We start from the raw sequence: 42,806 nt of genomic DNA, 5'->3' as shown, positions 1-42,806 counted from the left end.
CCCCCGACCGCGCCACCAGCTTCGGCGGCGACCACACCGGCTACACCGACTACCCCACCCTCAACTAACCACCAGCCAGTAACCCGACTGGCACACCGCGGCGCCCATCGGCCTACGGCCCGGCGGGCGCCGCGGCGCTTTCCGGACCAACCGCCGAGAGTTCTGGCTTGGAGGATCGATACGTATGGAGACAACGTCAGGGAGTGAGGCCAGGGACGTCCCGTCGGCCGCGCACCACGGCCCGGTCAGCTATGCGGTCTTCCGAGTGGGGCGGCTGCATCACATGCTCGCCAACCAGCTTCTGCGGGAAATCGGGCTTCACCCGAGCCAAGAGCTGGTGATGCGGAGATTGTGGGAGCACGGCGCCATGCGCCAGGTAGACCTGGGCGAACTCGTCGGCTCGGACGCGGCGACCATGACCCGGACCGTACGGCGCCTTGAGCGGGCGGGTCTGGTACAGCGTGTCCCCTCCCCCACCGACAAGCGGTCCGTCATCGTCAAGCCGACCGTTGCCGGCCTCGCTCTGCGCCGGAAGGCTGAGGGCATCAGGACCGAGCTCGAACACCGTCTGGCCAACGGCCTCAGTGAAGCGGCGCAGGCCGAGGTGCTCGCCGTACTGGAACGACTCCAGCACAACTTGACCCAGCAGGTGAGGAACGCCGCCTACCTGGACTGTGCCGAGGATCCCTGCAGCTGATCGACAGAAACCACGAACTCGACAACACATGAAACCCGCCCCCGAGCCACGACAGCCCCGAGACTCCGGACGAGCTGTGGTCTCGCGCCAGGTTCCTGCCGGTCTCTTCAGAGGCCATCGCCCTGCCATTCCAGGGCGATGATCACGGCGGCCGCGTCATAGGGCCGCTGTACGTCGAGCCTGGTGTACTTCTCGAACGCGTTCAGCCGGTTTAGCACGGTGTTGCGGTGGACCTGCAACATCCGACCCGAGTCGGCCAGACTTCCCGTGTCCAGGTAGGTGCTGACGGTTTCGAGGATCTTCCGCGGTTCCAGGTCCGTGTACTTCTCCAGGTACGGGAAGACGATCTGCCCCAGGTCATAGCCCACCCCGGCCAGCAGATGCCGGGTCACCGAACGCCAGCGGTCCGACAGCGTGGCAACGCCCGAACTGTCCATCGGCAGGTCGATCATGATCTCTCTCGCAGCACTACCTCGCCACGTCCAAGGCGTTCTCCTCGCTCCCCTTCGAGTACCGCGAGGCGTTCGGACTCGTCGGCTTCGGCACGGGGGGCTGGGACACCAACTTCCCCGACTCGATGGTGGAGATCCTGCGGGTGGTCTACGTGGGCGCTGAGCACGACCAGCAGCGCATTCTCGGCGGCACCCAACGCCTCCTCCAACTCCTTTGGCAGCACGCCCCCGAGCAGCTCACGCACTGGCCCGCCGGGACCAGCCTCGCCTCCCTGCACGACGGCTCGCCCCGCGGTGCGGTGCCGCGGATACGCCGGGCGGACGGGCCGGACAACCGCATCGAGGTGACGGACCCGTGGGGCAGGACGTCCGCCTACCCGGCAGTCGTGGCCACGTGCCAGTCATGGCTACTCTCCGCCCGGATCTACACCGACGAGTCGCTGTTCAGCCACCCGCTGTGGACGGCGATCGAGCGAACGCACTACATGCAGTCGTCCAAGACGTTCGTCGTGGTCGACCGGCCCTTCTGGAAGGACATCGACTCGGAGACCGGACAGCACGTGCTCAGCACCACGCTCACGGACCGGCTCACGCGTGGCACCTACCTGCTGGACGACGGCCCCGAGAAGCCGACGCTGATCTGCCTGTCGTACACCTGGAACGACGACGCGCTGAAGTGGCTGCCGCTCGACGTCGACGAGCGCGTGCGGCTGATGCTGCACTCCCTCAAGCAGATCTACCCGAACGTCGACATCGCCTCGCACATCATCGGCGACCCGGTCACCATCTCCTGGGAGGACGACCCTGACTTCATCGGCGCCTTCAGCGACAACTTGCCTGGCCACTACCGCTACCAGGAGCGCCTCTACACCCACTTCATGCAGGACCGCTTCGACCCGGACCACCGTGGCATCTTCCTCGCGGACGACGACGTGTCCTGGACGGGCGGTTGGGCCGAGGGCGCGGTCACGACCGGCCTGAACGCCGTGTGGGACGTCATGACCCAGCTGGGTGGCAAGACCAGCGCGACCAATCCGGACCCGGGCGACCGCTTCGAGGAGTTGAGGTCGATCCGGTTGTCACAGGCGAATAGTAATTGGTCGACCAAAAGTTGGACTTCCCAACCTCTCCTGGATACGCTCGACGCGTCCCGCTCCAACGGAGCGGAGCGGCAGTCCGCTCCCGTCATGCGGTCTATCCCCCGGGGCTGCACGGCGGGAGCGGGCGCGGCATCACTTGCCTCGAGACTTGAGCAACATCACGTCGGCGTCAAGGGTGCGTGGTGCTCGCCCTTGCCCGCCATGTGTGCCATCCCTGGGGCCAGGCCACGGACGGAATGAGCAGCCATACGACCCCGACCGAGGGCAGACCGTTCCCGAACGCGCCGATCAACAGGGGCAGCGCGAGTGCCGGAAGGGCGGAGCGGAGACCGCTGCGCCAGCTGGTCGAGTGCGAGGCCATGGAGACGCCGGCACCGATGAGAACGTACACGGCGAAGCCCACACACAGCAGCAAACGGACACTCGGGGGCAGTTGGCCGTGCCGGTGCTCGACCGCGGCACCCAGTCCCGCCGCGACGGCAGCCAGGGCTCCGGCGGTGAGGAGGTGCAGCGCCATCGCGGTTCGCGTCTGAAAGGCACGCGGCGCCAGGCCTGGGACGCCGCCGTAGCCGTACCGAAGCGAAAGCGACCACAACATCACGAGCAGCAGAAACGACCCGAGGGCCAGTCCGTAGAGCGCCCAGTCCCACTCAGTCGCGGCCGACGCCGCGACCAGCTGGGCAACGCCCTCGCCCAGCACGATGAGGACGAACAGGCCCAGCCGTTCACCCAGATGAGCAGGGTCCGAGTAGGCGGCGCTGAGCCGCGCTGGCCTGCTATGGGAGCCTCGATCCCGCTCTCCCATGTCGCGACGGGCCCGTTGCCGCCGCTGCTTTTCGGCATCCCGCTGCTGCACCCGCTCCAGAAAGCGCTCGCCATTCATGCCGAAGGTGGCCCAGAGGTCGAGGGCGATTCCTGCTGCCCAGAGCCAGTAGCGGGCGGGCGCGTCGACCCAGACGGAGAGGGTCCAGGGGATGACGCCCAGGGTGAACTGGGCCGTCGGCCAGTCCAGCAGCACTTGGCCGCGCGCCTGCCAGACACGGCTGCCCAGGATCCGCATCAGGATGTACACAACAGCGAAGGCCTGCATGTGCCGACCGTCGTGCACACCCTGCACGGCAGCGGCCATCACCGCCATGCCGAACATGCCGGCCAGCAGGATACGAATGCGGGTCCTGTCGCCGGCAACGTTGCCGTACAGGGTGAAGCACGTCCAAGTCATCCAGAACGCGCAGAAGAGCACTGCGTAGTACGCGAAGTCCCGTGCTCCTGGCTCGCCGTGCAGCAGGTGCGCGAGCTGAGAGACACCGGCGACGGCAATCAGATCGAAGAAGAGCTCCAGCCACGTGGCATGCCGCTCGTTCTCATCCACTTCCGCCGACTCGACATCCATATCGACCATGTGTGCACCTTGTGCAGGCTGAGTTCTGCGCACCGGGGGACAATCAATCCTCACGACGCAGACACGCCGGCCCCGAACCGCACTGCCTTCCGGGCGGTCCCGGGCCGAACGCGACGACGAACGTTACTTTCCGAAGAACGCGGTGAGGTGTTGGACGACGGCCTCGGGCTGCTCCTCGGCGAGGAAGTGCCCGGACCTGTCGATCTTGACGACCTCGGCATCGAGAGCCGTGCGGGACAGCACACTCCGCGCGGGCTCATAGGTGTGTTCGCTGGTCAGTGCGAGGATCGGCGGGGTCAGGAAGCGGTAGCCCTTCTCGTCCTCGATGTCCTGGGCGAAGGCCTGATACCAGCCGTTTCCCGCCCTGATCGCTTCCGGCGTGGAGTACGCCTGCGCATAGACCGAGCGGTCGAAGTCGCTGATGGCCGCGGGGTCGGCCGCCAGCAGGTCGAGCATCGCGTCCACCAGGTGACGCGAACGCCCTTCCAGCAGCTTCTCGGGCAGTCCGCGCAGTTGGTTGAACGCGAACCACCACGCCACGAACTGCCCGGGCCGCGGCAGCACGCTGAACCGGAACCAGCTCTCATCGGGGTGCAGCACGTCCAACAGCGCGATGCGGCGGGCCGCTTCGGGGTGGTTGGCGGCGAAACTGTAGGCGACGATGGCGCCGATGTCATGACCTGCGATGTCCGCCCGTTCATGGCCGAGGAAGCGGATCAGCGCAAGGATGTCGCCGGCCATCGTCCTCTTGTCGTAGCCGGAATCCGGCTTGCCGGAAGACCCCATCCCGCGCAGGTCGACGGCGATCACCTGGTGCTGCCGTGCGAGCGCTGGCATGATTTTGTGGAACTGCCACCAGGTCTGCGGCCAGCCGCCGAGCAGGAGTAGCGGGCTTCCCTGACCGCCGATCACGTAATGCAGATCGAGTCCGTTCACCTCGGCGTGACGGCTCTCGAAGTCGCCGTCCAGCGACTGTGCGAGTTCGGCGTCGGACGGTACGGATGTCATGGTGCAGTCCTTGAAGAATAGTCGTACTTGGATATGGGTCGGGGAGACGACAATCAGGAAGCGGGGTCACCGAACAGGGCGAAAAAGTTGATCTTCCCTACCTGCAGCTTCGCGTCGTGCGGCGCCTCGTCGAGGCCGCTGTCCGTGATGTACAGCCGGTTTCCGCGCACCGCGGTGGCCGTGGGCGAGGCGATGCCGTCAGCCTTGGTCAGGACTATCTTCTTGGTCCCGTCCGGATAGACCACGGCGATCTGGTTCGAAGCATGCAGTGCGGCGAACACCACGTCGGAATGCCCGTTCAAGAAGTTGAAGTCGTCGATCCCCAGGACACCGCTGGTCACGACGCGAATCGGCCCGGCGGTGCCGTCGGCGGCCACCGGCACCCGTAGCAGCGTGCCCTTGCTGAGGTTGGAGATCCACAGCTCGCCATTGTGGAAACGGAGCCCGTTCGCACCCAGCGGCCGGGCCGAGGAGGCCTCGGGCTCAAGGGCCGCCTCGGTCAGCCAGGCGGTCGCCGGTCCGCCGGCGGCCGGAACGGACCACACAGTGCCCTTGTAGCTGTCCGCCGCGTACAGGGTGCGCCCGGACGGATCGATGGCCAGGCCGTTGGGGAACGCGCCCACGGGCAGGGCTGCGATGCGCTCGGGGGTACCGCTGGGCGCGAGCTTCCACACACCGGACCGGGAAGCGTCGTTGGAGAGGACGTTGTAGTACACGGCGCCGTCGTGGCCGCGCGTGTTGCCGGTGATGGCGTCACCCGCATACCCCGTGACGAGCACCGTGCTCTGCCCGGACGCGGTGATCCGCACCAGTTCGGGCGCCTTGCCGGCTGAGATGCCCAGCATCGACAGGGTGAGCGAGCCGTCCGGGTTGACGGTGATGTTCTCGGGCGCCTCACCGGCAGCGAAGTCGAACGTGGCCGCCGTCTTCACATGAGTGACGACCTGCTGGTGATGGTCGGCTCGGGTCGCCGCGGACGCGTATGGCGCCGAGCTGAGGACGGCTGCCATGGCGGTGATCGCCGCGGCGAGTGTGAGCCGCTTATTCAGAGTGGGTTTTCTCGTGTTCATCGCTCTCTCTTCGACAATTGCTCGCCCTCGCCCTCGGTGCCGCATGTACGCGGGCACCGTCAGGCGGCGGGAGGCGAAGGCTGAAAATGTGCTGCCCACGACCGCGGGCAGCGCCGTGAGCCCGGCCTGGTCGGCAGCGCTCGGCTCTATGTCCCCCGTGGCGGTACGGTCCGCCGGGTAACCGGCTAAGGAGGCGCCCAGGGCGGGGGAAGGAAGGGCGCACCTCGATACGGGGTGCGGAGTACAGATGCCTCAGCGCTGCAACAGCGCCGGCAAGACGCAGGCGTCCATGTAGTGGGCGAGGTAGGCGGCGTCGGCCTCGACGCCGTCGAACGACGGCCGGGCGAGCGCCGCCCCGGCGATCAGAGGCCCCACGAAGGTGAGCGCGGGGTTGTCCGGTGCTATCTCACCGCGCTCGACCGCCCGCTCGACCACACGGTGCAGCAGCTCGGTCTCGGGCTTGATCTTGGATTCCCGTACGGCGTCTGCCAGTTCCGCGTTGTTCTGCATGGCTCGACTCAGGGCCCTCACCGGCGCCGTGTTCTTCTTGCCCCTGCCGTCACCGACGAGTCGTGCGATCTCTTGCAGGTCGCCGCGCAGCGAACCGGTGTCGACCGACGCCAGGTCGTAGTGTTTGTAGTGCCGCACGGCGGCGGCCACCAGGCGCGACTTGCTCTTCCACTGACGGTAGAACGTGGCCTTGCTCGCCCGCGCCCGGGCCGCGACGTCGTCCATGGTGAGTGTGTCGTAGTCGACCTCGTTCAGCAGGTCGACTACAGCCTCGTAGATCTCTTGTTCCCGCTCCGGCGTCAGCCGGGTACGCCTCGCTTCGTTCGGCCCTTCGGCCACCTCGGGTCCAGCCATGGAAGCGAGCCTAAGTGGTACGGCTGCGAAACTCAAGAGTTTCCTTGGTCGACGCATTAACCTTCTCAAGGCCACCTGCGGGGGAGCTTCTGCGACATTTCCTGCGATTGATGCGTCGACCAAGACTCGACTTCAGCGGCGGTGGACGGACTCCACGGTGTAGATGTTCGGCTCGAAGCCCTCGGCGAACTTCTGGGCCTCACGCAGCTGCCGCTGGGCTACGGGATCGGCCAGCACGGTACGCAGGTGTGCTTCGGTCTCCCACTGGGCGTAGTTGGTGACCCGGGTGCCGTCGGTGCTGGCGTGAACGGCGGTGGAGATGAAGCCCTCGCGTTCCCGCATCACCTCGTCGGTGGTCTTCACCAACAGGTCGACCAACGCATGCTGGTTCTCCGGCTTGACCGTGAACACGTTGATGAGCGTGGTCACTTGGGTGTGTGCGGTGATGGTGGCTGTGGCGTCCATGTACGGTCCTCCGTCTGCGTTCGCTGTTGTCATGCCGCCGCGTCGGCCGGGTGCTCGATGACGAGGTCGCGTTCGAACCCTTCCTGGAGCCACTCCCGGCAGGCCTGCGCGTAAGCGATGGGTCCTCCGGGATAGCCGGAGTGGATCAGTTCCGTCTGCCTGTTGGGTGCGCAGTTGAGGTCCGGCCGGGGAAGGCCGACGGCCTTCTCCTTGATCTGCCGCGCCCAGCGCTCCTGCGCCTCGGGGCGGACCTCGATACTCGCGAGGTCCTCGTCGAGACAGCGCCTGACGATCGTCGAGACGTGGGTCGCCTGGTCGTACAGCTGGTGGGTGAAGTTGATCGCGTGCGTCGCCTGGGGAATGCCGCCGACCACGAACAGGTTGGGGAAGCCCGCGGTCAGGATTCCGTGCAGTGACCGGATGCCGTCGGCCCACTTGTCGGACAGCATTTCCCCGCCGCGTCCGGCCACGGGGAAGCGGCCGGCGTCCACCGCGAAGCCGGTGCCGAAGATGACACAGTCGGCCTCGTACTCCACACCGTCGACCACAACGCCCTTCGCGGTGAGCCGCTCGATGCCCCGGCCTTCGGTGTCCAGCAGCGTGACATCGGGGCGGTTGTAGGCCTGTAGGTAGGTGTCGCTGAACTGGGGCCGGTTGCAGCCCAGGTTGTAGTACGGCTTGAGCTTCTCGGCCGTGTCCTGGTCGTTGACGATCGAGGCCATGTCGGCCCGGATCTTCTCCATGGCCGCGTAGTTGCCCATCAGCATCCGCGTGGCGGGGTCGGCACCCTCGAGCAGGGCGGAGAGCTCCCGGGACAGGTTGCGGGGCATCTTGGACAGGCCGGTCAGCGAGTCGTTGAGGATGTCCTTCGCGGGCGGCTTGCTCCCCGGGGGGCTCTGCACGACCGCGGTGAGGTTCTCGATCCGCTCCTTCTGCCAGCCGGAGGGCTGGCTGCGGAACCACTCGGGATCCGTGGGCTCGTTGTTGCGCGGTATGACGATCACCGGTGTGCGCTGGACGACAAGCACCTGCTCCGCGTACTCGGCCAGCTCGGGGATGAACTGGATCGCGGAGGCGGCGGTGCCGACCACGGCCACCCGCTGGCCCGCGAGCTTGGTCAGAGCGCCGCGCTCGTTGCCGCCGGTGTAGTCGTAGTCCCAGCGGCTGGAGTGGAAGACATGACCCTCGAACTCGTCGAGACCGGGTACGTCGGGAACGCTCGGGTGGTCGAGCGTTCCGCTGCCCAGACAGACGAACCGGGTGCGCATCTCGTCGCCACGGTCGGTCGTGACGATCCAACGGTCGGCCTCGTCGTCCCAGCGCATGCCGGTCACCTGCGTCTGCAGACAGGCGTCCTCGTCCAAGTCGAACTTCCTGGCGAGCGCCTCGGCGTGTGCACGGATCTCGTCGCCCTGGGCGTACTTCTCGCTCGGCATCGTGCCGACTTCTTCGAGCATCGGCATGTAGGAGTAGGCGTCGACGTCGCAGCGGATGCCGGGGTAGCGGTTCCAGTACCAGAGGCCGCCGAAGCCGCCAGCCTTCTCGATCAGTCGCACGCGCGGTACGCCCGCCTTGCGCAGGTGCGCGCCCGTCATGAGGCCGGTGTGACCACCTCCGACCACGACAACGTCGACCTCGTCGTGCAACGGCTCTCGCTCAAGTCCCGGTTCGACGAAGGGGTCCTCGACGGACAGCACCGCGCTCTGCGCGACCGGCCGGCTCGGCGTCGGCTTCACCGAGCGTCGCTTCTCGCTCTCTTCGAGGTACTTGCGGCGGATCGCCTCCGGATCGAATCCGGGGCCGCCGGGAGGGACGGGGTTGTCAGTCACTTCTCGTCTCCTTGCTGTGCGGATCTTTGCGCGACAGGTCCTAGTTCTCGGGATTCGCCAGCACTCCGAGCTGCTGCAGGAAGCCGAGTTCGTCCCCGACCGCCCAGACCTCACTGACCTTGCCGTCGGTGACCTTCTGGTACAGAACCTCGTCGAACTCGACCTTGCGGTGCGTGGGAGCGACTCCGAGGAACTCGCCCTCGTGGGTGCCCGAGAAGGTGACATGCGTGATCACCAGGTCATCAGCGACCACCTGGGGGCCTACGACGTTGTTGCGCAGATCGGGAAACGCGCTCAGCAGGAGGGCGTAGACAGCCTTGAAACCCTCGATCGGGTCCGCGGGGGGTGCGCCCTGCTCGTTGAGGCCGTCCCGCGACGAGTCGTGAAGGCTTCCGAGGTACTGCGCCGACCGCTGCATGCCCATGCGCCGGAGCTGGAGATTCGGGTGAAGCACCTCGTGGGCGAGATCCGGACGGTGAGCGTTGATGACGTCATCGATCAGTCGGTTGACCACGGCTTTGGGGTCCTTCGACATGTTGGGTCCTCTCAAGGAAGGTGACTGCCGGAATCATTGCCATGTGCTGCTGGTGCCGCCGCGGCCAGACGAGCGCGCGCGGCAGCGTGGATCTCGGATGGTCCGCGAGCCCACTCGAGCCCGCGGCCGACCACGGTGGCCACCGGCCGGTCCCAGTCGGAGCGCACCAGGACCGGTCGGTAAATGCCGAGTTCTGTCCGCGCCCAGCTCGGGAGCAGCCCCACCGCGGCATTCATCAACAGGCGCGCGACCAGTCGTTCCCGCCCGGTGCGGCCGAAGCCGCGCAGGAACCGCAGAGCCTCCAACGCAGCCGGGGTGACGCGGAGTTCGGGGCGCACGCGGATCAGATAGCGTGCGACCTCGCGCGTGCTGCGCGGCACCTCGACCGCGCCCAGCGCCTCGGCGACGGGGGCGGCCTGCGCGTAGTAGGTGTCGCATTCGGCCGGGGTGAGTCGTGTGCGCTGCGGCGCGTAGACCTGATAGCCCGCCAGAAAGCTGTACACCTCGGCGGTGTGCACCCAGGTCAGCAGCTCGGGGTCGTCTGCACGGTACGGCCGACCGTCCGGCGCGGTCCCGCGCACCTTGGTGTGGATCCGTCGCACCAGCTCGATCACGTCTCGCGCCGCCGGCTCGGAGCCGAAGGTCGTCGTGGTGATGAACCGCGCGGTACGCATGAGCCGACCGATCGGGTCGGTACGGAAGTCCGAGTACTGGTCGACTCCGGCCATCGCCAGCGGATGCAGGGACTGCAGCATCAGCGCCGCGAACCCGCCAGTGAGCATCCCCGTCGGGTGGCCGTGCACCCGCCAGACGGGGTCTTCCGGAGCGATCCCGAGCATTCCGGGATCGCCGGCCGGCCCCGTGTACCGCTCCAGTTTGAGCTCCCCGCCGTGCACAGTCGCCTTGAGCTCGACCGCGATTCGGGTCCGCAGTCCCATCAAGCGCCGTCCCTCGTGCCGCTCTCGTGGACGGTTCGCCTGACGCTGACCGTTCGGTCATGGCTGAACGGCTCGCCCTCGAGGTTGAAGCTCCAGGAGACAGTGGGTGTGACCCGTATGTACGGGGCCACCCCGAAGCGGCCTTTGCGCTCGACGAGTTCGGCGGTGCCATAGACGCGCAGATAGCGCGGCGTCCACGGATCGGTGCTGACCAGGTCGTCGATGACCAGAGCCACCTTGGTCTGCCCAGCCCCGGCATTGCGCCACTTGCGGGTTTTCGCGGGGTCCACGCCGCCCACGTGGACGTATGTCCCGTCGTACTCGAACCCGACCGGTACGACGTCCGGTTGGTCGTCGGCCGAGACCGTGGCGAAGCGGGCCAGCCGCTGTGAGCGCAGATAGCGGATCTCTTCTTGGGTGAAGGTCATAGATCAGACACCGCCGACACCGAACAGCTGGCCGAGGCGGCCCGTCAGCAGGTCCGCGCCCTTGAACTGGGAGGTGACATCGGGGCCTGCGATTCCCCTGCCCGGCAGCTGAGCCGCTCCTCCGGTCGGACCGAGAGGGAGGATGATGGCGGCCGGACCTGGCTGGTAGGCGGCGAGTTCGCGCTTGCCCTCGATCAGTGCCTTGATGTTGCCCGCGACCACCTCGACATGACGGTTCGCCGCACTGGCCTGCTTGGGCTCGGCGATGTCGGTGATGTCACCGAGGGCGAAGACCGTGTCCTGTCCCTTGACCTGCAGGGTCTCGCTCACCGCGACCTGTCCGTTCGGTCGGCGTACGTCCGCGAGGGCCCCGGTGAGGTAGGCGGTCTGTGGGACGACGCCGAAGCAGCGGAACCAGATGTTGGCGGTGATGTCGACGTCGGAGGCGGTGCTGACGTGGAAGGTGCCGCGCGCGCCCGGCTCGGTAAGCGGGTTCTTTTTCAGCGGGGAGCCGAGGACGAGCTGGATGTCCAGTTCGGCGAGCTGACGGCGGACCTCCTCGCGCAACTCCGGGTCGTACTCGCTGAGGATGTCGGCCACTGGGTCGACGATGACGACCTTCTTCTCCGGCCAGACATGCTTGATCTCGCCGGCGAACTCCAGACCGACCGGCCCCGCGCCGAGTAGCAGAACGTGCTCAGCCGCATCGATGTTGGCCTGTGCTTCCCGATACTTCTGCTGGGCGGCCGCGGTGTCGTCCACATCGGTCTTGGCGGGGAAGGGGTAGCCGGAGCCGGTGGCCAGCACGATGTAGTCGGCCGCGAGTTCCTCGCCGGAGGCCAGCGTCACGCGGCCCGGTTCCACCCGCACAGCACGGTCACGCACCACACGGCCGTTGGCGAGCAGCTTGTCGTAGGGGAAGAAGATCCGCGGCAGGAACTCGGGATTCACCGCGGCGCGCAGGGCGCCCACCGCATGGAAGAAGGCCTCCTTGGGCTCGACCAGCACGACGTCGGAGACGCCGTCCAGCGCCTTCGCCGCGGCGCTGCCACCATAGCCACCGCCGACAACCACTACCTTATTGGGCATTTCGTTCTCCTTAATGGGCGTGTATATGCGGGGAGCAGGCTTGTGTGAGGGCCTGCCGGGGACGGATCACGGTGCGGTCAGCAGGCCGTGCATGGCGCCTGACTGATAGCGCTCCACGGCATCGACGACGCGTGACTGGCTGGACATGCAGAACCCGCCGTACATGTAGGCGGGAGTGCCCAGTGGCCGGCCCACTCCGAAGAGGAACTGCGCCCCCTCTTCGCCGGCCTCCACCTCTACCGCTCCTTCACCCTTCTCGAACACCGCCAGGCCGACCGGGCCGATCTCGCCGCTGGTCGTCGGCGTGGCGATGCGCCCGCTGCCCCTGACCGTCATCGCGAAGCCACGGAAGTCGGGGTCCACGGGGATCTCGACGCGCGCGCCGGGCCCCAGCAGCAGGTCGTACACGTGGGATTCGGCCGCCTCACGGACGGGCGAGCGCATCCCGAACGCCTCGCCGGCCACCACCCGCAGCGTCACACCCTCGGCGAGTTCACCCGAGGGCAGGTCGTTCGGGATGAAGTGCATGCCGTACGGGTCGGCCTCCTCGGCAGATTCCGGCAAACGTACGAAGATCTGCACGCCATGCCCGAGACGGCCGGTCTCCTCGACCACCTCGTCGTGCACGATCCCGGAAGCCGCGACGGTCCAGTGCAGGCCGCCGGGTTCGATCAGGCTCTTGTCACCGAGGCTGTCGCGGTTGTGCAGCCGGGTAACGGTGTCGTCGAACATGTAGGTGGCCGCGGAGAAGCCGGCGTGCGGGTGCGGCGCGAAGGTCGGTCCGGTGATCTCGAACAGATCCATGTTGAGGAAGGGATCCAGGTCGACGGCGAAGCGCGAGCCGCGCGCCGAGAACTGTGTCCCTATCTTGTGGGTGTCGATGTCCGTGACGGTCGACAGGACACGGCATCCGTGCATGTCGTCCTCCTTGAGGTCGTTCGTTTTCGTGGGGTGCGGCCGTCGCGACAGCGCGGGAGTGGGCGGTCAGCCCATGTGGGCGGCGGGAGCGGACTCACCCTGCTCCTGCTTGCCAGCGTTGATGGCGGACAGCGTGATCAGCAGACCGCCGATGAAGAACACCGCCGCGACGACGAACGCCGTGGTGTAGCCATGGGTCAGAGCATCACCGGCCTTGGCCACCAGGCCGAAATCCTTCAGGGCAAGGCCTCGGTACAAGGTGTCTGCCGCGTCGGGCAGTTGGCCGTTCGCCGCCGATGTCGAGATCGTGGAGAGCACCGCCAAGCCCAACGCACCGCCCACCTGCTGAGAGGTGTTCAGTAGCGCGGAGGCGATGCCGGAGTCCTGGTCCCGCACCCCGCTCACCGCGCCAAGGGTCATCGGGACGAAGGTCATGCCGAGACCGACCGCGGTGACGAACATCGCGGGCATCAGGTGCGTCACGTAAGAGGCCCCCGGCTCGAGCGTGGCGAACCAGAACATGCCCGCTGCTCCGACGGCCAGACCGGGGCCAGCGATCTGCCGGGGTGTCAGACGAGCGGCGAGTTGCGAGCTGACGCCCGCCGCAACACCCATGCCAACGCTGAACGGCAGGTAGGCGAGTCCGGTCTTCACCGGGCTGTAGCCAAGGATCTGCTGCATGTAGAGCGTCAGGAAGTAGAAGGTGGCGAACATGCCCGCACCGACGGACAGCATGCTCGCGTACGCGCCAGCGCGGTTGCGGTCCTTGAAGAGGCGCAACGGCATCATCGGATGCGTGGTCCGCACCTGCAGGGCGACGAAGAGCACCAGCAGAACGAGGGCCGCCGCGAGGAAGCCGAGCGTGAGGCCGTCGGTCCAGCCGTCCTCGCCCCCGCGGGTGATGGCGTACACCAGGGCGATCGGACCACCGGTCCCGGTGATCGCCCCAGGCACGTCGAGGCGTCCCCTGTTGCGCTCGCCCTCGGCGAGCACCCTGGTTCCGACGAGTACGGCCGCGCCAATAGGGATGTTGACGAAGAACACCCAGCGCCAGTCAAGGTAGTTGGTCAGGACTCCGCCAAGCAGCAGCCCCACCGTCGAGCCGAGTCCGGCCATGGCCGCGTAGACACCCATCGCCCGGTTGCGGGGCTTGCCCTCGGGGAAGTTCGTGGCGATCAGGGACAGGGCCGAGGGTGCAGCGATGGCGGCGCCGATCCCCTGCAGGATGCGGGCCCCGATGAGGAGCTCCTCGTTCTGCGCCAGGCCGCCCAGCAGTGAGGCCACCGTGAACGTCGCTATGCCGACCCGGAACATACGGCGCTGGCCATACAGGTCGCCGGTCCTGCCGCCCAGGAGCAACAGGCCGCCGAAGGCCAGTGCGTAGGCGTTGACCACCCAAGCGAGGTTCGAGGCCGAGACGTCGAGGTCGGTCTGGATGCTCGGCAGCGCAATGTTGGTGATTGTGGCGTCGAGGACGACCATCAACTGCGCGCTGGCGATCACGAAGAGAGCCAGTCCGAGGCGCCGGCCGGGGGGTGCCTCGGCGTGTCCTGCGGATCGCTGGTCCGTGGCCGAAGCCGAGCTGTCGGTGGACATGGAGGACTCCAGGGTCAGAGCTGCGTGGCGAGTGCCATCGAGAGAAATATACAAGCGTTGAGAAAAATTCCCAGCGGGATGGCAGTGACTGGCACACGGCAGCCTGAAGACTCCCTCGGCATGCGGAAACGCCCCGATCGGCCGGTAGTCCTGTCCATGCACAGGACTACCGGCCGATCGGGGCGTTCGGTCGAGTACGACTACGTGGTCGTATATCTCTTTTGATGGTGGATCACGGTAGCTGACTGAGCGACGCGGGGCGCATGACGGCCCAGCGCGATCAGTCCCCGGCGGATGCCGACCGCTCGGGCGCCTACTCGGGTGCGATCAGGCCACGGAACACGGGGACGACGAGGCGCAGAATCTCCTCAACGTCGGCGGCGACGAGGTCCGGCATGTGCAGCAGGTGGCGCTGGCTGGCGATCCCCATCAGCATCGCGCTGCACAGAGCGGCCCGCAGACGGGCGTCCTCGGCCGTGATCGTGGCAGCGATCGGCTCGACGGACTCGGCGGTGACATGCTCCCGCAACAGCTCCGCGGCACCCTCGCTCGTCATGCCGGCTCGCAGCAGCACGGCCATGGGGGTATGCGGGTCGGCCGCCCAGGCATTGAGCATGCCCCGCACATAGTTCTCCACCGTCTCCCCGGGATCATCGGTGGTGAGTTCGGCGATCGGAATGCTCCAGTGGACCGCCTCACGGAACAGGGCGTCCTTGCTGCCGAAATACTGGATGACCGACGACTTGTCGACGTCGGCCTCCGCCGCGATGGCCCGGATGGTGGCCCGTTCGTAACCGACCTCGGCGAACTTCCGGCGAGCCGCCTCCAGAATGCGCCGCCGGGTGCGCTCGCCCTTGCGTACGCAGTTCACCTCACCCTCGGGGGGCCGTTTCATAGGCCGCCCCCGGCCGGAAGGCCTCGACTGCGGCGGTTCTTCCGTCACCTCGGCGGCAACCACGCTCCGCCTCCTCTCCTCGCTCACCTCGATGCTACAAGCGGCATATTCCGTGGTCCGGGACGACGCCGAATAAGAAGTAGACATCCGTTGATTTCCTTGTCCGGCTGCACGTACACTCGGCGCCGTCCGTTCGACGGTGAGCGTAAGCCCACTCCCGGTCCCGCCCTGACGCGACTCCCCCGGCGCCCACAAGGGCGGGGCGGGAGCCACACAGGTCGGCCGCGACTCCGCGGCAACGAAGACTCCGGTCCAGGTTTCGAGTGGGGTGCTCCACCTGGCCGGACGGGTGCCCAAGTGACGGAAATCGGGCCCCGCGGGGGGCGAAGCCGCACGAGCGGCTCCGCCCCCCGCCATACGGTCGCCACCCCCAACGCCTCCCAGTCCGTTCTTCGCTTCACCCGCCCCGAGGGCGCGAAGCTCTCGAGACATGGCACATTACTGGTCGGCAAATTTAAGACCGGTCATCCTGACATTGATGACCTGATCGGCCACAATGAAGTGAACTCGAGCATGATCATCATCTGAGCGCCCCAGATCCATGGTCGACCACCTGTGCCGAATGCCGACGCCGAGCACCGTACGCCTCCTCTTCTATCGAGACGGTTCCCATGACTGCATCAGCCACCTCGCCTCGGACAGGGGCACAGACGGACCAGTCCGCGCCCCCGCTTCTGAGCCCCCGCGAGCGCACAGTCATCTTCGTGACCATCGCCGCTGGCATGTTGCTGGCCTCGCTCGACCAGACCATTGTCGTCACGGCACTGCCGACGATCGTCGCGGACCTGGGTGGCGGTTCGCACATGTCCTGGGTGGTGACCTCCTATCTGCTGGCGCAGACCATCTCGACCGTGCTCGTCGGCAAGTTCGGTGACATGTACGGCCGCAAGACCGTCTTCGCCGTGTCGACGATCGTCTTCATCACGGGCTCGTTGTTCTGCGGCCTCTCGAACAGCATGACGATGCTCATCGCCTCCCGGGCGGTGCAGGGCATTGGCGCGGGCGGGCTGACGGTCACCGCCACGGCGCTCATCGCCGACGTCATCCCGCTGCGCGAGCGCGGCAAGTACCAGGGTGCGTTGGGTTCCGTGTTCGGTGCCTCCACCGTCTTGGGCCCGCTGCTCGGCGGCTTCTTCACCGACCAGATCTCCTGGCGCTGGTGCTTCTACGTCAATGTCCCGATCGCCATCGTTGTCGTCGTCATGACGATGAGGAACATCCCGCAGGTCAAGGCGATCGCGAAGCCGATCGTTGACTACCTGGGGATCGCCTTCGTCACGATCGGAGCGAGCTCCCTGATCCTGGCGACCAGCTGGGGCGGAAGCGAGTACGCCTGGACCTCCCCCGTCATCATCGGCCTGTTCGCCGGAGGTGTGCTGGCACTGGTGCTGTTCTGCCTGGCTGAGCTCAAGGCCCCCGAACCCATGCTGCCGATGCGCCTCTTCAAGAACTCCGTCTTCGCGGTCTGCGCCGTCCTGTCCTTCATCGTGGGCTTCGCGATGCTGGGTGCGATGAGCTACCTGCCGTCCTTCCTGCAGTACGTGAACGGCGCCGACGCCACCTTCTCCGGAGTGCGCACGCTGCCGATGGTGGTCGGCCTGATGAGCACGTCGCTGTACAGCGGCAACGTCGTGAGCAAGACCGGGCGGTACCGCGTGTTCCCCATCGTGGGCACACTGGTGACCGCGACCGGGCTCTACCTGCTGTCGCTGATGGACCGGTCGACCCCCACCTGGCTGGAGTCGGTCTTCATGCTGGTCCTCGGCGCCGGCCTCGGTCTGAGCATGCAGCTCCTGACGACCGTCGTGCAGAACACCGTCGACTACAAGGACCTCGGCACCGCCACCTCTGGCGTGACCTTCCTGCGCACACTGGGCAGTTCCTTCGGTACCGCGATCTTCGGCGCCATCTATGCCAACTCCCTCAAGTCGGATCTCACGCACGGCATCCAGCAGGCGGCCACGACCGGCACGGTTCCCGCCGAACAGATCGCGCGGGCGGCCCAGCACCCGCAGGCCCTGCACCAGCTCCCGAACTCGGCCGCCATTCCCGTCATCAACGCCTACGCACACTCCATGAGCAGAGTGTTCCTGCTGACCGTGCCCGTGGCCCTGCTCGGGTTCGTCGTGGCACTCTTCCTGCGCCAGGTCACCCTGCGCGACAGCGCCCGGATGACCTCCACCGACCTCGACGGCTCATTCGGAGCCCCTGTCGACGGCGTCCGCGTTCCCCTGGAACGGCAGATATCCGCCCTGCTGCGTAAGCCGGGTGCCATGTCGTACAAGGACACACTCGCCCTGTCCGGCTCCCGGCTCGACCCGGGGCGCGCCTGGACCGTCATGCAGGTCGCCCTCTGGACCAGGCTGCTGGGCTACGCCAAGCTCAGCCAGATCGCCACTCGTCACCACGTGCCCGAACAGATCCTGCAGCCAGCCTTCGAGGGAGCGATCCGGGGCGGCGACCTCAGCCGGGAAGGGGACTTCTACTCGCTCACCGCGCAGGGGGACGAACAGGCTCAAGCCATTGCACAGGGCTGGGAGAACTGGCTCGCGGACCGACTCGAACGCGACCAGGGCCGCCCCGCCACCCCGGAACTGCGCGCGGCCCTCGACTCGATCGCCAAGCGGTTGCTCGTCGAAGACCTCGCCGAGGACCTCGCCCAGGCACGGACCGGGGATTACGCGCCCCAGCAGACCACGACCCCAGCCTGACACGTGGTCCTGTCCATCACCGTGCCTGCGCTACCTGGACGCGGTCAGCTCGTCGCTGCGTGCCGGGAGTCGTAGCGTTCGCGGGAGATGCGGAAGACGTCCTTGCTGCCGGCCTCGTCCCACACATGCATGCACAGTCGGCTCATGCGCCACCCGTCCTCCGTGCGGCGCATAGAAATGTCGTACGAGCCGCGCAGCGTGTACGTGTTCTCCACTCCGTCAGGCGCGTCGACCGCGTGCCAGGCGTACATGTACGCCGTCGCCTCGGCACTGTCGCCGTCGCCGTCGATCGTGATCACGTGGTTGGGGCTGATGTGCTGCGTGGCGCGGAACCCGCCCATGAGCGGCCGGCCGAACTCGATGAAGGCATCCGAGTCGATCACCGCCCGCGGGTCACCGAACAGCTCGGAGAAGTCCAGCTCGAGAGTGTCGTACAGGGTGGCGCGCATGGCCGGCCAGTCGCGCAGGTCGAGTGCGTTGAAATAGCGAGTGATGGTCTCGGAGATCTCGGTGCGATCCACGAGCCACCGCAGCTTGTCGTCAGTCATGGTCCTGCTCCTGCTCGTCTCGGCTACGCGTCAGGCTGTGGTGGGAGCGATGTTGTGGTTGAAGCAGAAGAGGTTGCCCGGGTCGTACTTGGCCTTCACGGCGCCCAGGCGAGCGTACTTCTCCGGGCCTCCGTAGGCCTCGATGACGCGGTCGAGTTCGTCGACGTTGAGCATGTTCACGTAGATGCCGGGGCCGAGCCACGGGTCCAGGGCACGACAGGAAACGCGAACCGCCGCCATGTTGCGCTCGTCGTCCTCGGTGTCCTTCCAGTGGCAGGCGTAGTTGACCCACCAGACGCTGTCGCGGTTGGAGAACGCGGTCGCGTCCTCGGGTACGTCTTTTACGACGCCACCGAGACCGTAGATCGTCAGCTCGCCCCCGATCGATGACTCCGCGCCGGACAGCCCGGCCTTCCAGAAGTCGAGGAGGACGTCGATCGCTCCGTCGGTCAGCTCGGCCAGATGCGCCTCCTTCGTGTAATTGCGCAGCCCGTCCGGGAACTCGGCGTCGAGGAAGCGTTGCAGGCCTAGGCCGAAGGGGATCACCGCCACGGTGTTGACGGCGGGGTCACCCGCCCGGACAAGGCGCTCGATCGTCTCGATGCCCTCCGGGTCGTCGACGTCGCCGACCCACAGGCAGAAGAGCATCACCAGTGGCTTGCCCACGAGGTCGGACGGCACGAAGGGCAGCGCGGGCATGCTGCGCTTCATCGTTACGTGCCATCCGACCTCGTTGGGCAGGGAGGGGTAGATCTCGGCGTACGCCCGTAGTGCGTCAGCGGCGGTTTCGGCCGTGTACAGGGCCGCGCCGAAGCGGACGTCAGGGCCGAAGTCGTAGGCACGAAAGGTGAGGCAGGTGACCACGCCGAAGTTCCCCCCGCCGCCGCGCAGCGCCCAGAACAGGTCCGGGTGCTCCGTCGCGGACACCTCCAGCACGTCGCCCGATGCGGTGACCACCTCGAACGAGATCACGTTGTCGCATGTCAGGCCGTACTTGCGGGAGAGCCAGCCGACTCCGCCACCGAGGGTCAGGCCCCCCACGCCGGTGTCCGAGACGATGCCGGCCGGCACGGCAAGCCCGTGACCGGACGTGGCAGCGTCGACATCACCGAGCCGGCATCCGCCCTGGACATGGACGTGTTTCCGCTCGACGTCGACGGTGACGCCGTTCATGGCGCTGAGGTCGAGTGCGACACCGCCGTCGGCCAGCGCCTTGCCGACGACACCGTGGCCGCCTCCCCGCACCGACAGCAAAGCACCGTTCAGGCGGGCCGCGTTGACGACAGCGACCACGTCGTCGGTGTTCTTGCAGCGCGCGACAAGGGCCGGACGCTTGTCGACCATCGCGTTCCAGAGGGTCCGCGCCTGGTCGTACCCCGTGGAGTCCTCAGTGAGGAGTTCGCCGTTGAAGGAGCCGTCCAGTTCAGCGAGTACGGCGTCGCGGACGCTCTGCTGCTGTTCCGTGAGTTCCATACGTTCTCTCTCCCTGTGTGCACGAAGCAGAGTGCGAGCCGACGCGTTCAGGCCGAAACGGGCGCTGGATCGGCCTCGGCAGGCTCGGGCTGGCGGTCGAACCGCCCGGTCTCCATGAGGTGCGCGGCCGCGTGGCCGGCCGGGGTGAGCCGGAAAGTGCCGGCGCTCTCGACCAGCCAGGCCAAATAGCCCTCTGGGACGTCCTCGACCGGGCCCCAGTGGCTGACGGACTTGGGAGTCCAGGCCAGCTGGCCGGGCCGGTCGAGGGCTCCGTAGGCGCCCGGTCCGCGGAAGTAGAAGATGAGTTCGTCGTAGTCGGCGTTGTGGTGCATCGGCGGACGGGCGCCGGGGCGTGCGCTGAGGGTGTACAGCAGCAAGTCTCGGCTGCTGCTCTCGGCGAACGATCCCGGCGGTCCGCCGTGCGGCAGGTAGGACAGCGGCTGGATGTCGGCGAGGTTGAGCGTCCACACCGGGATCTGTCCGCCGACGACCGCGACGAGCGCCAGGGGGTCGTACGGCAGACTGAACCGGGTGATGCCGTCGAAGGCCTTGACCAGGAGGTCGGTCGGACCGGGCTGGTCCGAACTCCGGCCCGGGTCGGGGCGTTTGACGTCCCGCGCGAAGTTGATCATTCCGAACGGTGCCGGCGGGTTGAGTCGCAGCTGCTCGGGCGTTTCCACGATCACGCGAAGGGTGGGTGTCCTGACCGGCACGACACGGTACGTGACCGCTCGCGGCAGGCAGACGAAGTCACCGGGTTCGGCTCGCAGGGTGCCGAAGTCAGTGACATAGTCCAGTTCGCCGTCCTGGACGAAGTGCAATTCGTCGTTCTCGGCGTTGCGCCAGACGAACGGCGTGGGTGTCGAGCGGGCGGAGGCCGCGAGGGTGACGTCCTTGCGGCTCGTGGCGAAGACGGTCGGCAGTGCGGCCGGATCGGTCCGGTCGAGCAGGTCGAGGTCGTCGATGCCGAGGCGGTGGGGTGCGTGCCGACCCTGTACTCCGGTGTAGTCCACGATGGGGTACGGCCGTACGGTGACGCACATGTCGCCGTTGAAGCCGTCTCGGCTCCACAGGTGGGCGCCCGGCGGCGGCCCGGAGCGCTCTCCGGATCCGTTGCCCGTCATCGCTGCCTCCCTCCAGCTGTGCCGGCGGGCTCCGGCTGGTCCAGCCCGATGAGCTTGCGGAACTCGGCCGGGGTGGCGAGACGCCGACCGAGGGATTCGGCGGTGGCGCGTACGCGATGCACCATCTCCACGTTGTTCTCGACAACTTCGTCGCGGTGCGGGTAGCGCCACACGGTGTCCTCGGTGCCGACCCGGACGTGCAGGCCGAGCAGCATGGCGGCGGTGGCCATGTAGTGGCCGGCGCGTCCGGCCGCGCAAACCTGGATGAAGCCGTGCGGGTCGATCTCGCGGATACGGTCGACGATGAGGGTCAACTCGTCGAGCATCGCGCGCGGGTGTGCGAGGTAGGCGGCGAGCCGGTCGGTGGCGTCGTCGTACTGGTAGCCGATGAGTATCAGCCAGCAGGCGGGGGTGCCGGCCAGGCCGCGGGAGTAGACGAAGCGGTTGGCGAGGTCGACCTCGGCGGCGGAGTGGATGGAGAAGAACAGCCGCTGGTTGTTCTGGCCGACGAGCGTGGCGACGGTCTCCATCCAGTCCACCGGGAAGTTTGGCGCAATCGGCACGGTCTCGGTCAGGCCGGAGGTGATCGGGTAGACGTTCTCGTAGAGGTTCTGCCCACGCAGCACGTTGCAGTCCGGAATCCAGTCGTGCGAGGTCTTGTCCCGGATGTCGCCGATGACCTTGTCGTAGCAGTCCGGGACGGACAGCCCTGACTCCTGGATGGCGGCGATACCGCCGAAGTCGATGTGCACACCGGCGGCACCGGCCTCGATCACGTCAACCGAGGTCTGTACAAAGCTGTCGAAGTCCAGGGGGAAGCTGCGCGGTGTGCCGGTGGCCGCCTCCCTGGTCACCCTGCCGGAGATCGCCGCGGTGACCACCACCACGTCGGGGATGTCCCAGCGGGGCTGGACGTCCGGGGGCGGCGGCGCGTCCAGTTCGCGTGCTCCACGCTCGGCGAGTGCCTGGGCGCGCGAGGGCAAGTCCTTCAGGTCCTTGGTCAGGTCGAACACAATGACTCGTCTCTATAGGTGCGGATGTGCGGCGATGACCTGCTGTCAGGCGATGTCCGCCGGTGCGTGGGACAGATGCGGCACGATGTGCTCGCCGATCAGACGCGTGTCGTACTCCAGCCGGTCGGTGAACAACGCGACGTTCACGTGCCGGACGCCGGCGGCCTCCCACGCGGCCAGCCGGTCCAGCCACTGCTCGGGGGTGCCCCAGATACAGGTGTCCGCGACGGCTTCCAGAGGTGCGCCCAGGAACCCGCGCAAGGTGGCGTCGAGGGTGTGGCGCGATGTCGTGCCGTCCTCGTCGATCGCACCGAAGAGATAGGCCGCGGGGACGAGCGACGCGCCGTCCCGTCCGTGACTCCGCGCCTCTTCCTGCACCTCGGTCCACTCCGCGGGAAACCGCTCGGGCGAGCTGAAGACGGCGAGCCATCCGTCGCCGGCCCGGCCGGCCCGTCGACGGGCCGCGCTGGTGGAACCGCCGACCCACACCGGCACCCGGCGAACGGGTTTCGGCGCGAGGCTCACTCCGGCCCAGCGCCAACCCTCACCCTCGTGGTCGACGTCGTCACTCGTCCACAGTCTGCGCAGCAGGTCCAAGTACTCGTCGGTGACCCGGCCGCGCCGGGCCATGTCCACCCCGGCGATGTCGAACTCGGCCGCCGACACCGCGCTGTTGCCGACTCCGACTCCAACGATGAGCCGTCCCTCGGAGAGGTGGTCGACCGTGGCCAGGGCGTGTGCGACGTGGACCGGGTTGCGGCGCGGCAGCACGAGCACGGACGTCCCGATGCGGACGCGTCGGGTCACGGCGGCCAGCGTGCCGAGCGCAGTCAGCGCGTCGAGCCAGGGCATGCCCGCGACGGTCCGATCGGTCACCCACAACGAATGGATCCCGCTGTCGTCGATGTACGAGGCGCTGGCACGCAGTTCGTGCTGGGTAGGGCAGGGAGGCAGGACGAGGCCGAGCCGAAGGCCGGACGTGGGGTTGCTCATAAGCACCTCCAACGGTGGCTGGTGCTCGGCGAGTTTTCTCCAGCAGAACTTACGTGTCAATAACAGAAACGAAATATGTTGCCGACCAAAAATCTTCGCCAGGCGACGTCGGCACGAGAAAGATAGAGTTCTGCCATGAGGAACTCTGAAGAGGCGGAGCAGGCCCCGCAGTACCCCATCGAGACGGTCGACAAAGCCCTACGCCTGCTGCTGTTGTTCCGTGACCGAAATCAGTTGCGGCTCACCGAGGCATACGAGGAACTCGGCATCGGAAAGTCCCGAGCACACCGGCTTCTGGCGATGCTCGTGTACCACCGCTTCGCCGTACAAGACCCCGAGACCAGGGTCTACCGCCCGGGCCCGGCCCTGATGGAGATCGGCCTGACCGCCGCGACCCGGATGGACATCCGCGCCCTGGCCCGTCCGATCCTCGAGGAGCTCGCCTCCGTCACCGGCGAGACCGTCCACCTCGGCACCCTCGAGGGGGGCGAGGTGCGCTTCCTCGACTGCGTGGAGAGCGAGCTTGCCCTGCGCGTGGCCGGGCGGGTCGGGCGAGTGCTACCCGCCTACGCGACCAGCCTGGGCAAGGTGATGCTCGCCCAGCTGCCGACCGACACCGTGCTGCGCCTGTATCCGAGCGAGTCACTCGCTCCGGTCACCCCGCACACGATCCGGCGCCGCTCGGAACTGCTCGCGGAATTGGACCGCGTCCGCGAACGGGGATACGCCGTCAACCACGACGAGAGCGAGGAGGGCGTCAGTTCGGTGGGGGTCTGGGTGCCCCGCGGTGGCAACCACCCGCCGGCGGCCCTCAGCGTCGCCGCCCCTACGGCGCGGCTCGGAGAACAGCAGGTCGTGCGGGCTGCCGAGCTGATGCGGGACAGGGCCGCCAGGATCCACTGACCGGACCCGCCCAGTCGAGTTCTGCAAGCCAGAAAGATCTGGCTCTCGGTTTATGCGGCCTCTATCCTCCATCAGCAGACCCAAGGTCTGTATAGCAGACCTACCCAGACCAGGATTCGCTTCGCAAAACCTGGCCCGCGCTGCCGACACACGGCACAGAAGGAGACCCATGGCAGACGACCTGCGCGCTCTTGTCGCCACCGCTTCCCAGATCCTGGCCGCCGACGGGCACGGCGACCTCGTCTGGGGCCACGCCTCTGCCCGGGACCCTCAGGGCAGGGGCGTATGGATCAAGGCCGCCGGATGGGGACTGGAAGAGGTGACGCCGGAGCGGGTGCATCTGGTGGACGAGTCGGGCGATGTCCTGGAGGGCGACGGGCAGCGCCACAGCGAATACCCGATCCACACCGAGATTCTGGCCACCCGTCCGGACGTCGGCGGAGTGGTCCACGTCCACTCACCTCACGCCATCGCTCTTGCCGCTACGGGCCAGCCCTTGCGGCCGGTGAGCCATGCCGCGAACTTCTTTGTCCCGCCGCAGGTACCGGTCTACACGGGAACGGCCGACCTCATCATGACCCCGGCTCTCGGCAAGGAGGTCGCGGCCACACTCGGGGACGCCAAAGCCGTGTTCTTGGTCAACCACGGAATCGTGACCGTCGGCCCGGACCTGGAGATCGCTACCGTTACCGCCGTCCTGCTGGAACGGGCCTGCCAGCAGCAGTTGCTGACCCACGGCTTCGGTGGCTGGCCGGTGTGGTCCGACCCTGCCGAGTCGCATTCCAAGCGCGATCACATCTACTCCGACGCCGCGCTCCGCCAGGTCTGGGACTACCTGGTCCGGGGCCTTGGTCGCTGAACCGGCCACCTGGTAAGGAACCATGACCGCATCAAGGCCCTGAACCACCCAGCTGCGAGATCCAGGCCCGGCGCGCAGGTTGGCGCCGGGCAAGGCACCGTCGCCTCGCCGTCGCTGTCAGTGGTGGTCAGTACTGTTTGCCCCCGGTGTGCAGAGGGGCAAATGCGGGGTGGCAGTGAAGGATTTCGCAGGGGATTTCGAGACCCATCTCACGGTGGTGTCCACCCCCATGGCCGGTGGCGAGGGCCGCATACGCCGCTGGGCGGAGCGCCACCGTGTGAAGTACACGCGGATCGTGCTCGACCGGGGTGCGACCTCCGATCAACCAATGGTGACGGTGCGCGGCCGCGGTGTCCTGCGGGCACAGCGAGCGGCCGCGCTGACGTGGGTCGAGCGGTTGTGTGCCGAGGGGTTCGGCGTCGCCCGGGTGAAGATCGAGGCGGCGCCGTGGAACGAGGACGTACCGCGGACGTCCGCAGAGGCCCAGGCGCTCCCTCCCGGCTGCTACTTCGAGCATCACGTCAAGCTGGCCCTCGCCGATGAGACCGAGGTGGCGGTGGTGCGCGCACTCGCCGAGCGGCATACCGCCCATGTGTCGCGCAACGCCCGCCGCGACCTGGGCGGGCGCGGTCACGAACGATTCGTCACCCAGCGCTGCCGTGGCGTCGGCCGCACCGAGGCCCGCCGCCGTCTCGATGCCCTCCTCGATGCCCTCGCGATGGCGGGATTCAAGGCCGCCGAAGTCGAGGAGGAGTTCGTCGTGCACGACGACCGCCCGACCCTGGACAGCGGGTGGATCGACGAGAGGACGTATGTCCGGTGACCTGGTCCGTGGACGGCGAACGGTGGCGCGTCGCGCACAGGGCTGTACTCGATCACCTGCTCGGCCTCGTCGTCGAGTCCCCGTTGGGGGACGCTCTGGTACTACGAGGGAGCATGGTGATGTCGGCGTGGGTGGGGGCCGACGCGCGGGACCCGGCGGACCTCGACTGGATCGTTCCCCAGCCCCTACTAGTCCCGGTCGATCCGGAGCACCCGTATCCGTACGTGGACGAAGTGGAGGTCGTACAGCAGTGGCCGGAGGCGGCCGACGGCGCCGACCGGTACGAGATCTGGAAGTTCGAGGAGTTCGACACCAGAGGCCTGCGGCCCGTAGTACCGCCCGAAGGGCTGCACTGGATCTTCGAAGCGGAGCCGGAGTACTGCCCGCCGCATGAAACTCTGCTCGACCTGGTGCGTGAGCGGCCGGTGGCCGCGCCGGGGGTGGTGCTCGACGCGGACACCCCCCGGAACGACGGCACCTGGACCTACTCGGAGTACGACACCCCTGGCATACGCCTCGTCCTCCCCTGGGAGGCGCAAGGCCTCCCACCCGGCGAAGTGCGGCTGGACTTCGCCCGCGACGAGTGGCTCCCGGAGCCCCCCGTCCTGACGGCGATACCCCGTGGTGACGGCGCCGGGCCGACCGTCGTGCGCACCGCGGGCCGCGAACTGTCGCTCGCCTGGAAGTTGTTGTGGCTGCACGCCGACTGCGCCACGGAGGGCCGGGCGCGGGCCAAGGACCTCTACGACGCCGTACTCCTCGCGGAGGCCAAAGCCACAAAGCTGTCCCCACGGCTGCTCCGCAAGGTGTTCCGCCACGAACCGGGCAACACGGCGGCCATGGACGCCCTGTGCCTGGACGCGGTGGCACTGTGGTCCGTGGACTGGGAGGACTTCCGCGCCGACCACCCTCAGGTGCGGGGTACGGCCGAGGAGTGGCTGGAACGTCTGAGCCGGGCGCTGGAACTGATGTTCTGGCGGTAGGCGCAACGGAACAGCCAACAGCGCTACGAAGGATCAAGGACCACGGCTCGACGGCTGGTGTCGCCGTCGAGAGCAGGCTGGTCAGGGAAAAATGGCGGCACTCGTCCAGGTCCCAACCCGTCCCCAGCCCGCGGGTGCGTCCCTTGAGCAGCTGGGCGGTGTCAGCCTGCCAGTCAGGGCGGACGGAGTCTCGGCATACGATCTGACAGCGATGTTCCTCAACCCTCAGGTTGGGTCGCATATCTCGCCGATTCCGCTCATGACGCCCACGCTCATCGGCCTGCGCCGACATCGTCGCCGCGACGGGGAAAGGCGCCCTGAGGTCGGTCGGCCTGCCTGCACGCGGTGTGCGACGGACTGCACCGGGCCGTGCGTCGCTCACCACCGCGCGTGCGATCGCGGTCCTTCCATCGTCAGGCTACCCACGGGCCGGGTGCGCAGCGCTGCGGGATAATGCTCTGAGTACATATGTACGTTAACTCACGATATGGGCATGTTTGTGCGGGCCGACTCCCGCATACCGCGGCGGTCGGGCGGCGCCTGTCCAAAGCCATGACGATCTCAACGCGGTGAGAATCTCAAAGATCTCAACGAGAGCGAGATGAACGACCATGGAGCGGCGTGCCGCCGATCAGGACACGATTCCCCTCGATGACCGCGACGTGGTCGGTGAGGCGCTCACCGCACGCGTCATTGTCGACAGGCACGGAATCGTCACCGGGTGGAACGAAGGTGCCGAACGCCTGCTGGGGTACACGTCGACGCAGATTCTGGGCCTACCGGCGTCCGGGCTGCTCGCCGAGCAACCCAGCGCGGACGACGTGCCTCCACTCTCCGAACTTCCGCGATGGCACGGAACGCTCACGCTCAGGCACCGGGACGGCCACCGCCTGGACCGCAAAGTGGTCGCCCACCACAGACTGCCGGAGCACGGCGAAGATGAGTGGTTGCTCCTCTCCGCCCTGGCCGGGAGGCTGCCCGAACCGGATGACGATGCCCTGGTGGGCTGGGGCTTCGAGCAATCTCCCTGTTGCGACTTGGCGCTGTATGACACCAGGTGCCGCCTACGGAAGGCCAACGCGGGAATGCAGCGCTCCCACGCCCTCACCGAGGACTACATGCGTGGGTTGCGCGTGTCGGAGGTCATAGGGCATGGGGCGGGGGAGCTGGGGGAAGAGGACATGAAGCGGGTGCTGGAGACGGGCGAGCCGTTCCACCGTGAGTACTATCTGCGCACCCTCGGCGAGACCCGCGAGCACGCATGGGCGGTCAGCCAGGCACCGTTGCGCGACAGCGACGGCCGAACCCGCGGCGTCTGTCTCACCGCTCACGACATCACCGAACAGCACTGGGCCCGCAAACGTCTCCAGCTGATCGCCGAGGCCAGCAAGCGCATCGGCAGCACGCTCGACGTGACGCGGACCGCGCAGGAACTGGCCGACATAGCAGTCCCGGAACTCGCCGACTTCTTGTGTGTCGACCTGCTGGTGTCCCTCGACGACATGCACGAGCCGTCCCCGGATGCGCCGGCAGCCGGCGGACCACTCACACTTCGACGCATCGCCCACAGATCCATGCATCCCGAGGTCCCTGAGGCCCTCGTCGCTCCCGGCGAGGTGGACGAGTACCCGGAAGGCTCCCCACCGGTGGAGAGTCTCCGATCGGGACGCGCCACCCTGTACCAGATGACCGACTCCGAAATCGCCCAGTGGGTCGCACGGGACCCGCTCAGGTCCGCCCGAGTGCGCGAGCTCGGCGTCCATTCGGTGATGGCGGCGCCCCTGACGGCACGCGGGGCAACGTTGGGTGTCGCCGTCTTCGTCCGCCATCGGCACCCCGAACCGTTCCAGCGGGACGATCTGGTACTCGCTGAGGAGCTGGCGGCCAGGGCGGCAGTCTGCATCGACAACGCCCAGCGCTACACGCGTCAACGCGACACGGCGGTCACCTTGCAGCGCAGCCTGCTGCCGCAGCGGTTGACAGAACAGGCCGCGGTGGAGGTGGCGTCCCGCTATCTGCCAGCCGGTGCCCAGGCCGGGGTGGGCGGTGACTGGTACGACGCGATCCCACTGTCCGGGGCGAGGGTGGCACTGGTTGTGGGCGATGTCGTGGGCCACGGCATTCATGCCTCGGCGACGATGGGGCGACTGCGTACCGCCGTACGCACACTGGCCGACATCGACCTGCCCCCTGACGAGTTGCTCACCCACCTCGACGACCTGGTGGGACGACTCTCCACCGAGACGGACGCAGCGGGCAGGGAGCGGGATGCGGGGGAACGCGAAACCGCGGGAGACGTCGGGGCAACATGCCTGTACGCGGTGTACGACCCGATCTCACGCCGCTGCTCGCTCGCCCGCGCCGGGCACCCACTACCGATCGTAGTAGGTCCGGACGGCGGCGCGGAACTGCTCGACATTCCGGCGGGGCCCCCACTGGGCCTGGGGGGACTGCCCTTCGAGGCTGTGGAGGTCGAAGTACCGGAAGGCAGCCTGCTCGCCCTCTACACCGATGGCCTGATCGAATCGCGTGACATCGACATCGATGAGGGCATCTCGCGGCTGTGCGAGGCCCTGAACCGCCCTGCAGCCTCACTGGACGAGTTGTGCGACACGGTTCTCGGGGCACTGCTGCCCGAGCGGCCGGCCGACGACGTGGCCCTGCTCATCGCGCGCACCCGGGCACTGGACGCCTCCCAGGTCGCCACCTGGGAGGTGGAACCCGACCCCGCCGCCGTCGCCGACGTCCGCAAGGGAGCCGTTCGCCAGGTGGAGGCGTGGGGCCTGACCGACACCGTCTTCGTCACGGAGCTGGTCGTCAGCGAGCTCGTCACCAACGCCATCCGCTACGCGGAACCTCCCATCCAACTGCGTCTTATCCACGACAGAAGCCTCATCTGCGAGGTCTCGGACGCCAGTAGCACGGCACCTCACATGCGTCGCGCCCGCATTTACGACGAGGGCGGCCGCGGGCTTCTCCTGGTCGCGCAGCTCACCGAACACTGGGGAACACGCCAGACCCCTCGGGGCAAGACGATCTGGGCGGAGCAGAGCCTGCGGTCACAACCGGTCGGCGGTCCAGGGCAGCCCGATCCGGTCTCCTTCGGTTTCGAGCTGAACCCGGCCGAGGACCTCTGACCGACGTGCGCTACCGGTCCGCCTCCCCTATCTCGGCAGAGATCTTTTCCGCCGTCACGGTCAGAGCGGACACGATCTCCTTCACCCGCCCCGCCGAGTACCGCACGCTCGGCATGGATACCGATACGGCAGCCACCGTGTCACCACCGGAGTCGACGACGCCGCGCCCGACGGCCACGACTCCGCGTTCGGAGCGCTCCAGGTTGAAAGCCACACCGCTGCTCCTGACCGCGCGCAGATCGCCGCGCAGCGTCGTCAGGTCCGGGCGCTCCTCGGAATTGGTCGGGGAGGGCGCGTAGAGGGCAGCGAGTTCCGCGTCGGTGAGGGCCGCCAGCATGACCATGCCGCCGGTCACCTGGTGCGCGGGAAAGACCATGCCCTCGCGGTTTCCGACCCTCAGCGCTTGTGCGCACTCGACCGAGGCGATGAACCGAACGGTCCGACCGGTGCGGATGCTGAGGTTCGCGGTCTCGTCAAGGGTGTCGACAAGGGTTCGCAGCGGGCCGAGGGCGGCGGCGCGGATGGCCGAGACGTTCGACTGCGCCTTGTCGGCGATCTCCAGGACCGGGCCGACGCCGTAGCTGCGGTCCTCGTTCTGCACAGCAAAATCTCGGTACACGAGAGTGGAAAGCAGGCGGTGGGCGCTGGAACGGGCCACGCCGATCCGGCCAGCCGCCTCGGAGACGGTGAGAGACCCCTCGACCTGAAGGATCACCGCCAACTGCAGCGCGTGATCCACGCTGGTCACGCCGTACACCGGCGGGTTCTTCATCGACTTGGCCACGAAGTCCACCCCTAACGTGTTCTGGTGGTCAGAATCTACTATTCCAGATTGGATCGCGTAGAGCACCGTTCCCGTATGAGCGAACACGACGACGTGGTCTCCCCCGTCTCCCTGGCTGCCGAGGACCGACCGGATCAGCCACCGGTGACTCCCGAGCTGGAGGACCTCTACCGCGGCTTCGAGAAGGCCCTGCTGGTGCCACTGTGGACCCGTATCGGCGACCTGATGCCCGAGCACCCGCGGTCCAAGGCGCAGCCGCACCGGTGGGAGTGGAAGACACTGCTCGACCTGGCCGGCCGTTCCGGCGACCTGGTACCGGTCGGGCGGGGCGGCGAGCGGCGGGCGATAGCACTGGCCAACCCGAGCCTGGGTGGCAGGCCGTACGCGACTCCGACCCTCTGGGCCGCCATCCAGTACCTGATGCCCGGCGAGGACGCCCCCGAGCACCGCCACACCCAGAACGCCTTCCGGTTCGTCGTAGAAGGCGAAGGCGTGTGGACGGTCGTGGAGCGCGACCCGGTGCCCATGCGCCGTGGTGACTTCCTGCCGCAGGCCGGTATGAACTGGCACGCCCACCACAACTCGGCCAGCGAGCCCATGGCCTGGATCGACGGCCTCGACATCCCCTTCCAGTACGACGTCGAGGCGCAGTTCTTCGACTTCGGCCGGGACGAGCTGTCCGAGGAGGAGCACGCGACACCCGACCGGTCGCGCTCGGAGCGACTGTGGGGCCACCCGGGGCTGGTGCCGGTCTCACAGTTCGGGCGCAGGGAGGGCACTCCCCTGCTGTGCTACCGCTGGGTGGACACCGACGCCGCGCTGACCGACCAGCTGGCGCTGGAACGCGAGGGCCACCCCGGCACCGTCGGCCCCGGCCACGCTCTGGTGCGCTACACCAACCCCACCACCGCGCAGGACGTCCTGCCGACCATCCGCGCCCAGTTCCACCGCATCGTCAGCGGCGCGGAGACCACCCCGCGTCGAGAGACGGGCTCGTCGGTCTACCAGGTGTTCGACGGCTCGGGCCGGGTGACCGTGGGCGACTTCTCGTGGACGGTCCAGCGCGGCGACCTCTTCGTCGTCCCGTCCTGGCAACCCCTGGCGATCCGGTCCGAGGCGTCGCCGTCCGACTCCGACTCCGGCGCGCTCGACCTGTTCCAGTTCAGCGACGCCCCCCTCTTCACCAAGCTCAACCTGTTCCGCACCCACATCGAGGAGAACGCGTGAAGCTCGCCACCATCCGTCTCGGTAACCGCACCACCGCGGTTCGCCTCGAGGGCGACTCCCTCGTCGATCTCGGCCTGCCGGACGTGGGTGCCGTGCTGGCATCGGCCGGCGGTCTCGAAGCGGCTGCAGCGGTCGACGGTCAGCGGTATGCCGGCGCCGACGCCGAGTTCGCCCCGCTCGTCCCCCGCCCCACCAAAGTGGTCTGCGTCGGCCTGAACTACCAGAAGCACATCAAGGAGATGGGCCGCGACCTGCCGGAATACCCCACTCTCTTCTGCAAGTTCGCGGACACCCTCGTTGGGGCCCTCGACGAGGTGCGGCGTCCGGTCGAGACCGCGCAGTTCGACTGGGAGGCTGAACTCGCCGTGGTCGTCGGCCGACAGGTCCGGCGCGCCGACGAGGCCGAGGCCGAGGCCGCCATCGCAGGGTTCTCAGTCCTCAACGACGTCACCTGCCGCGACTGGCAGTTCCGCACCCGTGAGTGGCTGCAGGGCAAGAACTGGGACTCCACCACCCCGCTCGGCCCGTTCCTGGTCACCACCGACGAGGTTGGCGGCCCGCGCCCCGCGCTCGACATCCGCTGCGAGGTCAACGGGCAGGTCATGCAGCAGGACAACACCGGCGACCTGCTCTTCGACCCGGTCCACCTGGTCCGCTACGTCTCCACGATGATCCGGCTCAACCCAGGCGACATCATCGCCACAGGCACCCCCGGCGGCGTCGGCCACGCCCGCAAACCACAGGTGTTCCTGCAAGCGGGCGACACCATTGTCACCGAGATCGAGGGAGTGGGCCGCCTCGAGAACCGCGTCGTCTCCGAGGGGTCATGATGAGAACGCTCAAGACGACGCTTGCCTGGGTGGCCGAGGGCACCGACCTGTGCCGCAAAGCTGTCTCCGACCTCGACGAGGCGTCATATAGCGCGCCTTCATTGCTCCCCGGCTGGACCCGCAAGCACGTCGTGGCCCACGTGGCCGCCAACGCCCGGGCCCTCAGGAACCTCATGCACTGGGCACGCACCGGTGAGCCCACCCCGATGTACAGCTCGCCGGAGCAGCGGATGGCGGACATCGAGTCGGGCGCACGGCTGCCCGCCGCATGGCTCACCGCCTGGTTCGAGGAGTCCGCACAGCTGCTGGCCTACGCGATGTCCGAGCTGACCGAGAAGCAGTGGCGGGCGGAGGTACTGACCGCCCAGGGGCGGACCGTGCCGGCGAGTGAGGTCCCGTGGATGCGCACCAGGGAGATCATGGTGCATGCCGTGGACCTCGACGCCGGCATCCAATTCACGGACCTGCCAAAGGAGTTCCTCGCCGAACTCCGCCACGACATCATCGGCAAGCGCGGCAGCGACACCGTCCCTGGCGTCCTGGGCAGCGACGCCGACATCACCGCCTACCTGGCGGGCCGCCCATACACCGGTGTGACGACCCGGGACGGCTCCCCTGCCCAACCCATGACTCCGTGGCTGTAACCACGCGGGAGCGAGACATGAACACCACAGACACTCAACGCCCAGACGTCCTCGTCGTCGGCGGCGGAATCGGCGGGCTCTCTGCCGCGCTGGCCCTCACCCAACAGGGCTTGCGAGTGCGCCTCTACGAGCAGGCCCCCGAGTTCGGCGAGGTCGGCGCCGGCCTGCAGCTCGCCCCGAACTGCACCCGGATCCTGAACGACTACGGGCTCCTGGACGAGGCCGTCCAACTCGGCGTACTGCCCGAGCACATGATCATGAAGGACGCTCTCGACGCGAGCGAGCTGACCCGGGTGGACCTCAAGGACATGGAACGCCGCTACGGCTTCCCCTACCTGGTGATCCACCGCAGCGACCTGCACAGCGTCCTCTTGCGCGGCTGCGAGCGGGCAGGCGTGGAACTCGTGACCGGCACGCGCTGCGTGACGTACGAGAACATCGAGGGCGGCGCGCGCGTCACCTTCGCCGACGGCCGGACCGACAAGGCGGAGGCCGTCCTCGCCGCCGACGGGCTCCACTCGGTCGCGCGCACACTGCTCGCCGACGACGAACCCGTCAACTCGGCGTACGTCTCCTACCGCGGAGCGGTCCCCTTCGAGCAGGTGCGCGCCAACGACGTGCACGAGAAGGACGTCGTGCTCTACGTCGGCCCGCGCTGCCACTTCGTGCAGTACCCGCTGCGCGGCGGCCAGATGTTCAACCAGGTCGCGGTGTTCCAGTCGCCGAAGGCCCTGGCCGGCGAGGACGACTGGGGCACCCCGGACGAACTCGACCGAGCCTTCGAGGGCACGTGCGACCAGGTCCAGAAGGGCCTGCCGTTGATGTGGCGCGACCGCTGGTGGCGGATGTTCGACCGCGAGCCACTCATGAAGTGGGTCGCCGGACGCATCGCCCTGCTCGGCGACGCGGCCCACCCGCCGCTGCAGTACATGGCCCAGGGCGCCGTCATGGCCGTCGAGGACGGCTGGGTGCTGGCCCAGCACGTGGGCGCACAGTCCGCGAAGCGGTCCCGGGATGGATCCGGGGTCGAATGGGAGGCGGCACTCGCCGCCTACGAGGCCGTACGCCCCGAACACTGCCGCCGGGTGGTCCTCACCGCACGCTCCTGGGGCGAGCTGTGGCACCACGTCGAGGTCGAGCGGGAGCAGCGCAACGCAGTGATGCGCGCCCGCGACACGTACGACTACTCCTTCATGGACTGGATCTACGGCCCCACGGCCCTGACCCCCGACCAGGAGCCGGAGATGTATACGGCGATTCCGCTGGACTCCGTGGAGATCTGAGCGGCCTGAGCCCGCTGACTCGTGCGCCGTGGGGCAGAGATCCCGCGGCGCACGAAGTTGTCGGAGCTGCACCAACGGTCCGTCAGCCCAGCTTCGCGACGATGTCGGCCACCTCACGGGGCATGGACAAAAACGGTGAGTGGGAAGCGTCCAGGGCCACCACGGAGGTCGGGTTGTCGGGGAAGGCGGCGTCCGCGTCGGCTATGAACTTCCGTTGCAGAGGCGGAAGGATCGCGCGGTCCTGTGCGCAGGTGACGTAGGTGCGGGGAACCGAACCCCAGCCGTCGCGGGTGAGGGTGGTGACGCCGAGCGCTATGCCGACCGGTGCATCGGGCGTGAGCAGCCCAAGGGCGGCATCAGCGACGGCCGGGGCCACATCGCCGTAGAAGGCGTCCCGCAGCTGCTGACGGTAGGCGCCGTCGTCCGAGACGAGATCGAATCGCAGTGCGCCGACCACGGCAGGATCGGCGCGGAAGGCCGGTCCCACCAGGGAGCCAGCGTTCTCGGGTAGGTGCAGGTAGGTGGCGGCCGGCGTGCCCGAACCGGGCATGAAGGCGGTCAGGTACACCGCGTGTGCCACGAGTTCCGGCGCGAGTTGGGCCGCCCGCGTCAGTACGGTGCCGCCCATGCTGTGGGCCACCACGGTGACCAGGCCGCCACGGCCGACCTTCTCGATCTGGGACACGAGCAGCTCACCCGCCTGGTCCAGGTCCACGTCCGCCGCCGGAGACACCTCAGTGGCCACTTCCTCAGGGGCGAACGGGCGCCCGGTAAGACACGTGGGCCACCGGGCCCGCAACCCATGCCCCGCCATGTCCACCGCTACGGCTGGGCGGCCGACGCTCGTCACATGCGTGAGGACCTCGCTCCAGCACCAGGAACCGTGCCAGTAACCGTGCAGGAAAAGCAGCGGTGTGGAACCTGCCGACATCAACACCCCTCTCCTTAGCTGGTACCGCCACATCGCTCGGCACCGGCCGGGGCAGAAGCCCTCGGCCGGTGCCGGTGACTGGGCGATGGACCCGTCCCTGTCAGCTGGGACGCAGTGCGTTCAGCTGTGCAGCGACCTGTCGTGCGGTGTCGGTGACGCCGTCACGCATCTGCCGCAGGAGCCGGTCGTCGACGCGCGCACGCGGGGCGCAGACCGACACCGCGGCCAGAGCACGACCGTCCTCGGTGAGCACCGGCGCGGCGACAGTGACCACTTCTTCGTCCTCCACGGACACCGCACCGGAGTCGATGCCGGCTCGTTGGAGGGCCTCGACGTCGGGTGAGCCCACCAGGCGGAGATCGCCGGGCCGTCGGACGATCCGCAGCGGCCGACGGCTCTCGGCAGCTTCCACCACCTTCGCGGAACTGCCGTCGCGTGCAGGCTCGGTGAGCCACACGCTCTCCTCCAGGCTGTCGCGCAACTGTTCGAGGTGGGAGCGCGCCGCTTCGCGCAGGGTCAGCGGTGGACGGACCTGGACCGTGGGCGGCGCGTCCTGCGCGGGCCGGCTGGTCAGCTGCCGCCGCCGTACCGACAGGGCGACCGCCACCAGCAGGGCGATGCCGTTGAAGAGGTCGGGCAGCCAGAAGGGGGCACCTGCCAGTTGCAGGCCCTTCACTCCGGTGGCCAGGGCGTAGACGGCGATGAGGGTGCCGAGGACATTGAAGCGGCCCTGCCGGATCTGGGTTGATCCGAGGAACGCGGCCGCGAAGGCGGGGAGCAGGTAGGGCGGCCCGATCGTCGGCGAGCCTGTGGCGATGCGCGAGGTCACGACGATGCCTGCGACCGTGGCGATCAGCGCGGTGCAGACGATCGTGCCGAAGACGATGCGGTTGGTGCGCACACCGGCCAGGCGCGCGGCTTCGGCGTTGCTGCCGGTGGCGTACATGTAGCGACCGACGGGGCGGTGTTCGAGTACGAACCAGATGACGACGGCGAGGACGAGGGCGATCCAGAACGCCCCCTGGATGCCGAGGACTTCGAACGTCGCCCACCGCTGGAAGGACGGCGGAAGCCCGATGATCAGCTGGTTGTTGGAGATTGCGGAGATGAACGCGGCGAGTACCGAGCCGATGCCGAGCGTGGCGATGAAGGAGTGGACACGGAAGACGACCACCATCGTGGCGGTGACGCACCCGGCGAACGCGCCGGCCACGAGCGTCACCAGGGCCGCTGGCACGGGTGCCATCCCCGTGTCGGCCATGAGCTTCGAGACGAGGATCGCGGTGGCTCCGAGTACGGCGCCGACGGACAGGTCGAACACGCCTGCCGAGAGCGCGACGACCACGGCGAGCGCGAGGATCACGGTGACTGCTTGTTCGCCTGCCATGGACTGCCAGGTCGTCGCGGTCAGGAACTTGTCCGGGACCCAGAGGGCGAACAGGGCGAAGATGGCCGCCCAGACGTAGACAAGGCTGATGTTGGCGAATGACAGCGGCGATGCGGCCAGGCGGTCGCGGAGGCTCGTGGCGCCGGGTGCCGCGGGGGGTGCGGCGGTGTTGTCGGCGAGGGCGGTGCTCATGCGTTCTCCAGCTTGCGGGGTGGGTCGAGGGTTTCGGCGAGGATGCGTTCGGTGGTCAGGTCCCGGCCGGAAAGTTCGGCGACGACGCGGCCGCCGCGCAGGACCAGCACCCGGTTGCAGAGACCGGGCAGGTCCTCGGTCTCCGCCGTGCAGACCAGCAGCGCCAGCCCTTGGGCGGCAGCACTGCGCAGTACGTCGTGGATCCGCTCCTTCGCGCCGACGTCGGCGCCCTGGGTGGGCTCGTCCACGATCAGCGCGCGCGGCCTGACGCGCAGCCATCGCGCGAGTACCGCCTTCTGCTGGTTGCCGCCGCTCAGCGTGCCGATGCGCCGCTGCGGGTCGGCGGGCCGCAGTTCGAGCCGCTCGCTCAGCGCCAGGACCTCGTCGTGTTCGCGTCGGCGCTGAATGCGCAGCCTCGCCATGAGAGGCCGCAGCCTTGGCAGGGTGACGTTCTCCGCCACCGTGTGTTCGAGAATGGCTCCAAGGCGGGGGCGGTCGGCGGGTACGAGCGCCACGCCCGCGTCGATCGCCGAGCGCGGGGTGCGGCGGCGCAGGGGTTCACCGTCGACGATCACCTCGCCGTGGGTGCCCGGCACCGCGCCCACGATCGACGCGGCGAGATCCTCGCGCCCGGACCCGGCCAGACCGGCGACGCCGACGATCTCACCAGCACGTAGGCGGACCGAGAAGTCCTCGATCGTCCGGCCGCGCATCGAGCGGATCTCAAGCACCGTCCGCGCGTCGGGTGACAGAGATTGCACCTGCCGGGTTTCGCGGGACAGGCCATGGCCGAACATCAGCTCGATCAGACCATCGTGGTCGAGCTCCGCCACCTCGGTGGTGGCCACCAGCCGCCCGTCACGCAGCACGGTGACGCGGTCGGCGACGCTGAACACCTCGTCGAGACGGTGCGAGACGTACAGCACCGCACCGCCGCGCAGGGTCACGCGCCGGATCGCGTCGAACAGGCGGTCCACCTCAGGCGCCGGAAGCGCGGCCGTCGGCTCGTCGAGCACGAGCACCGACGAGACGGTGAGCCCGTCCAGCGCGCGGGCGATCGCGATCAGGGACCGCTCGACGGGACGCAACTGCTCCAATGGACGGTCGAGGGGTATGTCGGCGCCCAGTTGACTCAGCACGCCGGCTGCTCGCTCGCGCTCGGCCCGGCGGTCGATCCGTCCGCCGCTCATCTGGAAGCCGCGACCCAACGCCAGGTTGTCGATCGCGTCGAGCGCACCGACGAGCGCGAGGTCCTGGTGCACGAAGGCGATGCGGCGAACGCCACCAACTTCGTCGCCGCCGAAACTGTCCTGGTCACTGCCGAACTCGACGCTGCCGCCCGGATCCGGCTCGTGAAAACCGGCCAGGATCTTGGTCAGGGGCGACTTCCCAGAACCGTTCTGGCCCACGAGCGCGTGCACCTCGCCGGGGCGGATGTCGAGGTCCACGCCAGCCAGCGCCACCTGCCCCGGAAACGTCTTGCCCAGACCCCTGATCCTCAGCAGAGGCGCGAGCGTTGCAGCCGTCGCACTCACTTGAGGCCCCAGATCTTGTGGAACTGCTCCTTGTAATCGGGGATCGGGTGGAAGAACTCGGTCTTCGGATCAAAGGTGACATCCTCACCGGTGATCAGATAGTGCATCTGCAGGTTGCTCAAGTCGGGCGCCTTCTGACCGGTCACCAGGCGCGCCGCCGCGTCGACGGCGTAGTACGCGTTCAGGGAGAGGTCGACGTCGGCCGCCGCCGTCTGAACGTTCGACTTCAGATCGGCATAGTTGTTCGCCGAGGGCGCCTGCACGACGATCTTGACACCGTCGGACAGCCCGGCAGCCTTCAACGCCTCCGGCACGCCGAGGGACTGATACCCGGCCATGAACACGACCCAGTTGATCGAGGGGTCCTGCTGCAGCGCGGACACGACCTTCGTCGGAATCTGGGTACCAACGTCGCTCTGCAGCGAGTCGATCGTCTTGAACGAGCAGCCCACACAGTCGTTCTTCACGGTCTCCTGAAGGCCGGCCTTCATGCCCCTGCTCAGCGTGAACAGCGACATGTTGACGAACAGGACATGGGCCTTCCCGCCGCTCTTCTTGATCGCGTACGCCGCCTCCGCCGCCCCCACGTCGTACCAGGCCTTGCGCGAAAGGAAGAACGCGTCGAACGTCGAAGGCTTGTCCGCCGTCGAGAAGTCGACCGTCACAATCCCCTTGGCCTTCATCTGGGCCAGCTGCGGTTTGATCAGCGAGGAATCCAGCCCGGCCATGAGGACGGCGGCCGGCCGCTCGTCGACGGCCTGCTGCGCCGCCGCCTGGAAGCTCTCCGGGGTCGCGCCCGCCTGGATCGGCTCGTAGCGCATCCCCAGCGCCTGCGCCGCCTCACCCATGCTCCGGCCTAGGCTCTTACACGGATCGGCCGAGCACTCCAGGAAGGTCAGGACCTTACCGGTCGGCAACTTCTTGAGCGGCTCCGTGAGCGCGATCGTCTTGGGCCGGACGAGGAACGGCATCAGCAGACTGTCCGCCTTGCCCATCTCCGCCGACCTGTTGCCGCCGGACGCCTGCGCGGAGTCGGTCGAGCTTCCGCCACAGCCGGCGGTGAGGGCGGCCAGTGCCAACGCTGTCGCGAGCGCGCCCGCGCGCACGAGCGGTCTTCTCGGTCCTGCGGCCTTCGGTTCTGCCATGTCTGTCTCCTGTGTCACGTTCACGCCGCACGCGGTGGCCGCGACGGCGGTTGCTCGGTTCTGGGTGAGCGCCGGTAGGTCAGCTCGTCGCCGCGTGCAGGGAGTCGTAGCGTTCGCGGGAGATGCGGAAGACGTCCTTGCTGCCGGCCTCGTGCCATACGTGCATGCGCAGTCGGCTCATGCGCCAGCCGTCGTCCGTGCGGCGCATAGAGATGTCGTACGAGCCGCGCAGCGTGTACGTGTTCTCCACTCCGTCAGGCGTATCGACCGCGTGCCAGGCGTACATGTACGCCGTCGCCTCGGCACTGTCGCCGTCGCTGTCGATCGTGATCACGTGGTTGGGGCTGATGTGCTGCGTGGCGCGGAAACCGGACATGCGCTGGGGCGCGGCCCCGATGAAGTCGTCGGAGGCGACCACCGCCCGCGGGTCCCCGAACAGCTCCGAGAAGTCCAGGTCGAGGGTCTCGGTCAGGGTCGCGCGCATCGCCGGCCAGTCCCGCAGATCGAGGGCGATGAAATAGCGGGTAATGGTCTCGGAGATCTCGGTGCGATCCACGAGCCACCGCAGCTTGTCGTCAGTCATGGTGGTGCTCCTGATTGCCTTGATCGTTCGCATGGGTGTTCCCGTCCCGGGCCACACCGTCGCGAGTAGGGCTGCGTACGCAGTCGCTCTAGCGACCTGCGGTGGTGAATGCCGCGCTTCTTGTGCACCGAAGTGCTCGCATGGCGGCTCACGCGTTCCGCTCAGCCAGGAATGCCGATCGGAGTGGCGCCCCTCGTTGTGCGGCTCTGCGGGGCGCTGCGCTATGGCGACACTGAGGGGTCAGAAGAGCACTACGGGCTTGATGGTCACGCCGGTGTGCATGTCGTGTGCTGCAGTGTTGAGGTCTTCCAGCTTGTAGTGCCGGATGAGCCGGTCGAGCGGCAGCTTGCCCTGCTGGTGCAGCGCGGCCAGGCGCGGCAGCAGGGTCTCCGGCTCGCCGTCGCCCAGCGTCACGCCGAGCACCCGCTTGCCCGTCAGCAGGCCGTGAATCTCCAGCGACACCTCAGTTCCCGGGGCCGCCACACCGATCACCGCGCACGCCCCGCCCACGGCGAGCGCGTCGACTGCGGTACGCAGGATGGCGGGAACGCCCGTGGTGTCCACCACGTTGTCGACGCCGCGGCCTCCGGTGATCTCCGCCAGCGCGGTCGCGAGATCGACCTCGGCGGTGTTGATGGTGTGCCGGGCGCCGAGGCTACGCGCCAGCTCCAGCCGCGCCGGTACCCGGTCGACAGCGATGATGTCGCCGAGCGGGAGCAGGTTCGCCGCCATGATCGAGGACAGTCCGACCGCCCCGGTGCCGAAAACCGCGAGGCTCGCGCCGGGCTTCGGCGCCAGCACGTTCCAGACGGCGCCGACTCCGGTCTGCACCCCGCAACCGAGCGGGGCGAGCACCGAGAGGTCGGCCTCGGGGTCCACCTTCACCACGCTGCGTGCATCGGCGAGAGCCATCCGGGAGAAGGAGGACTGGCCGAAGAAGTGGCCGCCGATCGCCGCGCCGTCGCGCTGGACCGTGGAACTGCCGTCCGCCCGCGTGCCGTTGACCACGTTGCTCGGCACCCAGGTGTCGCACAGCGCCGGATGACCGTTGCGGCAGCCGGTGCAGTGCCCGCAGGAGGTGAAGCTGAGCAGCACCTTGTCGCCCGGCTTGACCTTGGTGACCGACGATCCAACCTGCTCGACAACACCGGCGCCCTCGTGGCCGAGGATGCCGGGCATTTTGAACGGGATCTTGCCGGCCTGCGCGCCCAGGTCGCTGTGGCACAGGCCCGTGGCGACCATCCGGACGAGAACCTCGTCTGCGCGCGGTTCGTCCAGAACGACCTCGGTTAGGGCGAACGGTGCCCCGGGTTCTTCGACCACGGCGGCGGTGGTGACAGTGCTCATGATGTGTCTTCCTTATTCCGTGGCCGGTGCCTACAGGGCGACGACGACCGACTTGGTCTGCAGGTACTCGTCGAGTCCCTCGGGACCGTTCTCGCGGCCGTATCCGGACTGCTTGTAGCCGCCGATCGGCATGGAGAGGTCCATCGCGGCCCAGGTGTTGACCCACACCGTCCCCGCCTGCAGAAGCGCGGCGACTCGGTGCGCGCGGGAGAGGTCGCGGGTCTGGAGCCCGGCGGCGAGACCGTACGGGGTGCCGTTGGCGGGCCGGACGGCCTCTCCCTCGGTGTCGAAGGGCTGGACCGTCAGCACCGGTCCGAAGATCTCCTCCTGCACGTAGACCGAGTGCTGATCGACGTTGGCGAGCACCGTCGGGGCGACGTAGAAACCTGGTCCTTCCGGATGGTCGCCGCCGATGACGCGGACGCCCTCCTGCCGGGCACGGTCCACGTAGGACAGGACCTTCGCCCGATGGTTCGGCCCGGCCATGGGTCCCACCACGGTCTCCTCGGCGAACGGGTCGCCGATCGTCACGTGCGCAAGTGCGGCGGCCACACCCTTCAGCACGTCCTCGTACACCGGCCGCTCGACGAGCAGTCGGGTGCCCGCCATGCAGAACTGGCCGGTGTTGAAGGTGAAGGCCCAGACCGCGGCGGTCACAGCGGCCTGGAGATCGGCATCCGGGAAGACGAGGTTCGCGCTCTTGCTGCCCAGTTCGACGGTCACCTTGGTCATGGTGTCGGCGCCATCGCGAATGACCTGCTTGCCGGCCGCGGTCGAGCCGGTGAACGCCACCTTGCCCACCCGGGGATCTCGCACCAGCGCCCGGCCGGCCACCACGTCCCCGGTGACGACGTTGAACACGCCGTCCGGCACGCCGGCGTCCTGTAGCACTTCCGCCAGCCGCAGCGCGGTCAGCGGGGTCTCCGCGGCCGGCTTGTGCACGACCGTGTTCCCGGCGGCCAGGGCGGGTGCGATCTTCTTGCAGGACAGCACGAGCGGAAAGAA

The 42,806-nt window shown here is 68.0% G+C and carries 38 protein-coding genes and 1 pseudogene; 12 read left to right on the top strand and 27 right to left on the bottom strand.

Going from position 1 to position 42,806, the window contains the following annotated elements:
• Nucleotides 1-184: 184 nt before the first annotated feature.
• The gene (locus KVT44_RS51850; RefSeq protein ID WP_217575702.1) at nt 185-697 is read left to right on the top strand and encodes a MarR family winged helix-turn-helix transcriptional regulator; all 513 of its coding nucleotides are present in this window, start codon (nt 185-187) and stop codon (nt 695-697) included.
• Nucleotides 698-804: 107 nt separating this feature from the next.
• Here KVT44_RS51850 and KVT44_RS51845 read toward each other — a convergent pair whose 3' ends face one another.
• Nucleotides 805-1,149, bottom strand: a complete 345-nt coding sequence (locus tag KVT44_RS51845) for a helix-turn-helix domain-containing protein (protein ID WP_217575700.1) — start codon at nt 1,147-1,149, stop codon at nt 805-807.
• A gap of 17 nt (nt 1,150-1,166) precedes the next feature.
• On the opposite strand from KVT44_RS51845, the pseudogene KVT44_RS51840 reads away from it, so the two are divergent.
• Nucleotides 1,167-2,213 (top strand): annotated as a pseudogene (locus KVT44_RS51840) (flavin monoamine oxidase family protein); the annotation flags it as partial.
• A 205-nt stretch (nt 2,214-2,418) separates the two neighbouring features.
• Here KVT44_RS51840 and KVT44_RS51835 read toward each other — a convergent pair.
• From KVT44_RS51835 to KVT44_RS51775, 13 genes are all read right to left on the bottom strand, one after another.
• A complete protein-coding gene (locus KVT44_RS51835) occupies nt 2,419-3,684 on the bottom strand; it encodes a low temperature requirement protein A (protein WP_217575698.1) in 1,266 nt (421 codons plus the stop codon).
• Between the two features lie 90 nt (nt 3,685-3,774).
• A complete protein-coding gene (locus KVT44_RS51830; protein ID WP_217575696.1) occupies nt 3,775-4,659 on the bottom strand; it encodes an alpha/beta fold hydrolase in 885 nt (294 codons plus the stop codon).
• 53 nt (nt 4,660-4,712) lie between these two features.
• Entirely contained in the window at nt 4,713-5,729 is a 1,017-nt protein-coding gene (locus tag KVT44_RS51825; protein WP_217575694.1) for an SMP-30/gluconolactonase/LRE family protein, read from the bottom strand.
• Between the two features lie 252 nt (nt 5,730-5,981).
• The gene (locus KVT44_RS51820) at nt 5,982-6,593 is read right to left on the bottom strand and encodes a TetR/AcrR family transcriptional regulator (protein ID WP_217575692.1); all 612 of its coding nucleotides are present in this window, start codon (nt 6,591-6,593) and stop codon (nt 5,982-5,984) included.
• A gap of 132 nt (nt 6,594-6,725) precedes the next feature.
• A complete protein-coding gene (locus KVT44_RS51815; RefSeq protein ID WP_217575690.1) occupies nt 6,726-7,058 on the bottom strand; it encodes an antibiotic biosynthesis monooxygenase in 333 nt (110 codons plus the stop codon).
• Nucleotides 7,059-7,087: 29 nt separating this feature from the next.
• Nucleotides 7,088-8,887, bottom strand: coding sequence for an NAD(P)/FAD-dependent oxidoreductase (locus tag KVT44_RS51810; RefSeq protein ID WP_217575689.1), 1,800 nt, complete (start codon nt 8,885-8,887; stop codon nt 7,088-7,090).
• A 40-nt stretch (nt 8,888-8,927) separates the two neighbouring features.
• The gene (locus KVT44_RS51805; RefSeq protein ID WP_217575687.1) at nt 8,928-9,422 is read right to left on the bottom strand and encodes an ester cyclase; all 495 of its coding nucleotides are present in this window, start codon (nt 9,420-9,422) and stop codon (nt 8,928-8,930) included.
• An 11-nt stretch (nt 9,423-9,433) separates the two neighbouring features.
• Complete coding sequence (locus tag KVT44_RS51800; RefSeq protein WP_217575685.1) at nt 9,434-10,360, bottom strand: oxygenase MpaB family protein; 927 nt, start codon at nt 10,358-10,360, stop codon at nt 9,434-9,436.
• Nucleotides 10,360-10,788 carry a PPOX class F420-dependent oxidoreductase gene (locus KVT44_RS51795; protein ID WP_217575683.1) on the bottom strand — a complete coding sequence of 143 codons (429 nt, stop codon included), beginning with the start codon at nt 10,786-10,788 and terminating at the stop codon, nt 10,360-10,362. The genes KVT44_RS51800 and KVT44_RS51795 overlap by 1 nt, the downstream gene beginning before the upstream one ends.
• A gap of 3 nt (nt 10,789-10,791) precedes the next feature.
• Nucleotides 10,792-11,877 (bottom strand): FAD-dependent oxidoreductase, encoded by a 1,086-nt coding sequence (locus KVT44_RS51790; protein WP_217575681.1) that lies wholly within the window; start codon nt 11,875-11,877, stop codon nt 10,792-10,794.
• A 66-nt stretch (nt 11,878-11,943) separates the two neighbouring features.
• The gene (locus KVT44_RS51785; RefSeq protein ID WP_217575679.1) at nt 11,944-12,795 is read right to left on the bottom strand and encodes a pirin family protein; all 852 of its coding nucleotides are present in this window, start codon (nt 12,793-12,795) and stop codon (nt 11,944-11,946) included.
• A 66-nt stretch (nt 12,796-12,861) separates the two neighbouring features.
• Nucleotides 12,862-14,391, bottom strand: coding sequence for an MFS transporter (locus KVT44_RS51780; RefSeq protein WP_217575677.1), 1,530 nt, complete (start codon nt 14,389-14,391; stop codon nt 12,862-12,864).
• A gap of 313 nt (nt 14,392-14,704) precedes the next feature.
• Nucleotides 14,705-15,286: a TetR/AcrR family transcriptional regulator gene (locus tag KVT44_RS51775; RefSeq protein ID WP_217575675.1), complete on the bottom strand. Its 582-nt coding sequence runs from the start codon at nt 15,284-15,286 to the stop codon at nt 14,705-14,707.
• Between the two features lie 671 nt (nt 15,287-15,957).
• On the opposite strand from KVT44_RS51775, the gene KVT44_RS51770 reads away from it, so the two are divergent.
• Nucleotides 15,958-18,057 (top strand): MDR family MFS transporter, encoded by a 2,100-nt coding sequence (locus KVT44_RS51770; RefSeq protein ID WP_217575674.1) that lies wholly within the window; start codon nt 15,958-15,960, stop codon nt 18,055-18,057.
• 44 nt (nt 18,058-18,101) lie between these two features.
• Here the strand turns inward: KVT44_RS51770 and KVT44_RS51765 are convergent, their stop codons facing one another.
• From KVT44_RS51765 to KVT44_RS51745, 5 genes are read right to left on the bottom strand one after another with little or no spacing between them, the layout of a single operon-like run.
• Entirely contained in the window at nt 18,102-18,605 is a 504-nt protein-coding gene (locus KVT44_RS51765; protein WP_217575672.1) for a nuclear transport factor 2 family protein, read from the bottom strand.
• Nucleotides 18,606-18,635: 30 nt separating this feature from the next.
• Nucleotides 18,636-20,078 (bottom strand): FAD-binding oxidoreductase, encoded by a 1,443-nt coding sequence (locus KVT44_RS51760; protein ID WP_217575670.1) that lies wholly within the window; start codon nt 20,076-20,078, stop codon nt 18,636-18,638.
• A gap of 47 nt (nt 20,079-20,125) precedes the next feature.
• Nucleotides 20,126-21,202, bottom strand: a complete 1,077-nt coding sequence (locus KVT44_RS51755; protein WP_217575668.1) for a homogentisate 1,2-dioxygenase — start codon at nt 21,200-21,202, stop codon at nt 20,126-20,128.
• Complete coding sequence (locus KVT44_RS51750; protein ID WP_217575666.1) at nt 21,199-22,215, bottom strand: 3-keto-5-aminohexanoate cleavage protein; 1,017 nt, start codon at nt 22,213-22,215, stop codon at nt 21,199-21,201. Before KVT44_RS51750 ends, KVT44_RS51755 begins: the two co-directional genes overlap by 4 nt.
• Nucleotides 22,216-22,260: 45 nt before the next feature.
• Nucleotides 22,261-23,208, bottom strand: coding sequence for an LLM class flavin-dependent oxidoreductase (locus KVT44_RS51745; protein ID WP_217575665.1), 948 nt, complete (start codon nt 23,206-23,208; stop codon nt 22,261-22,263).
• Nucleotides 23,209-23,343: 135 nt separating this feature from the next.
• Here KVT44_RS51745 and KVT44_RS51740 point away from each other — a divergent pair, with 135 nt between their 5' ends.
• The 5 genes from KVT44_RS51740 (at nt 23,344) to KVT44_RS51720 (ending at nt 29,913) form a co-directional block, all read left to right on the top strand.
• Complete coding sequence (locus tag KVT44_RS51740; RefSeq protein ID WP_217575663.1) at nt 23,344-24,111, top strand: IclR family transcriptional regulator; 768 nt, start codon at nt 23,344-23,346, stop codon at nt 24,109-24,111.
• 169 nt (nt 24,112-24,280) lie between these two features.
• Nucleotides 24,281-24,970, top strand: coding sequence for a class II aldolase/adducin family protein (locus KVT44_RS51735; RefSeq protein ID WP_217575661.1), 690 nt, complete (start codon nt 24,281-24,283; stop codon nt 24,968-24,970).
• A gap of 169 nt (nt 24,971-25,139) precedes the next feature.
• Nucleotides 25,140-25,793 (top strand): hypothetical protein, encoded by a 654-nt coding sequence (locus tag KVT44_RS51730; protein ID WP_308314379.1) that lies wholly within the window; start codon nt 25,140-25,142, stop codon nt 25,791-25,793.
• Entirely contained in the window at nt 25,790-26,776 is a 987-nt protein-coding gene (locus tag KVT44_RS51725) for a nucleotidyl transferase AbiEii/AbiGii toxin family protein (protein WP_308314378.1), read from the top strand. The genes KVT44_RS51730 and KVT44_RS51725 overlap by 4 nt, the downstream gene beginning before the upstream one ends.
• A gap of 611 nt (nt 26,777-27,387) precedes the next feature.
• Nucleotides 27,388-29,913: a SpoIIE family protein phosphatase gene (locus tag KVT44_RS51720; protein WP_217575659.1), complete on the top strand. Its 2,526-nt coding sequence runs from the start codon at nt 27,388-27,390 to the stop codon at nt 29,911-29,913.
• Between the two features lie 10 nt (nt 29,914-29,923).
• On the opposite strand, the gene KVT44_RS51715 is transcribed toward KVT44_RS51720, so the two are convergent.
• Nucleotides 29,924-30,697: an IclR family transcriptional regulator gene (locus tag KVT44_RS51715; RefSeq protein WP_217575657.1), complete on the bottom strand. Its 774-nt coding sequence runs from the start codon at nt 30,695-30,697 to the stop codon at nt 29,924-29,926.
• A gap of 75 nt (nt 30,698-30,772) precedes the next feature.
• Between KVT44_RS51715 and KVT44_RS51710 the strand changes: the two genes are divergently transcribed.
• From KVT44_RS51710 to KVT44_RS51695, 4 genes are read left to right on the top strand one after another with little or no spacing between them, the layout of a single operon-like run.
• The gene (locus KVT44_RS51710; protein WP_217575655.1) at nt 30,773-31,924 is read left to right on the top strand and encodes a cupin domain-containing protein; all 1,152 of its coding nucleotides are present in this window, start codon (nt 30,773-30,775) and stop codon (nt 31,922-31,924) included.
• Entirely contained in the window at nt 31,921-32,754 is an 834-nt protein-coding gene (locus KVT44_RS51705; protein WP_217575653.1) for a fumarylacetoacetate hydrolase family protein, read from the top strand. Before KVT44_RS51710 ends, KVT44_RS51705 begins: the two co-directional genes overlap by 4 nt.
• The gene (locus KVT44_RS51700) at nt 32,751-33,398 is read left to right on the top strand and encodes a maleylpyruvate isomerase family mycothiol-dependent enzyme (protein WP_254651052.1); all 648 of its coding nucleotides are present in this window, start codon (nt 32,751-32,753) and stop codon (nt 33,396-33,398) included. The genes KVT44_RS51705 and KVT44_RS51700 overlap by 4 nt, the downstream gene beginning before the upstream one ends.
• Nucleotides 33,399-33,415: 17 nt before the next feature.
• Nucleotides 33,416-34,681: an FAD-dependent oxidoreductase gene (locus KVT44_RS51695; RefSeq protein ID WP_217575651.1), complete on the top strand. Its 1,266-nt coding sequence runs from the start codon at nt 33,416-33,418 to the stop codon at nt 34,679-34,681.
• 82 nt (nt 34,682-34,763) lie between these two features.
• On the opposite strand, the gene KVT44_RS51690 is transcribed toward KVT44_RS51695, so the two are convergent.
• From KVT44_RS51690 to KVT44_RS51660, 7 genes are all read right to left on the bottom strand, one after another.
• Nucleotides 34,764-35,612, bottom strand: coding sequence for an alpha/beta fold hydrolase (locus KVT44_RS51690; protein ID WP_254651051.1), 849 nt, complete (start codon nt 35,610-35,612; stop codon nt 34,764-34,766).
• Between the two features lie 100 nt (nt 35,613-35,712).
• The gene (locus tag KVT44_RS51685) at nt 35,713-37,191 is read right to left on the bottom strand and encodes an IclR family transcriptional regulator C-terminal domain-containing protein (protein WP_217575647.1); all 1,479 of its coding nucleotides are present in this window, start codon (nt 37,189-37,191) and stop codon (nt 35,713-35,715) included.
• Nucleotides 37,188-38,639 carry a sugar ABC transporter ATP-binding protein gene (locus KVT44_RS51680; protein WP_217575644.1) on the bottom strand — a complete coding sequence of 484 codons (1,452 nt, stop codon included), beginning with the start codon at nt 38,637-38,639 and terminating at the stop codon, nt 37,188-37,190. The genes KVT44_RS51685 and KVT44_RS51680 overlap by 4 nt, the downstream gene beginning before the upstream one ends.
• An 83-nt stretch (nt 38,640-38,722) precedes the next feature.
• Entirely contained in the window at nt 38,723-39,871 is a 1,149-nt protein-coding gene (locus KVT44_RS51675) for a substrate-binding domain-containing protein (RefSeq protein ID WP_217575642.1), read from the bottom strand.
• A 79-nt stretch (nt 39,872-39,950) separates the two neighbouring features.
• Nucleotides 39,951-40,454 (bottom strand): nuclear transport factor 2 family protein, encoded by a 504-nt coding sequence (locus KVT44_RS51670; RefSeq protein WP_217575640.1) that lies wholly within the window; start codon nt 40,452-40,454, stop codon nt 39,951-39,953.
• A gap of 240 nt (nt 40,455-40,694) precedes the next feature.
• Nucleotides 40,695-41,801 carry an NAD(P)-dependent alcohol dehydrogenase gene (locus KVT44_RS51665; protein ID WP_217575638.1) on the bottom strand — a complete coding sequence of 369 codons (1,107 nt, stop codon included), beginning with the start codon at nt 41,799-41,801 and terminating at the stop codon, nt 40,695-40,697.
• A 30-nt stretch (nt 41,802-41,831) separates the two neighbouring features.
• Nucleotides 41,832-42,806, bottom strand: a 975-nt coding sequence (locus tag KVT44_RS51660; protein WP_217575636.1) for an aldehyde dehydrogenase, incomplete at its 5' end; no start/stop codon positions are given.

This window comes from Streptomyces sp. GbtcB7 (assembly GCF_019091445.1).
Taxonomy (GTDB): Bacteria; Actinomycetota; Actinomycetes; order Streptomycetales; family Streptomycetaceae; genus Streptomyces; species Streptomyces mirabilis.
The sequence above is the reverse complement of the archived record's forward strand: the minus strand, read 5'-3'. Positions and strand labels throughout refer to the sequence as shown.

Coding starts and splice junctions, on each gene's coding strand:
- KVT44_RS51710 (WP_217575655.1), top strand. CDS start 30,773: ATGAGCGAACACGACGACGTGGTCTCCCCCGTCTCCCTGGCTGCCGAG.
- KVT44_RS51815 (WP_217575690.1), bottom strand. CDS start 7,058: ATGGACGCCACAGCCACCATCACCGCACACACCCAAGTGACCACGCTC.
- KVT44_RS51775 (WP_217575675.1), bottom strand. CDS start 15,286: ATGAAACGGCCCCCCGAGGGTGAGGTGAACTGCGTACGCAAGGGCGAG.
- KVT44_RS51690 (WP_254651051.1), bottom strand. CDS start 35,612: ATGTCGGCAGGTTCCACACCGCTGCTTTTCCTGCACGGTTACTGGCAC.
- KVT44_RS51685 (WP_217575647.1), bottom strand. CDS start 37,191: ATGAGCACCGCCCTCGCCGACAACACCGCCGCACCCCCCGCGGCACCC.
- KVT44_RS51670 (WP_217575640.1), bottom strand. CDS start 40,454: ATGACTGACGACAAGCTGCGGTGGCTCGTGGATCGCACCGAGATCTCC.
- KVT44_RS51675 (WP_217575642.1), bottom strand. CDS start 39,871: ATGGCAGAACCGAAGGCCGCAGGACCGAGAAGACCGCTCGTGCGCGCG.
- KVT44_RS51740 (WP_217575663.1), top strand. CDS start 23,344: ATGAGGAACTCTGAAGAGGCGGAGCAGGCCCCGCAGTACCCCATCGAG.
- KVT44_RS51745 (WP_217575665.1), bottom strand. CDS start 23,208: ATGAGCAACCCCACGTCCGGCCTTCGGCTCGGCCTCGTCCTGCCTCCC.
- KVT44_RS51850 (WP_217575702.1), top strand. CDS start 185: ATGGAGACAACGTCAGGGAGTGAGGCCAGGGACGTCCCGTCGGCCGCG.
- KVT44_RS51825 (WP_217575694.1), bottom strand. CDS start 5,729: ATGAACACGAGAAAACCCACTCTGAATAAGCGGCTCACACTCGCCGCG.
- KVT44_RS51765 (WP_217575672.1), bottom strand. CDS start 18,605: ATGACTGACGACAAGCTGCGGTGGCTCGTGGATCGCACCGAGATCTCC.
- KVT44_RS51665 (WP_217575638.1), bottom strand. CDS start 41,801: ATGAGCACTGTCACCACCGCCGCCGTGGTCGAAGAACCCGGGGCACCG.
- KVT44_RS51805 (WP_217575687.1), bottom strand. CDS start 9,422: ATGTCGAAGGACCCCAAAGCCGTGGTCAACCGACTGATCGATGACGTC.
- KVT44_RS51720 (WP_217575659.1), top strand. CDS start 27,388: ATGGAGCGGCGTGCCGCCGATCAGGACACGATTCCCCTCGATGACCGC.
- KVT44_RS51830 (WP_217575696.1), bottom strand. CDS start 4,659: ATGACATCCGTACCGTCCGACGCCGAACTCGCACAGTCGCTGGACGGC.
- KVT44_RS51820 (WP_217575692.1), bottom strand. CDS start 6,593: ATGGCTGGACCCGAGGTGGCCGAAGGGCCGAACGAAGCGAGGCGTACC.
- KVT44_RS51700 (WP_254651052.1), top strand. CDS start 32,751: ATGATGAGAACGCTCAAGACGACGCTTGCCTGGGTGGCCGAGGGCACC.
- KVT44_RS51800 (WP_217575685.1), bottom strand. CDS start 10,360: ATGGGACTGCGGACCCGAATCGCGGTCGAGCTCAAGGCGACTGTGCAC.
- KVT44_RS51780 (WP_217575677.1), bottom strand. CDS start 14,391: ATGTCCACCGACAGCTCGGCTTCGGCCACGGACCAGCGATCCGCAGGA.
- KVT44_RS51755 (WP_217575668.1), bottom strand. CDS start 21,202: ATGACGGGCAACGGATCCGGAGAGCGCTCCGGGCCGCCGCCGGGCGCC.
- KVT44_RS51785 (WP_217575679.1), bottom strand. CDS start 12,795: ATGCACGGATGCCGTGTCCTGTCGACCGTCACGGACATCGACACCCAC.
- KVT44_RS51845 (WP_217575700.1), bottom strand. CDS start 1,149: ATGATCGACCTGCCGATGGACAGTTCGGGCGTTGCCACGCTGTCGGAC.
- KVT44_RS51695 (WP_217575651.1), top strand. CDS start 33,416: ATGAACACCACAGACACTCAACGCCCAGACGTCCTCGTCGTCGGCGGC.
- KVT44_RS51760 (WP_217575670.1), bottom strand. CDS start 20,078: ATGGAACTCACGGAACAGCAGCAGAGCGTCCGCGACGCCGTACTCGCT.
- KVT44_RS51790 (WP_217575681.1), bottom strand. CDS start 11,877: ATGCCCAATAAGGTAGTGGTTGTCGGCGGTGGCTATGGTGGCAGCGCC.
- KVT44_RS51735 (WP_217575661.1), top strand. CDS start 24,281: ATGGCAGACGACCTGCGCGCTCTTGTCGCCACCGCTTCCCAGATCCTG.
- KVT44_RS51795 (WP_217575683.1), bottom strand. CDS start 10,788: ATGACCTTCACCCAAGAAGAGATCCGCTATCTGCGCTCACAGCGGCTG.
- KVT44_RS51770 (WP_217575674.1), top strand. CDS start 15,958: ATGACTGCATCAGCCACCTCGCCTCGGACAGGGGCACAGACGGACCAG.